The following is a 54168-nucleotide window of genomic DNA, read 5'->3' as shown; positions in this document are numbered from 1 at the left end:
GGCTTCGTCACGGTCATTCCCGATTATCGCTTGGTGCCGGAAGTCACCTATCCGGCCTTCCTCTACGATGTGGCCGTGGCCGCCAAATGGGTGGAAGACAATATCACGACCTTCGGCGGCAACCCCGATAAGCTCTTCATGGCCGGGCACTCCGCAGGCGCCTACAACGCCGTGATGATGGGGCTCGATCCCTCGTTTTTCAGAGATGCCGGGTGCGGCCTCAAGGTGCGTGGCGTAGCCGGGCTTGCCGGACCCTATGATTTCTACCCCTTCGAATTCAACGAGGTGCGGGCGGCGTTCGGCTATGCGCCCAATCCCGAGGGCACGCAGCCGGTCAGGCTCGTCACCTCCGATGCCCCACCCATGTTCCTTGCGACCGGCAATCTGGATCTGATCGTCAAGACCGACAACACGACGGCGCTTGCCGCGAAACTGCGCGAGCACAACGTGCCGGTCGATGAGCGATACTATGACGGAATTGGACACATGGAAATCGTAACAGCGCTGGGCGCCATGCTCAGATGGCGCGCTCCGGTGCTCGACGACATGGTCAATTTCTACGCCAGTCTCGGGGCGCTGGACGCCTAACGCGCGCGCAGGAAGGCCTCGAGCCGTTCGAGGCCCGTGGCGATCTTTTCGGGCCGTGCGGCAAAGCACCAGCGCAACCAGCCAGCGCCCTCGGGCCCAAAGGCGCTGCCCGGCGCAAGGCCCAGGCCGTGTTCGGTCACCAGCGTCTTGGCGACATTCATGTCGTCGGTTTCGCCTTCGATGCGGAAGAAGGCGTACATGGCCCCGTCGCTGCGTGGCGCTTCGATGCCGCCCAGATGGTCCAGCCCGTCGAGCAGCAGCTTGCGTGAGGCCGAAAGCCCGGCCCTGAGTTCGGCGACCGATTGCTCGCCGCGCGGATCGCTGAGCGCGGCGATACCCCCTTTCTGGATAAAAGCCGGAGCGCAGGAGGTGTTGTATTCGATCACCTTGGGCACATCCGGCATCATGGTTTCCGGGAGGGTCAGCCAGCCGAGCCGCCAGCCGGTCATGCGCCAGGCTTTCGAGAACGAATTGACCCTGATCACCCGGTCTTCAGGCCCGGCATGGACGAGCATGGAGGGCGCCGCCGCGCCGCCATCGAAGACCAACCGCTCATAAACCTCATCGCTCAAGATCCAGATGCCATGCTTGCGGCAATGGGCAAGAATCGCGCGCTGGGCCTCGGCATCGAGCGTAAAGCCGGTGGGGTTGTTCGGCGCGTTGATGATCAGCATCCGCGTATCGGGCGTCAGCGTCTCGAGCAGCCGATCGAGATCGAGCGTCCAGCGACCGTTCTCCACGCCGAGAGCAAAGCGGGTGACCTCCGCCCCGATCAGGCGCGGCGCCTCGGCGATATTGGGCCAGATGGGGGTAACGACAACCACCTTGCTCCCCGGCGAAACGACGAGCTGGTTGGCGATCATCAACGCCGAGACACCAGATCCGGTGACCGCGATCCGATCGGGAGACGAAGCAAAGCCCTGCAGCTTGCTCTCATAGGTGGCAATCGCCTCACGCAGTGCCGGGAGGCCCAGATTGTGGACGTAAAAGGTTTCGCCATCCGAGATCGCTTTCTGCGCTGCGTCCCGGATGAATTGGGGGGTGACCTCGTCACCTTCGCCGAACCAGAACGCGGCGATATCGGAGCGCCCCATGCCGGCATTGGCTATGTCGCGGATGCGCGAGGACGAGAGTGCGAGAACTTCGGGGCGGGCAGTCGCAGTCATAGCAAAAAGAAAACCTTAAACCTTGCGCTGGGCGCGCATTCCGATCAGCGTCGCCCCGACGACGCCCAGGGCCACAATGCCGATGATGATGGTGGCAAGGGCGTTGACGTCCGGTGAAACCCCCAGGCGGATCTTGGAAAAGATCACCATGGGAAGTGTCGAGGCGCCTGGACCTGAAACAAAGCTCGCGATCACCAGATCGTCCAGCGAGAGGGTGAACGCCAAGAGCCATCCCGAAATCAGGGCGGGAGAAATGATGGGCAAGGTGATGTCGAAAAACACCCGCAGCGGAGTGGCGCCCAAATCCATCGCGGCTTCGTCCAGCGAGCGGTCCATGTCGGAAAGCCGCGCCCGTACCACCACTGTCACATAGGCCATGCAGAAGGTCGAATGGGCGATGGTGATGGTGGTAAAGCCGCGTCCGGACGGCCAGCCGAGCAGCCCTTCCATCGAGACGAACAACAGCAGCAGCGACAAGCCGGTAATCACGTCGGGCATCACCAGCGGGGCAGAGGCCATGCCGGTCAGAGCCGTCTTGCCGCGGAAGCGCCCGAGCCGGGACAGCGCGATGCCTGCGAGCGTGCCCAGCACCGTCGCGATCGTGGCGCTCACCGCCGCGATCTGTAGGCTCAAAATGGCGGCCGAGACAATCTGGGAGTCATTGAAGAGCGCCGCATACCACTGGGTTGAAAAACCAGTCCACACCGTCACCAGCCGGCTCTCGTTGAACGAGAAGACGATGAGCGAAATGATCGGCGCATAAAGGAATGCAAAGCCGAGCACGGCAAGGGTGGGAATGATGAAGCCGCGCCTCATTTCTCGCTCTCCACCACCGCGTCCTGTGCCCGGTTGAGCAGCATGATGGGCACCACCAGGATCACAAGCATGACGATGGCGACGGCCGAGGCCACGGTCCAGTCACGGTTGGCGAAGAACTCGTCCCAAAGCACGCGCCCGATCATCAGCGTATCGGCGCCGCCAAGAAGCGAGGGGATGACGAATTCGCCGATGGCGGGGATGAAGACCAGCATCGAGCCGGCTATGACGCCCGGCATGGCGAGCGGCACGATAACGGTGAGGAATGTCATGAACGGCCGCGCGCCGAGATCGGCCGAGGCCTCGATCAGGTTCTGGTCGAGCTTGACCAGGTTCGTATAGAGCGGCAGCACCATGAAGGGCAGGTACGTATAGACGATGCCGATGAACACGGCGCCTTCGGTCTGGAGCATCAGGAGCGGATCATCGATGATCCCCAGGCTCATCAATATGTTGTTGATTATGCCGTTGCGCCCCAGGAATCCCATCCATGCATAGACGCGCAAAAGGAACGAGGTCCAGAACGGCAGGATCACCAGCATCAGCCAGATATGGCGGTATTTTTCGTCCGAGCGCGCGATAAACCACGCCATCGGGAAGGCGATCGCCAGCGCGATCAGGGTCGAGATCGCGGCGATCCGCACCGAATTGATATAGGCGTTGGCGTAGAGGCTGTCGGAAAGGATGAACAGGAAGTTGGAGAAGTCCAGCTCGATCGAGAGCTTGCCGTCACCGCCCCAGATGAACATGGGCGCATAGGGCGGTTGGCCCAGCGCAAAGGTGCTCAGGGCGATCTTGAAGACCACGAGCAGCGGAATCAGGAAAAACACGGTGAGCCACAGCATCGGCGCCAGGATCACCGCCGTCCGACCCGAAATGCCGATGCGGTTCAATCCCGCCGTCACAAATCCCCAGGCGCGGCGGGGGGGCGTATCGAAGCCGCCCGTGCTCATGAGACCAGTACCGCCCCGGAGTCCGCCGCCCAGGAGATATAGACCTTCTCGTCCCAGGAAATGGCTTCCTCGTCATAGCGCGAGCTGTTGGTCTGGGAGACGTGGATGCGCTTGCCGCTGTCGAGCACGATGCGGAACACGCTCATGTCGCCCAGATAGGCCACATCTTCCACCAGCCCATGGGTGATGTTGGCGTCGCCTTCGGGCCGCTCGCGACTGAGCACCATCTTTTCGGGGCGGATAGCGTACCAGAGGATCTGTTCAGGGGCGCAGTCGACGCCGTGGTTCACAAAGATGTCGCAGCCCGCCTCAGCGGTCGCGTCGATGCGGATATGGTCGGCCTCGTCTTCGGTCACCACGCCTTCGAACATGTTGACCGAACCGATAAAGCCGGCAACGAAGCGGGAATTGGGGAATTCGTAGATTTCCTGCGGCTCGCCGATCTGGGCGATCTTGCCGTCATTCATCACCCCGATCCGGGTGGAGAGCGTCATGGCCTCCTCCTGGTCGTGAGTGACGACGATAAAGGTGACGCCAAGCGTCTCCTGGATCTTGACCAATTCGTACTGGGTGTCTTCGCGCAGCTTCTTGTCGAGCGCGCCCAACGGTTCATCGAGCAGCAGGAGCTTGGGCCGCCGAGCCAGCGAGCGGGCCAGCGCCACGCGCTGGCGCTGGCCGCCGGAAAGCTGGTGCGGCTTGCGCTTGCCGAACTGATCGAGCCGGACAAGCTTTAGGAGCTCGGCGACGCGGTCGCCGATCTCGCTCTTGGCCATGCCCTGGCGCTTCAAACCATAGGCGATGTTGTTTTCCACGCTCATGTGCGGAAACAGCGCGTAGGACTGGAACATCATGTTGACCGGCCGCTGATAGGGCGGCACATCGGCCATGTTCTGGCCGTCGATCTCGATGGTGCCGGTGGTTACGCTTTCAAATCCGGCGAGCATGCGCAGCAGCGTCGACTTGCCCGAGCCCGAACCGCCCAAAAGGCAGAAAAGTTCGCCCTTGTAGATATCGAGCGAAACGTCATCGACGGCGTAGACGTCGCCAAAGGTCTTGGTGACGTTGCGGATGCGCACGAAGGGCTTGGCGTCGGGATCGCGCCAGGGACGCGTATCGGCGGCGATCTGAGGCTTTTTCAATAGAGGACTTCCCAACCCTCGGGAGCTTTCAAAACTTGAACGGGTGTTCCGTCTGGTTTCGCAAAGCGTGGTCAACACAATCAAGCGAAGGGCAGGGCATCACAAAAATGCCCCGCCCCGCAAGCGGGTTCTCGCTTACTGGCCGGTCTTGATCCGGGTCCAGGCGCGGGTCAGCAGCCGGTCGTATCCGGGCGAGCGGGCGGTCAGCGGGAAGAGATTGGCCATCACGTCCTCGGTCGGGAAGATCGCGGGATCGTTCGCAATTTCGGGATCGACGAACTCCATCGAGGCCGCATTGGGATTGGCGTACCAGACATAATTGGTGATGTCGGCGGCAATCTGGGGCTGAAGGACGAAGTTGATGAAGGCGTGCGCGGCGTCCGGGTTCGGAGCGTCGGCGGGAATGGCCATCATATCGAACCAGAGCGAAGCCCCTTCATCGGGAATGACATAGGCTACTTCGATCCCCTGTCCGGCCTCGGCGGCACGGTCGGCGGCGATGAACACGTCACCGGAGTACCCCACGGCCAGGCACACCTCGCCATTGGCGAGGTCGGAAATATACTGGGAGGAGTTGAACGAGCGGATATAGGGGCGCACTGCGCCGATCAACTGCTCGGCCGCTTCGAGATCCTCGGGGGCTTCCGAATTGGGGTCGCGGCCGAGATAGTTGAGCGCGGCGGCGACCATTTCGACCGGAGCGTCGAGGATCGAAATGCCGCAATCGGCGAGCTGGGAGGCGATTTCGGGGTCGAACAGCAAGTCCCAGGAATTGAGCGGGCCGTCTTCGCCCAACCGTTCCGTCACCGCCCCCACATTGTAGCCGATGCCGGTGGTACCCCACATATAGGGGACCGCGTATTGCGCGCCCGGATCGTGGGCCTCGACGATTTCCATGATGGCGGGGTCGAGATTTTCGAGGTTGGGCAGCTTGGACTTGTCGAGGGGCTGGAAGAGGCCGATGGGGATCTGGCGCTCGAGGAAAAAGCCTGAGGGAACAACGACGTCATAGCCCGAGGAGCCGGCGAGAAGGCGGGCTTCCACGATCTCGTTGGAATCGAAGACATCGTAATTTGCGGCGATGCCGGTTTCGGCGGTGAACTTTTCGAGCGTGTCCTCGGCGATATAGTCCGACCAGTTGTAGATGTTGACGGTCTGGTCCTGCGCGATGGCCGAGCTGGCCATCAATGCAGCGGAAAACGAGAGGAGAAACAACGGCTTGTGCATGTGACGGGGGTCCCCTTTTAGGTCAAAAAAGAGATGGTGACAGTGTCGTGCGAGCCCTTGGAGTTACCTCTTGGCGGCGTCAACCACACGGCACTCCCTTCGCCGCTTCACCAATCGAGTACGAGGATCAAACCCCGCGCGCGGACCCGACCGCTAGGCATAAAAAGGTCGATTTCCGCATTACAGCCAAGTGCCAGCCCTGAAAAGCGAAATCGTTGTCATGGCCGATCCATAGCGAAAGAATTTTGCATGCGTGCAACAGAAAGGCGTCAACATCGGCCGCAAAGCCACCTCAGATGCCTGTGTTGAAGGGCCATGTTACCGCGCGGTTTTTGGTATTGAATGACAGGTGTTGAAAAACCCCCGCAGCGGGCCGCTGCGGGGGTGTGAAAATCGGACCTATTCGGCCTCGTCGGCCGGCTTGGCGTTGAGCTGGCCGTATTTCTCAACCCCGATGGTGTTGAGCAGATCGAGCTCGGTTTCGAGGAAGTCGGTGTGCCCTTCCTCGTCGGTCAAAAGCTCCTCGAACAGCTTCTGGGTGACGTAGTCACCCAGCTCGTTGCAGATGGCTCGCGATTCCCGGTACGACTTGATGGCGTCGAGTTCGCCGGCGAGGTCGGCTTCGAGCACTTCCTTGATGTTCTGGCCAATGCGCAGTGGAGCCACGCGCTGCAGGTTGGGATGACCTTCAAGGAAGATGATGCGCTCGATCAGCTTGTCGGCGTGATGCATTTCCTCGATGGATTCGGCGCGTTCCTTGTCGGCCAGGCGCTTGAAGCCCCAATCGTCCAGCAGGCGGTAGTGAACCCAGTACTGGTTGATGGCCCCCAGTTCGAGAAAGAGCGCCTCGTTAAGCCGCTCGATGATCTTTGCGTCGCCTTTCACTTTCACCTCCAGGTCGCGTGGATTTGCGCAAGCGTTTCAACCTGGTCCTAACGTCGACAAGATTGGCGGCGTTCCCGGCCAGTTTGAGGTGGTAAGTTTCGGTGACCTTTTGGATAATGTCCACAATGTTCGGCACGCAGCCGCAACATTGGCCGCGCTTGCCCGCTTCGCGGTAGATCCGCGCCGGCACGACGAGCTGCCAGGGATCCTCATCGAGTATTGCGACGACGATCTCTTCGATGTCCTTGGTCGATATCAGATTGCACTGGCAGACGAGCATGGCGAAGGCGATGTGAGGGACGCTTAACTTTATCGCCCCATACATACGGGCTTAAAGCTGATTGTCAACGTCAGCTTTGCCGTCGTCCCGTTCACTTTTGCTTGGCGGCGCGTCGCCGTTCCAGGCGATGAAAAAGATATAGACAGCATAGGCGGCGACCCCGCCGAAGATCAGCGTCCAGCCCCAATTGCCGTTGAAGGCGTCCCAGCCGGCCACGCCGGCCGGAATGGCCACCATGAGCGCCCGGCGCCAGGCGGGCTTGAACCAGGGGTGGTTGGCGTCGTTGTTCATGGCGGCTCCTTGAAAGCGCTCAGGGTGTCCGGTTGACATAGCCCGAGAGGGCATCGGCGCGCTGCGCGGTCAGCTCCAGCATGCAGCTTGCGCCCACGATGGACCGTATGGTGCCTTCACTCCAGAGCTCGTATTCAAAGCCGCAACTTGCGTCCCGGAATGCGATCCAGGCGCGCTGGGCCTGCTGGAGCGAGGTGAACAGGCTGGGCTCGAGGGACTCCTCAAGGCTCGCATAATGAACGTTGAGCTGGCTATCCCACCAGTCGGTCTCCCGTCCCATGCACTCGGTCATGCCGAGCGTGGAATAATCGGTTTGCATGCAAATGTTGGATGCCGCGCCGATGCATTGGGTCTGGGGCCGCACATCGGCGAAATCGGATTCGGCGTTGTTGGACGCCGCCAGCCCCTCGATGCATTCGGTCATCAACTTGGCGTCCTCGGGGGTAAAGGTCGTCTCCTGCGCGCCGGCGGGGAAGACGATCAGTAGGGCGGAAAGCGAGGCGGCAATTCTCATCGTCGAAGAACTCCTTCAATGCGGGGTGATGCGGGCCACCAGCCAGCGCGCATCGGAAAAATATTCGCGGTGGAGCAGAAAGAACACCGTTCCCACCGTCACGACAACCGCCGCCCAGCCCGAGACGAACCAGGCGACCATGGGAATGGCGAAATAATAGGACCGGATACCGGCGTTGAAGCGCTGGGCGGCCATGGCGTTGATCCGCGCGATCGTCCTGATTGCGTCGGCCGAGGCGGGTTTGTCATGGTCCATGGCCCCGAGCAGAATGCAGAAATGGTTGAACTGGCGCAGCGACAGGGTGAAGGAGAGAAAGGCGTAGACGAACAGCACCAGCATCACCACCACATGGATCTGCAGGTCGATTTCCGTATGATGCGTGCCGAAGGTTATGGCCGAAAGCGCCGGTGCATATTCGTGCAACTGGCCGATCACTGTGAACAGCGCCAGGATCAGCAGGGCGGTGGTCGAGGCGAAAAACGAAACCGAACTCATGATGTTGCCCGAAAGGATGGCATCGAGCGGGGTATCGCGCCGCGCTGCCTGGGTCACCCAGTTGAAGCGCTGCTCGTTCATCAGCGTCGAAAGCGCGGGGCGCCGGCGATCGAGGAGATTGGCCGCAACGCGATAAAAATAGAACGCAGCGAGCGGCAGCACGGACGCAAAGAGCGAAAAGAGATTGATCGTGTCCAAATCGGCTTCCCCAGGGGCTGATCTGGGGCCGACGATACCGATTGGGAGCCCGCGTGGCGACCCTCAAAACGCGCCCGCGCGCATCACCTCGCGCGTCGTATCGATAAAGGCGCGCAGCTTGGGCGCCAGCGACGCCCGGCGCGGGAAATAAAGGAACAGTCCCGCTTCATCGACGGCGAATTGGTCGAGCACCTGCACCAGCCGGCCCGCGGCGATATCGGCCCGCACCAGGGGCTCGAAGGCATAGCCCAGCCCGACGCCGGCCAGCGCCAATTCGATCGCCGAATGGGATTCGGTGACGATGGCGCTGCCCTTGACCGCAACCGCCACCTCGCGCCCATCGAGGTTGAATTCCCAACGATAGAGCCCGCTCGAGCGGATCAGCCGATAGCCGATGCAATTGTGCTTGGCCAATTCGTCCAGCGTTTGCGGCCGGCCATGGCGCCCGATATAGTCCGGTGAGGCAAAGACGACCGATTTGAAGGGCGGCGTAAGCCGGATCGCCACCATATCCTGGGCCAGCATTTCGCCCACCCTGATCCCGGCATCGAACCCCTCGGCGACGATATCGGCCAGCCGTTCATCGGAAAACAACTCGACCTCGACGTCCGGGTAGCGCTCGGCCATGGCGGCGATCACCGGCGTCAGCGCCAGAGGCAGGGACACCCGCGCCGCGTTGATGCGCAAGAGCCCGCTGGCCCGGCCCTTGACGCCGCGCAGCCGCTCGATCTGTTCGTCGATTTCCCCAAGCGCGGGAGCGATGGTCGCCATGAAGGACTTGCCCGCCTCGGTCAGCGCGACGCTGCGGGTGGTGCGGGCGAAAAGCGGTTGCCCCAGCCGCTCCTCAACCAGCCGCACCGCATGGCTCACCGCCGAAGCGCTCATGGACAATTCGCGCGCCGCGGCGGCAAATCCGCCCCGGCGGGCCACGCTGGCGACGACCGAGAGATGGGGGAGCAGATCACGGTCCATTGCTGACCTCCATCGCATAGTCCGTGCGAATTAAGCGATCTTATCGTCTGCTCCGTCAACGGCGATGTTAGTGGCGATCTGCAGGGGCAGACACCAGAACGGAGAAACGACGATGGCCATGACCTATTACACCCTTGGCAATAGCGGGCTGAAAGTGCCGCAACTGGCGCTGGGCACGATGACGTTCGGCACCGAATGGGGCTGGGGCGCCGACAAGGACGCCGCGCGCGAAATCTTTGGCGCCTATGCCGATGCCGGCGGCAATTTCTTCGACACAGCGGATGCCTATACCGGGGGCACGGCGGAGGCCTGGCTGGGCGAATTCATCGCCGAGCGCGGCATGCGCGACGAGGCGGTGATCGCCACCAAGTTCACGATGAATCTTTCGGCGACCAATCCGAACGCGGCCGGCAATGGGCGCAAGAACATCATCCGGGCGCTGGATGGCTCGCTCAAGCGCCTAGGCACCGACTATGTCGACCTCTACATCCTCCATTGCTGGGACCGGCTCACGCCGCCCGAGGAGGTGATGCGCACGCTCGACGATCTGGTGCGCGCCGGCAAAATCCGCCATATAGGGCTTTCCGATGTCCCCGCATGGTATGCGAGCCGTGCCCAGGCGGTGGCCGAGCGGTTCGGCTACGAACCGATCTCCGCGCTGCAGCTCGAATATTCCCTGGCCGAACGGTACATCGAAAACGAGTTTGTCGCCCTGGGCACCCGCTATGGCGCCGGCCTCATGGCGTGGAGCCCGCTGGCCAGCGGCTTGCTGAGCGGCAAATACCGCGCCGGCGCGCAAGGGCGGCTCGAAACCCTGCGTGGTTCGTCCAATCCGGGTTTCCAGAAATTCACCGAGCGCAATTTCGCAATCGTTGCCGAGCTCGAAGCGGTGGCCGGCGAGATCGGGCGGTCCATGGCCCAGGTGGCGCTCAACTGGACGTTGACCCAGCCGGGCGTCGCTTCGGCGATCATCGGGGCGCGGACGCTGGCCCAATTGCAGGATAATCTCGGCGCTCTCGATTTCACCATCCCTCCCGCCCTGCGCGAGCGGCTGGATGCCGTCAGCGCGCTTGAGGCCACCTTCCCCTATTCCTTTTTCGGACCCGAGATTCAGGGCGGGTTCACCGGCGGCGTCACATTGGGGGACAAGCCCGCGACCTACCACCCCGATCTTGCGCTCACCGCCAGCTTTGCCGGGGTGAGCTAGGCTCAGGATCCACAAAGTGAGATGGATCAGATTTCAGCTCGGTTTCCGAAATTTCCGTGGGAGGCCGAACATCGCCGCCGCCGTCATCTTCTGGCTGTGATCAATGAGTCCTCAGCCTAGATGGTGCGCGGGTAGAGGCGGTTGATCTCCTCGATGCCCTTGAGCACCGCATCGGGCAGGACCAGCTGGTGGGCCGCGATATCGGTCCGGAGCTGGTCCATGTTCGTGGCGCCGATGATCACCGAGGCCATGAAGGGGCGCGAAAGGCAGAAGGCGATGCCCATCTGGCAGACATCGAGCCCGTGTTCCTCGGCCAGGGCGATATAGGCCTTGGTGGCGGTCTCCGAATGGGGATTGAGCCGCCACATCGCCCCAAGCGCGCCGCGGGTTCCGGCCGGCACGGCCCCGTTGTTGTATTTGCCGCTGAGCAGGCCGGCGGCCAGGGGCGAATAGCCCAGCAGGCCCACATCCTCGAAAGCGCACACTTCGGCCAGATCGAGATCGAACTGGCGGCGCAGCAGGCTGTATTCGTTCTGGATGGTCGCCATGCGGGCCAGCCCGTGCCGTTCGGCCAGCGAGAGATATTGCATCACCCCCCAGCTCGTTTCGTTGGAAACGCCGATGGCGCGGATCTTGCCCGCCTTGACCTCGGCATCGAGCGCCTGGAGCACTTCGAGCAGGTTGTCGCGCACCTTCTCGCGATCCTGACCATAGGGGTCGAAGGTCCAGGAATTGGAGAAATTGTAGTGGCGCCGGTTGGGCCAGTGCAATTGATAGAGATCGATATAATCGGTGCCCAGGCGCTTGAGGTTGCCATCGAGGGCGGCAACGATCTCCCTGGCGTCCATCGGCCGGCCGCCGCGAATCCATTCATTGCCGGGACCGCAGATTTTCGAGGCGAGCACCCAATCCTCGCGCCGGCCATTGGCCTTGAACCAGTTGCCGATGATGGTTTCGGTCGACCCTTGCGTCTCGGCCCGGCCGGGCGTCGAATAAAGCTCGGCGGTGTCGATGAAATTGATGCCCTGATCGAGGGCATAGTTCATCTGCGCATGCCCTTCGGCCTCGGTGTTCTGCTCGCCCCAGGTCATGGTGCCGAGGCAGATTTTGCTCACGGAAATGCCGGTGCGGCCAAGGGTGCGCTGCTGCATGAATCGAAAAATCCTGGATCGTCGCGAGTCGAAAGGAAAAAGGGCAGGGCCCTTTACCCATGTCTAACCGCCACGGCTCCGGTGCGCAATCGCCTTGAGTTTCCGGCGCCTTCCGGGAACTGTCAAAAAAATGTCGTGTTGGATGGCGGAAAGGGGTTTGCAAACCGGATTTGCCCCCCTATATAGGCGGCGTCCGAGCGGTTCGCCTGAACCGCAATTCGCCGACATTCTTGACGCGGGGTGGAGCAGCCCGGTAGCTCGTCAGGCTCATAACCTGAAGGTCGCAGGTTCAAATCCTGCCCCCGCAACCATTCTAAGTCTTTGAAATTTAAGGGCTTTCTCGGGCGTCCAAACCTCCGAAAATTCAGCGACAAATTCCCACTGGAAGCATACTGGAAGCGCTGGGACGAAGGTTTCCCGGCCCGCTTGCCGTTTAGGGTGCGACAATCTGACTCGCTTCGGCGGGGCGCTGGCTCTTCCCAGGCATAAGCCTAGGTCCCGATTGGGAGTATGATGCTCTCGGTGGTCACCCCCTGATGTTGCCTGCCCGGATTTGCCTCCTTGCTGTCATGCACATGCATGTCTGTTGGCATGGCAGGGAGATACCTCGACGCACAGCCAAGAGTGAGAGTGCGGACGGGGATGTCCGTGACGGGTTGAGGATCGGGAGAGAGGCTCCCGACCCCTCGCGGAGATCATCCCGATGGCCAGCACTCGCGAACGCCGCGCCGGAAATGACCGGGCGAACCTTTACGACGAAATCACCGACAAGATCATAGCCGAGCTGGAAGCTGGTCACTTGCCCTGGGTCCAACCCTGGGGCACCGCCAACGCAAAGGCTTCGCTCGCCATGCCGAAAAACGCCGCCACCCGGCGGCAATATTCCGGCATCAATATCCTCATCCTCTGGGGCGCCGTCGTAGAACATGGCTTTCCCACACAGCACTGGCTGACCTTCCGGCAGGCGCTCTCGCTTGGCGGCCATGTGCGCCGGGGCGAGCGGGGCACCACCGTCGTCTATGCGGACAGGTTCGTTCCAGAGGACGAAATGGCGCGTGCGCGCGAAACCGGCGAGGACGCTCAGGCGATCCCGTTCCTCAAAAGGTTCACGGTCTTCAACGTGGACCAATGCGAGGGTCTGCCCGAGGACATTGAAGGCGAGGCGCCGCCCTCCCCGGAGGGTCTTATCGAACCAAGGGTCGAGGCGCTCATTCGCTCGACCAGGGTCGATTTTCGCATAGGTGGCAATAGGGCTTTCTATGTTCCCGCGCTCGACTATGTGCAGGTGCCGCCGCCGCAAGCCTATCACGAACCGATCAACTGGCACCGCACCGCCCTGCACGAACTGGGCCATTATGCCGTGACCCGGATTATGCCGTATGGCCGAGTTGGGGGCTGGTTTGCCGGGGTTCGGCCATGCAGCGGTTCGGCATAATCAGAGCGATTCCAGGAATGCGAGTATGGCGTGGGAAGCTGACTGTCGGCTTGGATTAGCGAAGAGCCGACATTCTCTGCTCCGCGAAGGCGGGATGCACTTGCATGCGCCCAAGATGTTCGTGGCGGCATCCGGCCTGCTATCGGAAATTGCCGTGCCTGCCGCCTTCTCCGCCGAGATCCAGATGATTACGTCACCGATAGCCGCGACGATCTTGGCAGCGAGAAGCCCGACTGCTGCGGGGACACAGGTCGTTAGGTTCTCGCTGGCAGCGGAGACAGGCTCTCTATTATTCTGCAATCTGCGACCAGGCCGCATCCACACTGGTCAATCATCCTGTCCAGTTCGGACTTGAGCGCAACCAAGTCTTCGATTTTTCGCTCGACCTCCTTCCGATGTGCCTTAGCGATCGCATCGACGGCGGCGCAGGATTGCGAACGATCGTCAGCGAGGTTGAGAAATTCCCTGATCTGATCGAGCGAGAAGCCGAGCTCTCGTGCACGTCGGATGAAGCTCAACCGATTAAGGTGATCCTGCTCGTAGGAGCGGTAGTTTCCCCCCGTGCGGGAAGGTTGCGGTAGGAGGCCATTTTTCTCGTAGAACCGGATCGTCTCTACTTTGGTGCCAGTTTGCCTTGCAAGGTGGCCTATCGTCAGAATGGATGAGTTCATGGTGTGACCCTGTAGCGAATACAGGGTCAACGTAGGTTCGATGTGGGTGTTTGTCGATCTTGATCGCTCGCCTATTGCGTTGCTCTGGCGGTCTCCACCTCTTCACGCACCAGATCGTAGAGTTGTTGCGGGCCGAAGGATTCCAGCGGCCGGCCATTAACGAAAAAAGTTGGCGTCTGGCGGACGTTGTTGCTTTGGACGTCGGCTAGGTCCTGCTCAAGAACGGCATCGATCTCGTCCGAGGACATCTCACGCCGTGCCTGCTCGACGTCCAGTCCCGCCGCCCCCGCAATCTCCCAGGCTTTTTCGAGATCTGGCGCACCATGCACGGCCCATTCCGGCTGTTGCGCCAGCAGCGCTTCCAGAACGGGTTCGAAGCGGTCCTGAAGACGGGCCGTTTCCAGTATCCTGACGGCTTCCTCCGATCCCTCATGGAAGGGCGTGTATCGGATGACAAGGCGCGTTTCGTCAGGAAAATTCGCCATGATCTGCTTAACGGCTGGATAGAAAGCCCTGCACGCTTCGCAGGACGGGTCGAGAAATTCCACGATCGTCACGGGAGCATTTGCTGGGCCGATGATCGGCGAATGTGCCCTGACCAACGCATCGCCTTGCGCCGCTGCAACCGGCTGTGCCGAATTGCCGCCGTAGCGATCGTAGAGAAAGACACCGCCGGCAAAGACGATCAGTGCGACTAGGCCGGTGAGAAAAACGATGGACCGTCTGGTCATGCTGAACGCCTCCGGCGCGCGAGAAGGAGAAGAAGGGCGATGCTCAAGAAAGCGGCGAGCGATAGGTAGGGGAGCGGCAAAACGCCGAGTATTGTCATATCGGCGCTCGAACAGGATGGGCCGTCTCGTCCACATGGCTCGATGGCTGCGGGAATGATGCCCGCATAAAGTAGGGAATGGAACGCCGCTATGGCCGCGCCGACGACGGCGAGTGGAAGCCCATACCAAGAAACGCTGGCGTCGCTCCGAAAGCTAGCGACGGCCAGAATGACGGCCAGCGGAAACATGAAGGCGCGCTGATGCCAGCACAGATTGCACGGCGTCTGCCCCATGATCTCGCCAATGAAGAGAGCGCCAAGCGAGGCGGCAAGCGCGACGAGCCATGCCAGGAACACGAACCCCCAGGCATTTGCTGTTGTGCCCGCCCTGATGGTCATAGCACTCGCTTTCGCATCGTTTCGTTTCGCTCCAATCAGCCTTGCGTGGGGCATAACTGCACCCTCTACCCACTACAGGGTCAAGTCTCTTTGCATGAAGTTCTGCGGCGAATTCGCACATGGATCGTCCGCAAACGGAATAAACAGGGTCGGCCCTTGACCCTGTAGTTGCTACAGGGTCTATCTGCGGTGTCACATCTAACGGTCGAGGTGACGCCATGACGGCAGCGAGCCCTTATAGACTGCGTGTAGAAGGCATGGACTGTGCATCTTGCGCGTTGAAAATCGAAACGGCCATGCAACGCCTGCCGGGCGTTAGCGACATCAATGTCAGCTACGCCAACGAGACGCTTGCATTGCGTCTTGACGAGGACCGCACGCCCCTCGCCGCTATTGAGCAAAAGATCCGGGCGCTCGGCTATACCCCAGTGATTGAGCAGGCCGAGCCAAAGGCGAGTCCGCCTCGGAAGCGCATCACAGAGGCATGGTGGAAAGGCAGCAAGGGTCGGCTTGTGCTCCTTACCGGCGCGCTGTTCGTCCTTGCCTTCGCTCTCGCACGTCTCCTGCCGGAATGGGAGCGATGGCTCTATTCAGGCGCGGCGTTGATCAGCGTCATCCCGTTCGCGAGGCGGGCGATCGCCGGCGCGATGTCTGGCTCGCCCTTCACCATCGAGACACTGATGACGGTGGCAGCACTGGGCGCGGTCGGCATCGGCGAGGCCGAAGAAGCGGCTGTCGTAATCTTCCTGTTCGCAGTGGGCGAACTGCTTGAAACCGTAGCGGCTGGCCGCGCGCGGGCAGGCATTGAGGCGCTGATCGATCTCGTGCCCCGAGTCGCTTTCCGCGAGCGTGATGGTGCCGTTGAGAAGGTCGCTGCCGAAGAGCTGGCCATCGGTGATGTCGTCGTTGTTCGGCCTGGAGACCGTGTGCCGTCTGACGGCACGGTGATCGACGGTGTATCGGAGGTCGATGAGGCTCCCGTGACAGGCGAATCCGTGCCCGTGCTGAAAGAATCCGGCGCAACTGTCTATGCCGGCAGCATCAATGCCAATGGCGAGCTGCGGGTGTCGATCAGCCATGTCGCGGCCGATAACACCATAGCCCGCATAATCCACATGGTGGAGGAAGCCCAGGAATCAAAGGCCCCCACGGCGCGCATGATCGACCGTTTCAGCCGGTGGTATACGCCAGGCGCGATGGTCGTGGCGGCTCTGATCGTTATCGTGCCGCCGCTCGCCTTCGATGGTGACTGGATGACGTGGGTGTATCGCGGCCTCGCCACGCTGCTGATTGCGTGCCCCTGCGCGCTCGTGATCTCCACGCCCGCGGCCATCGCCTCCGGTCTTGCCGCCGGCGCGCGGCAGGGCCTGCTGATCAAGGGCGGCGCGGCGCTGGAAACACTTGGCAAAGTCATAACCGTTGCCTTCGATAAGACGGGAACGCTGACGCGCGGCCGTCCCCAGGTGACAGACATTGTGCCGATCACAGGTGACGAGAACTCCGTCCTTGCCATCGCGGCGGCTGTCGAGCGCAGCACCAGCCATCCGCTCGGGGTCGCAATCGTGGAGGCGGCAGAGGCGCGCGGGCTCGAATTGCCCGCCACCTTCGGAGGCGGCATGGCCACACCCGGCAAGGCCGTCACAGCGCGGTTGAAGGACGGCTTCGCTTCGGTCGGGTCTCCCCGCCACGCGGCCGAACAGGCCGCCCTTGAAGAGAGCATCGCCCAGACGATTACCACGCTGGAAAGCCAGGGCAAGACGGTCGTCGTGCTTACAAAGGGCAAGACCGTCGAGGGATTGATCGGGTTGCGCGACGAGCCACGCGATGACTCTATCGAAGGTGTGAAGCGGCTGACGGACCGCGGTGTGCGCCCTCTGATGCTGACCGGCGACAACAAGCGCATGGCCGACGCCATCGCGGCTCATCTCGGTCTTGAGGCGAGAGCCGAACTACTGCCCGATGCCAAGCTTGCCGAAATCGGGCGATTAAAGGCTGAAGGGCCGATTGCCATGGTTGGAGACGGTATCAATGACGCGCCGGCGCTTGCTGCGGCTTCTGTTGGCGTTGCCATGGGCGCGGGCACCGACGTAGCGCTGGAAACCGCCGATGCGGCGCTGCTTAAAAACCGGGTGACGGGTATCGCCGATCTCATCGGGTTGTCGCAGGCCACGCTCGGCAATATCTGGCAGAACATCGCATTAGCCCTTGGACTGAAGGCGGTTTTCCTCGTGACGACTCTGTTGGGCGTTACCACGCTCTGGATGGCCATCCTTGCCGATACGGGCGCTACGGTCCTCGTCACGGCCAATGCGCTGCGCCTTCTCGCGTGGCGCGGCACCCGCGACAAATGAGCTTAAACAGTGAGCGCGTGCAGGTTGCGGCTTCTGCTTCCTGCCGAGAAAGCCGATGTGTAAATTATGAGTAGTCAGCCCCGGAAAGCAAAATCATCTGAGAAGAGCGAACAATGGGCGCTCGCATGGGTGCTTGCGATCAATACTGCCCAAGCGGCCATTGTAGGAAGCCTGGGTTGGTGGGCCCAGTCAACAGGACTGATGGGTTCCGCGCTCGATAATCTTGGCGACGCAGGTGTCTACGCCATCAGCCTTTTCGTTGTGGGGCGGGGATTGGCGGCGAAAGTTCGAGTTGCCCGGTTGTCGGGTGTCCTTCTGATGGTATTCGCCGGCCTCCTTCTGCTTGAAGTCGGCAGACGCTTCTTTACTGGCTCAGATCCAATAGGGCCGATCATGATTGCCGTGGCGATCGCGAGCGCTCTGACGAATATGGCCTGCATGTGGTTCCTGAAATCGCATCGCGAAGGCGGCGTGCATTTGCAGGCCTCATGGATTTTCACGACAAACGACATGCTCGTGAACTCGGCGATCGCTGTTTCGGGTCTTGCCGTGATCCTTTTCAGCTCGCCCTACCCGGATCTGATCATTGGCTTGGGCGTGGTTGTTGTCGTCGTCAGAAGCGGCCTCGAAATTCTTGAGAAAGCCGGGGAAGCTGGAGAAAAAGGAAAACAATATGATTAGTGCACGAGCCCTGTCCGCCGCCTTCCTTGTCCTGGCAGTAACGATCTCTCCTGCCGTGGGCCACGACTTCCAAGCCGGTTCGATCACCATCAATCATCCGTGGTCGCGCGCGACTCCGCCGGTCACGCCGGTAGCCGGTGGCTATCTGACGCTGACGAACGATGGCGACATAGCCGACCGCCTGGTGTCGATCTCATCACCCCTGTCAGAACGGGTGGAGATCCACGAGTCGGCCGTAAGCAATGGGGTTGCTAGCATGAGGCCAGTGCCAAATGGCGTCGAGATCGGGGCGGGCGAGACGGTCGAGCTTCAGCCTGGCGGTATGCACATCATGTTCATGAAGCCATCGCGTCCTTTGAAGGAAGGGGAACGGTTTGCCGCGAAGCTCACATTCGAGCAGGCCGGAACCGTCGAGGTCGAGTTTGCCGTGCAGGGTATGGGTGCAGGTCCGGCCACAACGAACGAGCATGACGGGCACGGGGAGCCGGCGCAATGAGCGGCATCAAACTCTTCCGTCTAGTTACCTGGATTGCCGTCGCCGTCGTCGGCGGGCTCTTCATCGGCCTGTCTATGTCCAAGCCCTGGCTACAGCAAACCGTATCGGTAGCGTCCTCGACAGGCATCGCAGCCATCGGCGGCCCGTTCCAGCTCACATCCCATCGAGGCGAGACGATCGACAATGCCGTGTTGGCTGGAAAACCCTATCTTGCCTTCTTCGGCTTCACCCATTGTCCTGATGTGTGCCCGACGACGCTCTTTGAGCTAAGCGATCTCATGAACGAGCTCGGGCCGGTGGCTGACCAGTTCAACGTACTGTTCTTCACCGTCGATCCCGAACGGGACACCCAAGAATTGCTGGCTCAATACATGACAGCCTTTGATGATCGCATCCTCGCACTGCGGGGAAATCGACAAGAAACGGACGCCGTGGTGAAGGCCTTTGCCGCCTATGCGCGAAAAGTGCCTCTGGAGGGGGGCGAATACACGATGGATCACACCGCCGGCGTCTACATGATGGATGCCGAAAGCAATTTCGTGGGCACGCTCGACATGCATGAGCCGCGCGAGACCCGATTGCAGAAGCTCCGGCGTTTGGCGGGGGGTAGCGCATGAACGATTATGTGATGATGACGCCCACTGTCAGAGGTGCCTTTGGGGCTTCTGCGATGCTCATCACAGGGAGCGCCGCGACAGCGGCGCTGATAGTCGCTTCGGAGTAGATGGATTTGGATTTCACGTTTGTCGGCCTACTAACGGTGTTTGCTGCGGGGGCGATCTCCTTTCTTTCGCCGTGCGTTCTGCCCCTTGTTCCCGGCTATATTTCGTTCGTCACTGGTGGCGCGCGCATGGAGCCTGCTGTTCAAAATCGTCTGAGGGCAAACTGGCAGGCTCTCGTCAACAGTCTTTATTTTGTCCTCGGATTCACAACGATCTTTGTGTTGTTAGGGGCTACTGCAACTGCATTGGGGGCCTTATTTCGCTCCTACCTGTACGAAGCCAACCTAATAGGCGGCGCGGTCGTTATCATTTTCGGTGTGGTAACAACAGGTTTGGTGCCTATCCCGTGGTTTGATCGTGAAATGCGATTTCATCCCCGGCCGCACGTTGCTGGCCCTTGGACGAGCTACCTGCTTGGATTGGCCTTCGCCTTTGGCTGGACCCCGTGCATTGGGCCGGTACTAGGCTCTATTCTAACTCTTTCAGCTGCAAATGCGACTGTCGGAACCGGCGCAATCCTGTTGACTGTGTACTCCTTGGGGCTCGGAGTGCCATTTATCTTGGCAGCTCTTTTCATGCAGCGCTTCATTGCAGGCATGCCAACCTTACGTTGGGCTGGCCGATACTTACGAGTGTTAGCGGGCGTGATTATGATTGTTATGGGACTTGCCATGATGACCGGTCAACTCACGCGCTTCGCTATTTGGCTCCTGATTACTTTCCCCGCTTTGGGTCAGATCGGCTGACGATGCGTGGAGTTCTAAAATATACATCGCTCGCGGCCGCCATCGCCTTCGGAGCTGACCAGTTATCCAAGTGGTGGGCGATCCAAGTGATGGAAGGCCATACGGAAATATCCGTCACGGGCTTCTTCAACTTGGTCCTGGGGCGCAACACGGGTGTCAGTTTCGGACTTTTCACCGAAGCGCCGCCTTGGCTCCTTGTCGGAATCACCCTGGCAATCGTGCTTATGCTTTTGGTATGGGCGAGCCGGGAAAGACAACCGATAACGGCCGTGGCTCTGGGCCTCATAATTGGAGGTGCCTTGGGCAATATGCTCGATCGGCTACGTCACAGCGGCGTTACCGACTTCCTCGATTTTCATATCGGAGGAATTCATTGGCCTGCCTTCAACCTTGCTGACACGGCGATCGTGCTCGGGGTTATGCTCTTATTATTCGATGCATTCAGGAGGGAAATGCGTTTCCTGACACGCCCATAGTGGCTCGGCCCAATGGAAAGATCCAAGCTCCGGCGTCTGGCAGGCAACAATCAACCCCAAAGGTGGTCTGATGGTCCCGGCCACCAGGAGCGTGATTGCAGGTATCCGTGACCCAAGCTTTGCAGGAAATAGACGTTCTGGTGATCGGCGCTGGTCAAGCGGGGCTCGCTGCCGGCTACCATCTTGCCAGAACAAAGCTTTCATTCGTAATCGTTGATCGCCATGCCCGCATTGGCGACAGTTGGCGCTGTCGCTACGATTCGCTGACCCTGTTCACCCCGCGCGCATTTAGTACGCTGCCCGGTCTTACGCTCGACGGCGATCCGGAAGGCTATCCAGCGCGAGATGAGTTTGCGGACTATCTCGACGCCTACGCCAGCCATTTCGACCTACCCGTGCTCTCCGGAAATGGCGTGGCTCAGCTCGAACCCCAAACTGATGAGCGTTTCGCCGCGCAACTCGATGATGGCAGGCACATAATCGCCAAGGCGGTGATCGTCGCGACGGGTGCGTTTCAGGAACCGATTCTCCCAACGATCGGTACCGACTTCGACAGTGCAGTTACGCAACTGACACCGGAGAGCTATCGCAATACTGCTGACGTCCAGACTGGCACCGTTCTCGTCGTGGGAGATGGAGCAAGCGGGCGCGACATTGCGGCGGAACTGTCCGCTACCCATGACGTCGTACTGGCTGTTGGACGCGGCCGACGACTGTTTCCGGAGCGGATTTTGGGCAAGAGCACGTGGTGGTGGCTGCGCGCACTCGGCTTGATGAGAGCAAGGCCCGGTTCGGCGATAGGCCGCCTGATGCGGCGCGCCGACCCATTTCCTGACCGGGGACGCAGCCTTGGCGACCTGCAACGGATGGGCGTGGCCATCTCAGGACGCTTGGTGTCAGCAAACGGCCGAACCGCTACCTTTTCCGATAAGTCTAAACGGGCGATTGATTCCGTCATTTGGTGCATTGGATACCGCGACGACAGCGCTTGGCTCCAGATTCCAGGCAGTACGCATTCCAACGGAAGCTTTCTGCAAGAGGGCGGGTTAGCTCCAGTACCTGGCCTTTTTCATCTAGGTCGCCCATGGCAGCGGAATCGTGCTTCAGCCCTCGTTATGGGTGCCGGCGAAGATGCTTCCGTAGTTGTCCCCTTGTGCGTGCAATACTGCTTCGGCGACGATAGGGGCCGATGACGAGGGCCAGCGGAAGTCCGGTTTCAGGAGGGACGACTGACCACACGAGCGACTGGGATGGGGTCGAGAGCTGACGTGGTGTTTGATGATGGGTGCACGGACGAAGACGAACGCCCCGCCGAAGCGGGGCGCTGGGCCTTCAGGCCGGTTTTCCAGCCGCGCCCTCGAGCGCGATGATGTAGGCGAGCTCGATCCGGGCAAGGAGCGGAATGCCGATGGAAAGGGTGATCCGCAACTGGCCCTTATGGGCCAGGCGGCGGAGCAGCCGATTGACCCAGCGAGAAACCCGGCGGCCGGTCATCAGGCAGAAATCTACGAGCGTTTTCATGTTGCATCTCCTTCCAAAGTGGTTGTGCGCAATCGCGGAGCTCGAAGGAGAGCAGGGACCGCCGAACGCACCGCGCAGCGGTCGCAACGTCAGTGAAGAACCCGAAGGGTTGCGTTCACGAGGCGGGACCGGGGCGTATCGTGCGCAGCTTGAGGATTGCGAACGGCCACTTTGGAGATGCGAAAACGCGGGGTTTGAACGCTCGGCCGCCGGTTGCGGGTCAGTCGGCCGGTCTGCCCGATCGGGGCAGATCGCCCTTTCCATCGGCATGCAGCGCTTTTCGACACCACGAGCCCCGGCGCGGCTGGAAAACCGGCCTAAGCGCCCCTTAGGCGCGTATGTCCGTGGATGGGGAAGGGAGCGCGAGGGAAGGGGCTTTGGGGCTTCCCTCGTATCGGGTGCGCCCGCTCGATGCGGGCGCGGCAGGTTAGCGGCTGGCGTTCCAGATGTCAGGACGCCATTGCGCGATGACCGCCTCGATGTCGCTGCGGTATTCCTCGGGATAGAACGCCATGCTGTTGCGCGACAGGCAAACGACGATCGTCGCCATGTCCGACGAAATCGCGTGGTCGAGCGCAAACAGGTCGGCCAGGTCAAAGCCGCCAAGAGAGCCAGCGTTCCACCACGCCAGAATGAAGTTCGCCACGATGCGGCATTGCCCGGTATCGCGCTTGGCAAGTTTCAAAAGGCGCTCGAAGGCGGCGCGCTCGAAATCGTTCATGCAGCGGTCGGGTCGGGCGGTTTCGCCTTGCATGGTCTAGCCTCGGCTGGTGCGTTGCAGTCGGCGCGCCTTCAGGGCCTCGATCATGAGGGCCTGCACCTGCTTGGTGAACGGCGCGCTGAATTTGCCGATCCGGTTGCCCGGCTCGAAATAAAAGCTGCGGGCCGGAACGTCCTCATTGGCCTCGTCGGCGATGATCCAGAGCCGCATATGGGCATCGAGGCCGGCGCGGCGCTTCTCGATCTCGGGAACCTCGATCGCGTATCTCGCCGTTTGCGGAACGCTGGTGATCGGCACCATGAGCACCACGAGCTCGTCATTGCGGTTGCGCACGAGCAGCGCCAGGACGACGGGCCGATCTTTCCGGCCCTCGGTTTCCCCGCGCGCCGCCTCGCGGCTCCACAGGAACGGGAACCGCCACACATCGCCAAGGCTTGGGCCGGATGCGTCAGTCATTGTCGATGCTGTTTTGCAGGTCGCCGATCAGCTTTTCGGCCTCCTGGTCGTCAAGATCGTCGACGTGGAAGGCGCGGCGGGTGTCGTGACCGTGGGTCAGACTTTCATAGCGCTCCATCGACATGATGACGTATCGTGGCTTGCGATGCTTGGTGATCGCGACCGGCGAGAGGGTCGCCGCTTCGAACAGGTCGCCCGTCTTGCGGGTGAGATCGGCGGCAGCAAATTCTTTCATGGTGCGGACCTCGATTTGTGTTTTGCAGAATATACAGAGTTTCTGATTATTCTGCAAACTGAAACCATGGGTGGGAAGGGAGCGCGAGGGAAGGGGCCAAGGGGCTTCCCTCGTCTCCGTCGCAGCCGCTCGATGCGGGTGCGACGGCGCGGAGCCTCGGGCGGCTGGGAACCATGCGAAACGATAGCTCCCAGCCTCGCGCCTATGACGGCTCCTTGAAAAGCGGCATGTCGCGTTCATTGGAAAGCGCCGATTTCTTCGCCTCGAAGCGGTAGCCGTCCCAATCGGGCCACGGCACCCAGCCATGCAGCGAGGCGCGGCCATACCAGACGCGCAGCCGGACGGTTTCCCCGTCCGGCAGGGTCTCGACAATCGAGACGGTGAAGCTGCCGCCCATGCCTGACGGGGTGTCGAAAACCCGGACCGAACGCACTTCCGTCATGGCCGTTGCTCCCGTCCGTGCGGGTCAATCGCCCACTCGTCGCCGCGCCTTTCTATGCTGGCCGCTTCGCCATGCTGGCAGACGAACACGCGATCCGCTTCGATCCGGCGACGGCGATGCAAATCGCTCGCCTTATGGCCGCTGGGGCGAATGCACCAGATGCCAACCGCCTTGCCGCATGACGGGCACCGAACGGCAAGAACCGGGTGCCGGTGTGCTGTGAAATCAGGCATCGGACACACGCCCCTCCAGCGCGGCCATGACGCGCTTTGCCGCCCAGCGGCCCGCCTCGTTCAAATGCCGTTGCCAAGCGGTTTCCCTCGGGGACCATCGAAACCCGTTCGATTTGAGCAGGGCGCGCGTTTCGGCGTCCGGCTTGCCGGGAAAGATCAGTTGCAGCCGCGCGATGTCGGCATTTTCCTTGACCTCGAACGCCGCCGTTTCGGTCTCGACGGTCTGGCTGATCGTGCCGCGCTCCTGGGTGCGGCGCAGCGTTGCCAGCCGTATCTTGAGGCGTCGAATCTCGGCACGGTCGCCGGTCGTGTCGTAGCCGCGCCGGGTCTGCCATGGCTGCAAGACGATGGCGCGCACGGCGATTTCCGGGGTGGCGTTGGTCTCGGCCACCACGGCTTTGACCATATCGGCTTCCTCGGCATTGGCCTTTTCCATCCGCCGAATGATGCGATTGGCGGCTTTGGCGCTGTCGATGGCATCGGACAGGGCGGCAATTTTCGCCTCGATCTTGGCGATGGCATCGGGATCATTGGAGCGGATCGGATCGCCTTCGGCGCCGAAGGGCAGAGCGCGCGCCCGGATCGCCTTGCGGGCCTTGGCTTCGTGGTCGCTGATTTCCTGCCGTCGCTTCTGCGCGGTTGCCTGCCGCTTTTCGTTTCGGGCCTTGGGGAAGTTCGCCGGGCCGGTGATGAACCAGTTCAGGCAACGGCTTTCGGCCTCCCAAAAGGCGCGGGTCAAGGCGACGTGCTTTCGCGCGAACCGCTCGACTTCGCCGCTGCCGTCGAAACCGGCGACGATATTGCTATCTTCGGCCAGGTCGCGGGCGAAGGTCGCGAAGCGATTGAGCCGGTCGGCCAGCTCGTCCAGTTCGATACGGGCGCGCCGGTCGGGATAGTGGGTGAGGGCGTCAAACTTGTGCTCGATCCCCTTTGCCGCGATGGACGCGGCAAAGGAACCAACCGAAACGACAAGGGTCGCGTTTTCGATCAGGGCTATGGTCATCATGCGGCCCCTTCGGTGATGGTGGGGGCGCGCCGTTCAATGCGGGTCTGAAAGCCCTGCAGAATGGTTGAGAAGACAAGGCCGCTGCCGCGCGTGCCTTCCTCCGACGAAAACACAGGATCGAGCAGCGGGCGGGCGCATTCGAAGCGCTTGGCCGCGTCCTCGATGCTGATCAGCGGCGTTGCGAACGGCTCGTCGTCAAGACATGCCAGCACCAGCTTTCCGGCCAAGGGCTGGGGGTATCCGTCAAAGATCGTGAAGGCCGTAAGCCCGTCCCGCAAGCCGTCCTCGTCGGCAAACAGCAGGTGGCGGTCATCGAAGCGCAACGCCTCGACCAGCGTGCAGCCCATCGCCGCGTAAAGCGGCTTAAAGCCGTGTTCGGTGGACATCAGCATGGGCCGAAACAGGGTCGTTTCGGGGTCCAGCACGTAGAGCGATGCGGTGTTGTTTTTCATGGGTTTTGCCCTTTCTCTCTGGCAGTCCGGGTGCCGGAAAGCCATTTTCCGTTGACGGCAGCGGACAGGCCCGCGCCTGTCCGCCTGACCGTCCGGCGAGGACCGGGAGAGAGGGGGGCAAGTGCAAAATCCGGAGGGGGTTCGCCCGCCCGAGCGTGTGCGAAGGGGCGGCGCAAGATCCGTGCATGCGGATCCGCGCCGATCCTGCACGAGCCGGCTCGAGCGGTTTGCGCTCGAGTAAGGCGAGGAAGGACGGGGAGACCGGATTTTGTGCTTGTGGGGGAGAGAGGGCAGGGTCCTTTCTCCCTGCCAGGAAAACGGAAGCGGCCGCGTCTTGCGGCCTCCGCCGATCTTCCTGACCGAAAAAGGGGAGCTGCCCGCAGGCAACTCCCCCGTCATACGTGACGAGAAGGGCTAGCAACCCGTCAGCGCACGACTGCCGTAACCGGCCTTGACCTATATGGAAGTGGGTCGGCGGGTGTAAACGATGCGTCCGGTCGTTTCAGGCATCGGTTGGGCCGCCCAGGGGCGGCCGTTGCACGATGCGATCGTAACCCGGATGGGCGGAGACGGACCGAAGGGCTGGCTCCGTGCGCTTGCGCATAGAGCGCGGTCGCGAAGCGACGTGCCCAAATCTTTGTCACGTCAGTTTGCCCTCTGGCCGAACTCGGTCGCGCTTTCGGAATGAAACCGCACGATCTGCTGTTCGAGCAACACTCCGGCTGCGCGGAGCCGGCCATAGAACAATTCGCCTCTGAACGCTGCATGCCACAAGGTTTCCGCCGGTCCCCGAAACGGACACCACTGCCGTTTCCAGCCGAGATTTGCCCCGGTTTTCGCCATTTCATAGACGTCCATGACCGCTAAAAACCGCATGCCTTCATGGTCGCGATCGATCGATTCCACCTGGTCGGCCGACAACCGATAGGGCGTCGAAATCCCTTCCTCATCGAGCTCCTGGCAATAGGCTTTCAACGCCGTGAACCCGCAATAGACGGCAATCGTATTGGCTCTTGCGAACAGCTCCTGGCGGGCGATCTGGTTTTTGAGGCCCTGCAGCGCGTTGAACCGGCCGAGCTGGCGGTCAAAGGCTTCGCCGGCGATCGGGCCGAGATCTTCGTTGTTGAGATACACGGAGGTTTCAACGAGGGCCTGGAAAATTGCGTTCGAGGAAATCATCTGGCCTTGCCTCCCGGGCCGCTGTTCTGTGTGGCAGGCGTAGCCTGCCCTCGCTCTTGCCCGCTCCGCACAGTGCGGCGATGCCGAAACGTGCGGGCAAGAGCGAAATGGGCATCGCCGCGTCACTTCGGATCGCGAAGCAAATGAGACACCAATCGGCCATCGATTTTCAAGGCTGGTGATGAAAAGCGCCTGATTCCGGGGTGTTCGACGCAATAGATCGATCTGGCCGTTGAACCGAATTGGCGCGAAGCTGCCGTTCATTGAGTCGATTTCTGCTCATGGCGGCCGGTGCTGCGGCGCTTGCGCACCGCGATTTATCTTGACCTGACGATGGGATTATGTTCCTGCTTTGTTCCTTTCACTGCTCGTCGAAAGGCTCATTTTCTCATGCTTATCGAACTCAAATTCGAGGCCGAAATTCTGGTCCCGGTGTTCGCGCATGGGCTCTGCGCCGGCTTTCCGTCGCCGGCGGATGACTTTCTCGACGAGGCGATCGATCTCAATGCGCTTCTGGTCCGCAACAGGCCGGCGACCTTCCTGTGGCGGGTCGACGGGCACTCGATGCGCGACGCCGGAATCTTTCATGGCGACCTGCTGGTCGTCGACCGATCGCTCAATCCCGTCGATGGCGATATTGTCGTGGCGATCATCGATGGCGAGCAATCGCTAAAACGGCTTCGGATCGCCGGCGGGCGGCCGCGGTTGATTTTCGAGAACCGGGAAATGCCGTTTTTCGAGTTGCCCGAGATTGCCGAAGTCGAGATTTGGGGCGTGGTGGTGTGCAACATCCATTGGCTGCGCCGGCAGGGCAGGGGCCAATGAGCCGCGCCGTGGCCCTGATTGACGGCAATTCATTCTATTGCTCGTGCGAGCGGGTTTTCGATCCCAAGCTTGCAACCAGGCCGGTGATTGTGCTCTCGAACAATGACGGCTGCGCGGTCGCACGGACGGCCGAGGCGAAGGCGCTCGGCATCCGCATGGGGGAACCGTATTTCAAGATTCGAGACCTGTGCGCCGACAATCGGGTTGCGGTCTTCAGCTCGAACTATACGCTCTACGGCGACATGAGCGCGCGCATGAACGCGATCTATCGGGAGTGGGCGCCCGAGGTCGAGGTTTACTCGATCGATGAAAGCTTTCTCGATCTGACGGGCGTTCCCGCGCGCGATCGCGTGGCCTATGGCCGCGATCTGCGCGCGACGGTGCGCCAGTGGACGGGGATTCCGACCTGTGTCGGCATTGGCCCGACGAAAACCCTGGCGAAATTGGCAAACCACATCGCCAAGAAAAATCCGGAGCTCGATGGCGTTTGCGACCTGACGGACCCGCGCGAGCGGGACCGTTGGTTGCCGCGCGTCGAGGTTGGCGATGTGTGGGGCATCGGCTCGGCGTCAGAGGCCAAACTGATGGCGCTCGGCATCGAGAGTGCGGCCGATCTGCGCGACATGCCGGCACGTCTGGCGCGTCAGCGCATGACGGTCGTGGGCGAAAAGACCGTGCTCGAGCTGCGCGGCATCTCCTGCATGGATCTCGAAGAGGTCGCGCCGCGGCGGAAAGGCTGCGCGGTCACGCGGAGCTTTGGGACGCCGGTGACGACGCTCGACGGCATGCTCGAGGCGGTTTCGGCCTACGCGACCAGGGCAGGGGAGAAGTTGCGCCGGCATGGGCTGGAAACTGCCCATATGGTGGTTTTCATGCACACGTCGCCGTTCAACCGTCGCGATCCGTCGCACTCGGCGTCAAAGACGGTAAACCTGCCCGAAGCCTCGGCCGACACGCTCGATTTGATCGATGCGGCCAAGCGCGGCGCGCTGGCGATCTTCCGTGACGGGTTCCGCTATTCGAAGGCCGGCATCATCATGGATGATCTGATCGTCGCCGGCAGCGCGCCGCGGCCGTTGTTCGACGCGCGGGACCGGGAAAAGTCCGCGCGGCTCATGGGCGCCCTCGATGCGATCAATGACAGGTTCGGCCGCGCAACATTGGTGCCGGCGGCAACTGGTATCCGAAAACGGGAATGGCAAACGAAGTTCGACCGGCGATCGCTCCGTTACACGACGCGCCTCGATGATCTGCCGAGAGCGAAGTGTTAGGCGCTTATCAAGTCTCGGCGACTCTCCGCTCTGCGAGCGAGGCCTCGCCGCCACGATAGTCGACTCGCGTTTAGCAGCGTATTGCAAGTTCCCGATCAGCCTCCTGGGGCGGCTTCAAGCCGTTGGGCGATGTTTTCCATTTGATTGATTTCAGAGCGTTGAGCTTCCACGATCTCGTCGCATAATGCGGTGAGTTCCGCATCGTCGATGTTGGCCTCACGGCACATGAGGATTGCTCCTGAATGGTGCGGGATCATGGAATCGATGAAGCGCTGATCGTCGATCAGCGCCTGCGTGCGCGTCCCCGCGAAGGACGCTCCGGTCAGGACGATGAATGCGAGATACAGCGCGATGTTGAGCCGCTTGTTCGGGAACATGCCCGGCATGGTGGCGAGCATGAAGATACCCATCGGCGCCCACATGGTCACCGCCATGTAGAACATGTTCAGGTTGTTCCGGAAATCGTGCCATCCGTCGATCATCGAGAACATTACGACGTACATGACGAGGAGGCCCAACGCCATGTTGATCCAGAACATCAGATAGGGGCGGCCGCCATGACGGTGATCGTGATTTCCTGACGGGTGTGAAGAACGGTCCATGTCATAGTCCCTTCTATTCGATCGGGAAGCGAGCCCGGCACTCTCGGTGCGAAGATCAGCCATTGCTTGAGCGCCAGCGGGTTGGGGGGATTCCAACGGGCAGACGACGGGGTCATTTTCGGTTCTGCATCAGATCACCCGAGGAACAGTCTTTATATGCCAGCAAACTGAGCCGCCGCCGGGCGGCGACTGTGCAGGAATGAGCTCCCGTGATCTTGCCGTATGACCTACGGCCGTGCTCGTACTGTAGAGCGCACCGACGCGATCCGAAAGAACTGGCCGGGGATGACCCGGCCAGCAGTTTCTATCGGTCCTCCAGCCACTCGCGCATCTCGGCAATTTCGCGCTCTTGAGCATCGACGATTTCCTGGGCGATTTCCTTCACCCATTCGTCTTCGGCATATTCGAGCGCAGCGTTGGCCATATCAAGAGCGCCCTGGTGGTGTGGGATCATCCCGCAGATGAAGGCGACGTCGAAGTCCTCGACCATCATGGCCGCCATCATCTCGCTGTGCATCTCGCCCATGTTCTCCATCATGGCCCGATGACCCTCGCTCATGCCCTCCATCATCGCGCTCATGTCCATATCCATGGACATTCCGGCCATGTGGTCGGCGTTCTGGAGGCAGATCTCGGGCAGGTCCGAGGTGCTGGCGGCTTCGGCTTCCATGGACATGCCGTCTCCGGCCGAAGCGTCCATATTGGAGTGGTCCATCCCCTGTGCGAGGGCGACGGATGACGTGCCCGCGATGAGCATCGCCACGCCGAGGATCTTGAAGGTTTTCATTTTAATTCTCCGGTTTCGAATTCAGTGGTGTTGTTCTTCAAACCGGAGGCTTTGGAGGGGGTGCCGGTACGCTCGGACGTTCGCCCGAAAGGATCGCGGCCCGCAGGGGGAAGATCGAATCCCCTGGGCGCGTCGAATTGGTCGGCCGCACAGTTGGGGCCGGCAACAGACAACAGCCGAGCGTCGGGCATTCGTCATGAATGCCGTTGCCATCATCGTGATGGGCGGCGGCGAAATGGTCGATCGAGGGGGACGGCTCACTCATTGCCGCTGGCGCCGCGAGAAGACTTGCGGTGACGAGAAGCGGGACAAGAATGAACTTCAAGAACTGGCCCATTGAAACCTTCGACTGGAGTGGGCCCAATGATGCGCCCCGAGGCTCGCGCGGCTGGACCTCGTCGATCACGTTGATTATGCTGCCGACGCTGATGGCCGGATGGAGACCAATGAAACAGTGACGGGTCAAGCAACAAACGCGTCAGGTTGGCAAGCGTTCCTGCGCTTTGTCATGATTGTGTGCGTAGCAGTCGTCGCTTTCCCTCTCCAGGCCACCCATGCGCCCCTCCATCCGGGCATGGCGCACAAAGCTGTGGGCGAGACCCATTCTGCGGCGATGGCGATGTTCGAGCAGGAACCCGGCGGCGCCGGGTTCGCTCAACACGACAGCAGCGATCACGTCCATGAGACGCCGATGGCGATTGAGCCCGGCGCAGCGCATGGACCCGAACGCCCCGGTGCTTGGGGCGCGTTGCATCCCGACGCCCAATTGTCCGGTGTGCCGACCCGGATCGAACAACCGCCGAGATCGGTCTAGCGCCATCGCTCGCTGACCTCTTGAACCGCAGAGCCCAAGTCTCTGCGGGCAAGAGGTCTGTTCAATCTCAGATCCCGGTATGACAATGACCCGACCCGTCGATGAGCCGGCGCCAGTTTCAGGCGCAGGCGCGCCCATGGTGCTTTCGTCCGCATTCTCCGCTCCAGACAACAGCTATGGCGCGGTGCGCCTGATCGCTGCATTGAGCGTCGTCCTTTCCCATTCGCTGCTCCTCGGATTCAGCTCGCCCGATCACGATCCCTTGGCCTGGGCCGTCTACGACCTTGGTGCCACTGCCGTGAACATATTCTTCGTACTCTCGGGCGCCATGCTGACCCACAGCCTGCTTCATCAGGGCGGCCTGCGTCGTTTCGCACGCAATCGCTTCCTTCGAATCTATCCCGCTCTGGTCGCGAGCGCGGCGTTCACCGCACTGTTCGTGGGCCCTTTCGGGACCAGTGCTGCTTTGCCGTCGTATTTTCTCGATCCCGGGACCTGGCTCTACCCGATCAACGTGGCTTGGAACTTCGAGGGCGCTGTCCTGCCATCGATGTTCGAGCACGGGCGATACCCCGGCGACGTCAATGTTCCGCTCTGGACGATAAAATATGAGATCCTGAGCTACATAGTCTTCGGTGTTGCGGCAGCACTCGGCTTCCTCCGTCATCGATCGTTCGCGATCGCGGCCTGGTTGGCGGTTGCCGTAACCCTGGCAGGCGACGTCGGGGCCGACCCGACTGGGGAGCCGCCGCTCGAAAGCCTACTGCGATTTTCCTTCGCCTTTCTCACCGGGGTGGTCGGGAGGCAGCTCGGAACGCTCGTTCCCATGCGGTTCGGATGGTCGGCGGCTGCGGTTGCCTTGGCTCTCGCGGGTACAGGGAGCCCCTTTGCCGAAATCACCTGGATCGTCGGCATCGGCTATGTGGCGCTCTATGCAGGCGGATCGAGCTGGGGCGGCCTGGGTGCTTTCGCACGGCGGCACGATTTGTCCTATGGGATCTACCTTCTCGCTTGGCCAGTTCAGCAGGTTCTGACGCGCGAACCGATCTGGGCCGGTCCCCAGGTCCTGGTACTTTTCGTCCTTTCCGGCACCATCGCCGGGGGCCTGGCTTATCTGTCTTGGCGATGGATCGAAAAACCCGCGCTTCAACTCAAGGCGCGAGCAGAGGAAAAGGTACTATGAAGCTGCGAAATGAGAGCCATCGTCGACGCCGATACACCTTCCCGTCCGTGGCCATTTGGACGGCAGGCGCCTTGTTTCTGGGATTGGTCTTGATGCTCGCCAGTATCCCATGGATCGCTCGGATTCCTCCGGGATCAGGTGGAATGTCGGCAGCCGATGCCGACGACATGTCGTTTGACGCCAGTGCCAGTATCAACGGCAGCGGAGTCCTGACCGTGTTCATCGATGTGCCGATCGGCCAACAGGAACCCCCAGAACCTGATGTGCAAGTCAATATGCCTGCACATCAGATGAGTGTCCCGGTCGAGATTCTGTCTGCTGGGCCAGGAGCTTACCAAGCAAGTGCCATTCTTCCCATGCCTGGAACCTGGGAGGTTCGAATTCAGTTCGCTGATGAGTTCGGACAGCTCGAACTTCGATGGTAGGACCGTGCCGTTGGGGGCGCCAATGCGCCCCCAACGCTCTTCGTCAAGAAATCGTTTTTACCGGTTGGCCTTCGGGTGACAGGACGACAAGGGCGTTTTGATCCGTCACGGCGACGAACCCTGCCTCGATGGACGTCAGATGCAACAGGTAAGTGTTGCCAAAGTCGTCGGCGACAACAGAAAAGGCGAGGTCGTTCTCGCTCGCCGTAACTATCCCGACGCCGAGGATGAAGGCGACGACACCGGTCTCGTCTACGTGAATCGAAGAAACCGGGGCGCTACTCTCATAGATCCGCATCCACGTCCGGCCTGCATCTTCACTCTTGAAAAGTCCCGTGTTGGTGGCCGCGAATAGAGTGTTTGGCGCGATTGCGGAGGCAGCGAGATCGATAATGCCGTCGGGCAGAAGTCCGACTTCATCCCAGCTGCGTCCACCGTCGTCGCTCTTCTGAAGGCTCGCCCCCTGGTGAACGCCGTAAAGTACGTTTGGATCAGCTTGGCTAATGGTCATTTGGTGGAAGTCGACGGGACCGCCGACACCCTCGGCAACTTTCGTCCAGTTTACACCACCGTCCATACTCATGATCACACCGAGATTGCCACCAGTAATCGGATGGCCACTTGCCCAAAACCTTCCAGCATCGGCAGGGTGGGACGAGAAACCCATAAAATCGTTGCGGCTGTCTCCCAGCAGATGTGCTGTCTCCTGATCGAGATCGACAGCCCATAAGCCGTGGTGCGTGGCCATCAGGATACGGCTCGAGTTCAGCTCAGGTGCCAGACCGTGAATGTGGGTCTGCTCAAGGACTTCGCCCAGCGGGCGCGCTTCCTGGCTCAGTGCGAGGTGTGGCAAACCCAACAACGCGGCGACCAATGTGACCAGAACGAACTTGAAAAATGACATGGTCATCTCCTCATATGTCAGCGCCGACCCCGTTGTCCGAGGCCGGCTGGTTTCGGTTCAGGCCTCGACGCGGAACTCGGTCATCATGCCTGTCGAGAGGTGCGGCATGTGGTGGCAATGGAGCATCCATCTGGCCGCTTCGCCAGCATCAATGGCGATGGTCACGCTTGCCATCGGCGGCACGTAGACTGTGTCGCGTACTGCGCCCGCAAAGCGTCGCGATCCGATCCCCACGACTTGAAAGGCGTGGCCATGAAGGTGCATGGGGTGGCCCATCATCGACATGTTGTGGAAAGTGAGTTCGACACGCTCGCCGCTCTTGGCGACGATCGGTTCATGTTCACCCCAGCCGCGACCATCGATTGTCCAGACATAGGGCGTCATGGTTCCTTCCAGCATCACCATCCGGCTATTGGAAACCGTCCGTTCGGGCAGAGGGTCGATAGCCCGTAATGCTGCCTCCTGCGAAAAGTCGACGTCGAACGCCGGGGCACCAGTCTCGCTCATCCCCGACATCCTCGAGACTGCTGCTCCTCGCGGTACGAGAATCAAGCCGGTGCGTTCTCGCTCACCTTCGCGGAGCGCCAGAATGGGGAAGGCCCGGGTCTCCGCAGGCAGATCGAGGTCGATGTCGAGACGCTGTCCCATGGCAAGCCCGAACCGGCGCCTGGTGATCGGAGCAACCTTGTGGCCATCGACGGCCATCAGACGTCCATCGATCCCCGTATCAATCCAGTAAGAAGTCGCCGATGACCCGTTGATGATGCGCAGCTTGACCCGTCCGCGGCGATCGACATGCACGAGCTCGGGATCGTCCAGGGTCCGATCGTTGACAAGGTACGCGTCGAAATCGAAATCGTTGAGGTCCATGGCCATCGTGGACATGCTCGCCATGTCGCTCATGTCCATTCGCCCCATATCCATGCCGCCATGGTTCATCGGCATCGACGAGCCGTGATTCATATCCCCGTGCCCGGTTCCGCTGGTGATTTCTTCGAGGATTGCTTCGGGGTTCTTGAACGAAAAATCGTGAAGGAACATGACGACCTCCTGCCGATCCTCAGCCACGTCCTCTACGCGGCGGACGATGAGCGGGGCGGCAAGCATGTTCATCTCCTGGATCGGCACATGGCTGTGCATCCAGTGGGTTCCTGCCAGAGGTTCGAAATCGTACGACCGGGTTTCACCACTAGCGAGTTTGGGCATCGGCATGCCGGGGACGCCGTCCTGCGCATTGGGGGGAAGCTGCCCATGCCAGTGAATGATAGTCTCGACGTCCAGGCTGTTTTCGAGGGTTAGTGCGAAGCGATCACCTGGGTCGAGAGTGAGCCCCTGCCGTCCATCCGGGCCGGAAATGCCATAGATGGAGGCGGCCTTTCCATTGACTTCGATCGTACGGGTGGAGGCCACGAGGCGGCGGAGAGGTCCTTGGGCCTGACTTGAAAAAGGGAAGGCAGTGGATGCCGCAAGCGCGGCTGTCGCCGTGAGAAAACCACGGCGGTTCAAGGTGATAGTCATTCCATTATCCGATCTTTGCGCGCGAAGGCGCGACTGTACGTTTTCCGCCCAGAGAGACGGAGCTTCAGACGAGGGTCGGATCGGGTTTTGGAGGGCGACGGCCCGGCTCGGGGCCGAAGGAAGGCCGCCCTATGTCGTCAAATGGCGTGGACTTCAGTTCTAAGCTAAGGGGGTAGTTAAAATCTAAGGCCGTCGGAAATGTTCCAGCAAGGGCGCACGCTGTTGCGCAAAGCGTGTTGTGGTGCAGCCCGGTGTTCTTGTGCTCGGATTCGTGCCCAGTCGTCGAAACCGCGGCATCCGCGCTGACCTGAGGCGCCTTGTGGTGCTGCATGCGACTGCCATCGCCGGACATCTGTACCCACGACATGGTTGTCATCGACAGAACCACTGTGACAACAGCAACAATCCGCATGATGTACGAGGCGAGCACGAACATAGTTGAATAGTAATCCTGGGCGGAAACGCCATCAAGACGATCATTGTCGACCCCGGCGCGACACATCGCACCAGGGTCGTGGCTCATTTCGGCTCAGGCGAGTATCCGGCGTTTTCGATGACGCGCTTGAATGCTTCGCTCGGCTGCGCGCTCTCGATGCGGACGGTATGGTTGCTTAGGTCAACCTCGACCTTCGCGGCTGGGTCGGTCGCCTTTATGGCCTTCTCGACCGTTCCGGCGCAATGGCCACACGTCATGTCCTCTACTTTATACTCATGCATCGGTTCATTCCTTCCAGTTACCAGTGAGGTGAGGATGGAGCTTCCCACGGTGGCAAGGTCAAGTAAGTTTTTCAGTCTTGACCTTCCCATGGTTGGAAGGATTATATCATTGTGCAGTTGCCGAGTAAGGACTGCAGAAAATGAATCAGATGCAATCAATCGAACGCTTCAAGACTTTAGATCTGGGTATTGAGGGCATGACCTGCGCGTCTTGCGTCTCCCGCGTTGAAAAAGCCATTCGCACCGTTCCGGGCGTCTCTTCGGCTTCTGTAAATCTGGCTACCGAACGGGCACGGGTTGAACTTTCGAGCCAAACCGACCCTCGTGAGGTCGTTGAAGCGGTTCGAAACTCGGGATATAAGCCCGCAGCCGCCGACACCTTCACGCTCGAGATCGAAGGGATGACCTGCGCATCCTGCGTGGGCCGTGTCGAAAAAGCGCTTAAGCTCGTAGACGGCGTTGTCGATGCAGCGGTTAACCTTGCAACCGAACGCGCTACTGTCGAAGTTCTCCAGGGAACGGCGACGAAAGAGGCGTTAGCGCGAGCCGTTGAGACGGCGGGTTATTCTGTACGCGATGTCGAACAAGGAGCAGGGGCACCCACTCGAGAGAGTGTCAAGGAGGCCGAGGCGATCTCGCTGCGCAATTCGACGCTTCTTGCAGCCCTGCTCACGGCTCCGCTTTTCATCATCGAGATGGGCTCGCACTTCATCCCAGCGGTTCATATGCTCATCATGGACACAATTGGGATGGAGGCAAATCGCTATCTGCAATTTGTTCTCGCCTCGATCGTGCTGTTCGGGCCGGGGCGCCGGTTTTTTTTGAAGGGCTATCCCAACCTCTGGCGCGGTTCTCCCGACATGAACTCCCTTGTCGCGCTCGGGACAACGGCGGCCTGGGGCTTTTCGGTGGTCGCAACCTTCTCGCCGCAACTACTCCCGGCCGGCACGGGAAATGTCTATTACGAAGCGGCCGCGGTCATCGTGACTCTGGTCCTGTTGGGACGTTATCTTGAATCGCGGGCGAAGGGCCGCACCAGTCAGGCCATCAAGCGGCTCGTTGGGTTGCAGGCCAAGACGGCGCGTGTTGAGCGCGAAGGGGAAACTGTCGAGATTGCACTCGAGGCGGTTATCGTTGGAGATGTCATCCACATTCGGCCCGGAGAGAAGATCCCGGTCGATGGGCGTGTGCTGTCGGGCTCGTCCTTCGTGGATGAAGCCATGATCACCGGGGAGCCGGTCCCAGTCCAGAAATCCGAAGGGGCCGAGGTTGTCGGCGGAACAATAAACAAGACCGGTGCCTTCACATTCGAGGCGACGCGTATTGGCCGCGATACCGTGCTGGCTCAAATCATTACCATGGTCGAAGCTGCCCAAGGGGCCAAGCTGCCGATTCAGGCCCTTGTTGACCGGGTGACGGGCGTTTTCGTGCCGATCGTGATCGGCGTGGCGGCTCTGACGTTTCTGGTTTGGCTTGTCTTCGGACCTTCGCCGCAACTGAGCTTTGCTCTCGTCAACGCCGTCGCCGTGCTGATTATCGCTTGCCCCTGTGCCATGGGCCTCGCGACACCAACGTCGATCATGGTGGGCACGGGCCGAGCCGCTGAACTGGGTATCCTGTTCCGCAAGGGCGAGGCACTGCAAAGCCTGCGTTCGGCCGAAATCGTCGCGCTCGACAAGACCGGCACCCTAACGCAGGGCCAGCCCGAGCTTACCGATCTGATAGTTGCTCCGGGCTTCAAAGAGGCAGGCGTACTCAAGATGGTCGCCAGCCTGGAACAACTCTCTGAACACCCGATTGCAGAAGCGATCGTGCGGGGAGCCCAAAACAGGAGCATTGAATTTACGGTAGCGCATGAATTCGAAGCCGACCCTGGCTTCGGAGTTACCGGCCTTGTTGATGGTCGCAAAGTGCTCGTCGGCGCTGATCGCGCCATGCAGCGTGCCGGCGTCTCTATTGACGCATTCGCGGATCAAGCCGGGTTACTTGCCGGGGCGGGCAAGTCACCGCTCTATGCTGCAATTGATGGAAAGCTCGCGGCCATCATCGCGGTCGCCGACCCTATTAAGCCGACATCGCGAGAGGCGGTCGAACGTCTGCACGCTTTGGGCCTCAGCGTAGCGATGATCACAGGCGATAACGAGAAAACCGCCCATGCCGTCGCACACCAGTTGGGGATTGACGAGGTGGTTGCCGAGGTCCTGCCGAGCGGCAAGGTCGATGCCATCAAACGGCTCCGCGGGGCAGGACGCCAACTGGCTTTCGTCGGCGACGGCATCAACGACGCGCCAGCGCTGGCAGAAGCGGATGTGGGTATAGCCGTTGGAACGGGAACCGATATCGCCATCGAAAGTGCCGACGTAGTGTTAATGTCGGGAGACCTAAGAGCCGTTGCTGACGCCATCGCCATGAGCAAGGCAACGATCCGCAACATCAAGCAGAACCTCTTTTGGGCTTTCGCTTACAACACCACCCTAATTCCGGTGGCTGCGGGTATCTTGTATCCGGTCTACGGAGTTCTGCTCTCGCCTGCCTTGGCGGCAGGAGCGATGGCTTTGTCGAGCGTATTCGTACTGAGCAACGCATTACGGCTGAGGCGGTTCTCGCCTCGGCCGGGCGGCCATCAAAATGGCGCCGCGGAACAACCGCGCGGCGCGATTACACTGGAGCATGTACAATGAACATTGGACAGGCAGCCCGTGCTTCTGGCGTGTCGGCCAAGATGATCCGTTATTACGAATCCATCGGGCTTATATCGTCGGCACATCGGACTGAGGCAGGTTATCGCATCTACGAAAATCAGGACATTCATGCCCTGCGCTTCATCAACCGTGCTCGGGATCTTGGCTTTTCAGTAGACCAGATGCGTGAGCTTCTGGCGCTTTGGCGTGATCGCGGGCGGGCCAGTGCCGACGTCAAGGCCATAGCGCTGGAGCATGTGAAGATGCTCGAGGAAAAGGCGAAAGCGTTGCAGCAGATGAGTGCTACCCTCAAGCACCTCGCCGCCCATTGTCATGGAGACGATCGTCCCGACTGTCCCATTATAGAGGATTTCGCAAAGTCCGAACCGCCCACGCAAAAGCCGAAGCGCGAGCCACGCTTCGGCGCTGCGGCGCTCGCTTCCGCAAAAACCACCTGATCTGGATGGCGCTATTTAAGACAAGAGAGATCGTTTACCCGTTATCACGGTTTGACATCTCTGCCTGATAGGCTCGTTCGCGCTCGGGCCAGGTGCTCTTGATGTAGTCGAGAATGTCTTGTATTTCGCGGTCGGTGAGAAGATCACCAAACCCTGGCATATCGCTCTCGTAATTGCCGCCGACGATCGCAGCTACCCCGTCGCGTGTAATACGAAAGAGCTGTTCGTCGCTGTGGTGCCATGTATGGCCTGTTTCATCATGTGGGGGAGCCGGCATGCGGCCGCTGGGTAGACGTGTGCGCCACTCCGGTTGGCCCTCAAGCGCTTCGCCATGGCATGCGGCGCAGTTGTCGAGATAAAGCTGCTGCCCCTCAGCAAGGTGCTCAGCGTTTCCCGGGCCGATCGCGGAACGTCCATACCAAAAGACGGCCACTGAAACGGCCGCGACTAGCAAGATGACAGCGATCAACACTATGGCATTGCGGGGCATTCGTGCATTCTCATTCTACGGCGACGGAAACAATTCTTCGGTAAACCCTGCCAGACGATAGGTTATTAGGCCAATCCATTCATGCGCGGCCAGATCGATTGCTGATAATCCGCTCGATGCCGTAACCGGCCAGTTGTCATCCAGGGATTTGGTGCGGTAATCGACCGAGTAGGGGATGACCGTGAGGTTCGTCGTCCTGAAGCAGGCCATTGCGCGTGGCATGTGACTTGCCGACGTTAAGAGAACCCATGCCCCCCGTGCGTTATCCGGAAGGGCAGCCGCTGTTTCCCAAGCGTTTTCGCAGGTGTTGCGCGAGATTTCTTCCATAGTGATGCGGTCCGCCTCGACCCCGCCGGCTAAAAGGGCTTGCCGGGCAAGCTCGGACTCGGTCAGGGAACCATCGTTTGACAGGTGTCCGCCTCCCCCCGAGAGGAAAATTGCGGATTGTGGATACCGCTCGGCGAGGACAAGAGTTTCTACAATACGCTCTCCTGCTTCATTGAGCGACAGCGCATCGCGGTCATGGGAGATGTGCGTGTCGACTGCGCCTCCGAGCACAATCACACCAGAGACGTCAGTGGGCAACGACTGCCGCGGGAACCGGTTCTCGAGGGCTGCCAGAGCAAGGAGGCCCATCGGTGTCCAGGCAGCCAACACCAAGACGGAGGTTGAAATGATGCCGAGTGTCGCCGCCAGCCTTCGGTATCGCAAGATCCAGAATCCCCATGCTACCAGGAGCATTAGAATAAGGACGTTGGACGGAGTGGCGAAGAAGTCGAGGATTTGAGACAGAAAGAAGAACACTGGCAGCCTCCTTGATGTCGCCTCATAACACCATGGCATCAACAAAGGATTGAGCATTGTTCTCTTGACCTTCCTACGGTTGGAAGGTGCATGCTTCGGTGTGAAGGCTCTTGATCTCGCTAGGGTGGGGAATTCATGAGCCTTCATAGCCGCCATTGCGAAGGGACTTCACCAATGGACCACCATAACCACCACGACCACGATCATAGCGGGCCAAACAGCGGCGATGCCGGGGAGCACGACAAGCACGCCGGACACTCGGTCGCCATGTTTCGCGACAAGTTTTGGCTTTCGTTAGCGCTGACAGTGCCCACTGTTATTTGGGAGCCGATGATCCAGGAATGGTTTGGCTATACCGCACCTCAATTTCCGGGATCGGCCTTCATACCTGCGGTGTTTGGCACCATCGTTTTTTTCTATGGCGGCTGGGTTTTTCTTCGTAGCGCCCTGGGAGAACTTCAAGCCCGCTTGCCAGGCATGATGACCTTGATCTCTCTCGCTATCATGGTGGCCTTTCTCTACAGCGTTGCCGTCCTTCTTGGGCTTGATGGACACCCGTTATGGTGGGAATTGGCCACTCTAGTTACCATCATGCTGTTGGGGCATTGGATTGAGATGCGCTCGATCTCTCAAGCGCAGGGAGCTCTCAACGAACTCGCAAAGCTGCTGCCGGATATGGCGGTTCGTGTGATCGGCGACGATCAGAGCGAGGAAGTTCTTGTTTCCGACCTTCGTGCCGACGATATCGTTCTGGTTCGTCCCGGGGCCGCCATACCTGCTGACGGTGTCGTAGTTTCCGGAAAGAGCGCTGTGAATGAGTCCATGATCACTGGGGAATCGCAGCTGATCGATAAGGCCGACGGGGCGGAGGTTCTTGGTGGGACGGTAAACGGACAAGGCTCGCTTCGCATTCGCGTGCTCAAGACAGGGCAAGGCACGGCGCTCGCTGGCATCATGCGGCTCGTCTCGCAGGCACAAAACTCGCGCTCCCGAGCACAGGCTCTGGCCGACCGGGCGGCGTATCTGCTGACGATCGTGGCCATAGTGGCTGGTGGGGCAACGTTGGCGGCGTGGTTCCTGCTGGGTGCTGAGATCGATTTCACAGTCACCCGCGTCGTGACCGTACTCGTCATTGCCTGTCCGCACGCACTAGGACTCGCGGTTCCGCTTGTGACGGCAATTTCGACAACGTTGGGAGCCCAAAATGGGTTGCTGGTGCGCGATCGGCGCGGTCTCGAGGACGCCCGCAACCTTGACACTGTGGTATTCGACAAGACCGGAACGCTGACCCTCGGCTCCCATCGCGTCATCGAGATTGTCGCAACAGGGGGAGTCGGATCCGATGAGGCGTTGAGTTTGGCGGCGGCGGTCGAGCGGGATAGCGAGCACCCCATCGCCCAGGCTCTCGTCAAGAGTGCTGAGGACAAGGGCCTCCGACTGCTCCCCTCGTCAGATTTCGAGGCGGCAGCAGGCAAGGGCGTCGAGGCCAACGTGAGTGGCCGTCGGTTAGCCGTAGGAGGGCCGGCCATGCTGCGTGATCACAACATTGATCTCGATAACGATATCAAACGCGCAGTGGCTCGTTTCGAAGAAAGCGGACAAGCTGCAATCTTCCTCTCGGAAGGTAATCGGATATTGGCGGCTTTCGCCGTCGCCGACCAAGTGCGTCCCGAATCCAAGGAGGCCGTTGCAAAACTGCAGACCATGGGCATCGAGGTCGCAATCTTGACTGGCGACTCCGAAGCCGTGGCTCGCTCAGTCGCTCGTGAACTGAGCATCGACACCGTCTTTGCGGGTGTGTTGCCCGACCAGAAGTCGAAAAAAATTAAGGAGTTGCAGGCCCAGGGCAAACGGGTTGCCATGGTGGGCGATGGCGTCAATGATGCGCCGGCGCTAGTGACCGCTGATGTAGGCGTCGCCGTTGGAGCGGGAACCGATGTGGCCGTCGAAGCAGGTGATGTGATCCTGGTCCGGTCCGACCCGCGCGACATCGCGCGGATCGTCACGCTGAGCCGGGCGAGCTACCGGAAGATGATCCAAAACCTTTGGTGGGCGGCTGGCTACAACATTGTCGCCATCCCACTCGCCGCTGGTGTGCTCTATTGGGCAGGTATCGTGCTGGCTCCAGCTGCCGGTGCAGTTCTAATGTCAGCCAGCACGGTGATCGTTGCACTCAACGCACAGTTGCTGCGCCGCCTCGACATGGAGCGATGAGTATGTCCGCCCGGATACGGTGACGAACCCGGCTGCTCGAAGTGTGGCCGTGCGGCCGGACGCTCACTTGAGGCGAAAGCTGCTGGTCTTAGTGGACCTGCGACAGGGCGTCCCTGCAGGCAGATTCGCAAGAACGGCACGAATCCGCACAGATCCTGCAGTGGTCGTGCTGTTCCGAGTGGCGAGCGCACTCCTCGGCACACACCCGGCAGGCATCGGCGCAGGCCTGGATCGTCGCCTGCAGAACTTCGACATTAGATCCAGTACGACGTGATGCCATGGCGCCCGTGGCAAGACAGATATCTGCGCAGTCGAGGTTTAACCGAATACACTGGCGCAGCTCTGCCACCATGTCTTCAGCTAGGCAGGCGTCGGCACACGAGGTGCAGGTCTGGGAACAGGCGTAACATTCCTCGATGCACTTAATCAGTGCGTCGGCGGCGCTACCCTGGACGTCTGGGTGGGTGCTAATCATTTCGCGAACGTGCATTTCGCTCTCCATTGCAAAGGGCTCGACATAGAGTGAGACGCTGGCGAGGCCATAAAGGACTCTGCCCACGTCTGATGTGAACGGGCGGCCAGATGGATTGATCCAATTGGCTTTGGGAAAATCGCGCCAGATTGGCGTTTCCATGCACATTCCACTTACGCTTGATCGTTTCGTGCAGGCGTTTCCCTCCGGGCCGGGTTTAGATGTAGTGTGTTTCGCTGGAGGCTCACATGAGTATCGTTCCCTCCGAGTTCCGGAATCCACCCTGGCGGCTGAAGAACGATCAGTTCTCACCGCTTAAGCTGACCGCCTTCGTCGGGATGTTTATTCCCGCTGTACTGATCGCGCATGGATTTCTCACGGCACAATTCCACCTGCGTCCTACTGCATGGCTCCTCTATTGGTCTGGCGTATGGGCCACGATTTTGTTGCTGGCCACGCTATTCGTGACTCCAGCTCGCAAATTGTTCAGGTGGGGAAAGCTAATCCATATCCGACGGACGGTTGGGGTAGGGGCCTTTGCCTACACGCTCGTTCATGTCTATTATTTTGCGGCCCTCGAGCAATTCGACCCGCCTGTGCTTGTCGAAGAGGTCGGAGAGCGCTTCACGCTCATGGTTGCGCTTGTCAGTTTCGTAGGGCTGTCGATGCTGGCTGGCACTTCCTTCGACGCTGCAGTGCAAAAATTGGGCGGCCAAACCTGGCAACGTCTTCACTACCTCATTTATCCGACGGTCGCGCTGGCGATCTTCCACTTCCTTCTCTCGCCGTCCTCAGCGGGCGGTTTGCCGTTCACCTTTACCGGGGTCTTTATTTGGTTGATGGTGTGGCGCATCCTGGACCGGCGTGGGCTAGGATCAGATCCCGTTGCATTGTTCGTCCTTGGTTTGTGCGTCACCTTTGGGACCGCGATTTTCGAGGCGACTTGGGCCGGGACGGTCCATGGTCTAGACCCATGGCTAACCCTGTCATTCAATTTCAGTCTCATCCTCGGCATTTCGGCTGGTTGGCAGGTTTTTGCCATGAGCATGATAGTTGCCGTCATAGCAATGTGGCGACTAAATCTGGTGGCGCGACCGGTCCAGAGCTACCATTCTCAAAGCAGGTAGCTGCACGGCGCAAAAGACGCCCGTACGGCAGTAATTGCGGAACCGCCTGAAACCAGTTATGCTAGAAATATCAATGACTTAGTTCCATAATGTTAATTATGCGAATTTGGCGTGTAGCAGCCATTTAGTAATGCGACACTTGGGCCACTTAGAGATGCGACACATGCCCCACCTAACAGTGAACCCTTCAATCGAATGTCTGAGATGGTCAAGAAAGCGGAAAGGCAGCTTTCAGCAGTCAACCCTTCCAAGCGGACGTTGTCGAACGACCTGCCAAAGCATGCCGGCGATCAAGACGTTGATCGCCGCCAATGCTGCTATGACATGAAGAAGAGCGTCATAGCCAAGCCTGGAAATCAAAATTGCGCCGACCATAGGGGCAGCAGCTTGAGCGATCAGGCCGGGGCGGGCGAGCCGTCCCATGATAGGTGCATATTGCCCCGGACCAAAGAGACTGAGCGGAAGCGCCCCTCGCGCGATCGAAAAGATGCCGTTCCCTGCGCCGTAGAGGATCAACGCCAGTCCAACAATCGGCAGCCCTGCCGCTAGCACGATCAATCCGCCAGCGCATAAAACAACCGCTGCACTTAGCGTCCACATTGGATGATGGCGACCGCGACCGAGCATTTCCAGAACCCGCGCGCCGACTTGGGCTGGCCCGATCAGCGCGCCGAGTGTGACCGCCTCGGCCAGGGATATGCCTCTGGCTTGCAGGAGCGTGAGCAGATGTACCGAGACGATCGTGACGAACAGGCCTGCGATGATCTGGATCGAGGCGAATAGCCAGAACATGGCTCGTTCCCGAGGCGAGAGCACGAGCGTTGCATCGGCGTCGACACTCGACTGTTTAAGCGGCCGTGTGGCTTGCGGCACCATGGCGAGGGTCAAGGGCAGACAAACGCCAACGAGAATAGCCGCATAAGCGAAACAAGCCCCACGCCAGCCGACCGCGTCGACCATAGCGGCTGAAAGTGGCCAGCAAACCGTGCTCGCAAAGCCTCCCCACAGTGTCAGCGTTGTGATCGAAGGACGGGCCTTCTCGCCATAAATCCCGCCGAGGGTCGAGAATGCGGCATCGTACAGCCCGGCGGTCATGCCAATGCCGAGAACCGCCCACCCGGCCATGAAGATCGCCAGGTTTGGCGCGGCCGCAATCATTGCCAGACCTACGGCGATAATGAGACAGCCAAGCGCCAGAATTGGCCGTCCGCCGTGTCTCGATATTGCATCCCCAATTGTAGGCGCGGAAAGCCCTGCGACCAGCAACCCGAGCGAAAGAGAACCGACCACCCATTCAAGCGGCCAACCCGTATCGTTAACGATCGGCGCGGCAAGAACGGCGATCAGATAGTAGGTGCTGCCCCAGGTGAAGATCATCACCACGCCAAGAGCGTGGACCGTCAGCCGATTCGCTCTGGCCATCGTCTATGCGGGCTGCTTTTGAGGTGCGCTGATTGCGCTTTTGTCGGTCGTTGGATCGTGCTTTAGCGCTGCCGCCTTTCGCTCTGAGTAGCGGTCGACGAGCTGACCGGCATGCGGTCGCGTCAGTATGGTGAACCGGACCAGTTCCTCCATAACGTCCACGATCCGGTCGTAATAGCTCGACGGCTTCATGCGGTCGTTTTCATCGAATTCCTGATAAGCCTTGGCGACGCTCGACTGGTTCGGGATCGTAAACATGCGCATCCAGCGGCCGAGAAGCCGGAGCGTGTTGACGGCGTTGAAGCTCTGAGAGCCGCCCGATACCTGCATGACCGCGAGCGTCCGACCTTGCGTCGGCCGAACACTGCCGATCGAGAGCGGCAAATGATCGATCTGCGCTTTCATCAGGCCCGTGACCTGACCATGGCGTTCCGGCGAACACCAAACCATGCCTTCCGACCAGAGCGCATGTTCCCGCAGCTCATGGACGGCGGGGTGATCGTCCTTCGTCACCTGATCGGGAAATGGCAATTCGCTCGGATCGAAAATTCGGGTTTCCGCGCCGAAGAATTGCAGCAGTCGCGCGGCTTCTTCCGTCGCCAGCCGGGAGAAGGACCGAGGCCGGAGCGATCCGTAGAGCAGAAGGATGCGCGGAGGGTGATCCGCCGGACCCAAGCCAATTCCAGGCCGCTCGATTGCGAAACGCGGATCGAGAGCAGGCAGGTAATCGGGATCGATGAGTGTTCGTAGTGGCATGATGAGCTCTCCTATCGGACTGTCGCGGGCGCGGTCGCGGGAAACCAGCGACGGCCGAGACGCAGCGCGACGTGAACGAGCAGCACCAGCACAGGCACTTCGACCAGAGGACCGATGACGGCTGCAAAAGCGACCGGTGAAGCCAGGCCGAACGCGGCAATGGCAACGGCAATCGCCAGCTCGAAATTGTTACCGGCAGCGGTGAAGGCAATCGCGGTCGTACGGGGGTAGTCGGCTTCGATCAGCTTGCCCGTGGCGAAGCTGATGACGAACTGGACCACGAAATAGATGGTCAGCGGGATCGCAATCATCACGGCGTCGAACGGCAGCCGCACTACATCGGCGCCCTTGAGGCTGAACATGGCGACGATGGTGAAGAGCAGAGCGGCAAGCGTGATCGGGCCGATGCGCGGCAGGAATTCCCGCTCGTACCAGCCTTCTCCTTTGCGGGCGATCAGGATGCGCCGCGTCAGGAAGCCGGCGAGGAACGGGATGCCGAGATAGATCAGAACCGCCTCGGTGATGGTCCAGAACCCGACGTCCACGATGCTGCCTTCGAGGCCGAAGAACGGCGGCAGAACCGTGAGGAACAGCCATGCGTAGGTCGAGAAGAACAGGATCTGGAAAATCGAGTTGAAGGCGACGAGGCCGGCGACATACTGGTTGTCACCGCGCGCGAGCTGGTTCCAGACGAGTACCATGGCGATGCAGCGGGCCAGCCCGATCAGGATCAGCCCCGTCATGTATTCGGGGTAGTCGCGAAGGAAGATCACGGCCAGGACGAACATCAGGGTTGGGCCGATCAACCAATTCTGGATGAGCGAGAGGACCAGCACGCGCTTGTCTGCGAAGACCTGGTGCAGCTCTTCGTACTTCACCTTGGCAAGCGGCGGATACATCATGAGGATGAGGCCGATCGCGATCGGAATGTTCGTCGATCCGACCGACATGGCGTTGAGCGCCTGGGGCAGACCGGTGAACACCGTGCCGAGGACGACACCGAGGGCCATTGCCGCGAAAATCCAGACCGTCAAATAGCGGTCGAGAAACGACAGGCGGGAGGCTGGCTCAGAGGAAGCCATGGGAACTCTCCAATACAATCGGGTATGAGGATCAGGCAGACGCGACCCGGCGGCCGTGCTGATCCACGACGCGCTCGCCATCTTCCTTGACGAACTCCCCGCGCTGTGGCGGGAGGAGATCGAGAACCGCTTCGGAGGGCCGACATAGGCGCACGCCGGCAGGTGTTATGACGATGGGCCGGTTGATCAGGATCGGGTGGTCAATCATCGCGTCGATCAATGCTTCATCGCTTAGCGAGGAATCGCCCAAACCCAATTCGGCATAGGGCGTGCCCTTTTCCCGTAGAAGGTCACGAGGCGTGATCTCCATACGGGCGATGAGGTCAACGAGCCGCGCCCGCGTTGGCGGGCATTTGAGGTATTCGATGATATGCGGCTCGACGTCCGAATTGCGGATCAGGCCGAGCGTGTTGCGTGAGGTTCCGCAGTCCGGGTTGTGGTAGATGATAATGTCCATGCCACCCTCATGCCGCGCTGTTTCGGGGCTTGGTCGCCCCTTCGGCTTGCCCGATTTCGTTGAGCCGCACCTTGAGGGACGACTTATCGAGAGAAGCGACAGGCAGGGCAGTAAAAGCCGAAATTCGGTTCATCAGGTACCGTAGGGCGGTCACGAAGGCCGTCCGTTGTTCGACCGGATCGGAAATTGCCGCAGGATCTTCAATGCCCCAATGGGCGGTCATCGGGTGCCCCGGCCAAATCGGGCAGGCTTCGCCGGCAGCGTTGTCGCAAACTGTAAAGACGAAATCCATGACCGGTGCCGAAGGGCCGGAAAACTCGTCCCAACTCTTCGAGCGAAGCTCATCGGCCGGAAAATCGAAGTGTTGAAGCGTCTCGATCGCCATCGGGTGAACCTGTCCCTTGGGCTGGCTACCGGCTGAATAGGCGCGGAATCGGCCATTTCCCATTTGGTTCAAGATCGCTTCGGCAAGGATCGAGCGAGCGGAGTTGCCAGTGCAGAGAAACAGCACATTATAAATTGGGTCAGGCATGAGCATCACTCTTGATTGGGTCGCAGCAGGTCAGAGCTGCAACGGCTGGCTGGCACACTTCGGGATGACCTTGGCAGCAATCCCGCATCAAAAACTCGACGAGACCGGAGAGCGCTGGATAGGTGGCGCTGTAGATGATCGACCGGCCCTCGCGGCGCGATTCAATCAGTCCCGCATGCTCAAGGTGGCTCAAGTGAAACGACATACGGGACGATGAAGCATCCATCGCCTCGCCGATCGTGCCTGCGGCCATGCCATCGGGTCCGGCCGTCACCAGCAGCCGAACGATCCGCAGCCGCGTTTCTTGGGAAAGCGCAGCAAATGCACTGAGGGCTTGTTGTTCGTTCATCGTTATCTCAATGACTCAATGACCATTGAGATATAAAGCAGGTCTGAATGACTTGGCAACCCCAGGCGACGCTCATGGCCGCTTTCGAATCCGCGCCGGTTGGTTCGGAACGTCCGCGAAGGGGTCGGAAACTGCCGCAAGGCTGGCAAAACGATATGAATTTGGCGTGAAGATTGTCGCTCCAACAACATGGAGCACAAGAAATGGAAATAGCCGACCAGGCCACCTGCCTCGATCCCTACTTCGCGTCATTCGAGGAAAGTCTTTCCTCCAGGAACTACAAACCCGAAACGCTGAAAAATTATCGCTATTGCTTCGACGCTTCGGCCGCTTGCTCGATGACGAGGCCATTGCGCCATCGGCGTTGACGCCAGATCTTGCCGTCGAATTGGGACGGCGATTGCCAACGACACCGAAGAGCCAGATCAAGGTTCTCAATCTTGCCAGGATGTTCGTCGCACATCTCATTGAAATCGGCGTGGCAACACGACCGCCGCTGACACCTGCGCAGGCCGAGCGTGCCGAGTTGCTGAGCAACTTCGAAACCTATCTTCTACGGCAACGCGGTCTCAGCCCGCGTACGATCTATCATGTGCTCCGGTTCGCGGATCGCTTTCTCGATCATCGCTTCGGCGACCACATGCTCGACCTGCCGGCGCTGAACGTGCAGGATGTCGTGGCGTTCATGGAGGACCTTCTCTCACGCAAGCGCCCGTTCCGCGACAAGACGCCGGCCACGCATCTGCGCAGCTTCTTTCAGTATCTGTTCGCCCAGGGCTTCACGACGACCAACCTCTCGCTCTGCGTCCCCAGAGTCCACAAACCTTGGGGCGCGAGGCTTCCTCGTTATCTGTCGCCTGATGAGGTGGAGGCCGTCGTGGCGTCGGTGCGCACCAATCCGCGGCGTGGTGCCCGCGACTACGCCATGCTGTTGCTGATGGCTCGTCTCGGCCTGCGCGCTCCGGAAGTGATGGCGATCCAGTTGGACGACATAGACTGGCGCGCCGGCGAACTGATGGTTCGTGGAAAAGGGCAGCAACATGATCGGTTGCCAATCCCGCCGGACGTCGGCGAAGCCATCATTCGGTATTTGCAGGAGGAGCGAACTTCAGCGACCACGCGCATGTTGTTCGTGACGCATCGGGCACCCAACCGTCCGTTTAAGGACAGCCAGGTCATCAACACCATATTGAAGGAGGCGTTCGCGGCGACGGGCGTAAAGCCCCCGACACCCTATGTCGGATCGCATGTTCTGCGTCACAGCCTGGCGACGAACATGGTTCGCGCCGGTGCGTCATTGGAAGAGATCGGCGATCTGCTGCGGCATCGATCGCGGGCGACGACGATGATCTACGCCAAGCTCGATACGGACGGGCTGCGTTCTATTGCCCAGCCTTGGCCTGTCGCGGAGGTGGCACGATGAGCTTCCTTGCCGAAATGGACCGCTATCTGACCGTCAGAAGGCAGCTCGGCACTGCCATGACCACCGATGGACGGATATTACGCCGCTTCGTCACCTTCGCCGACAACGACGGCGCACAGCAAGTCAGCGCCAGCCTGATCATGCGCTGGCTTGAAAGTCTGCCCTCTGCAAGGCCCGGAACGCGGGCAACACGCTTCAGGGTAGCCGGCCAGTTTGCCGAGTGGATGCATGGCATAGACCCCCGGAACGAGGCCCCGCCCCGGGGATTGGTGCCCGGTCGCGTTCAACGTGTGCATCCATATATTTATAATGATGCCGAAATCGTCGCGATCATCGAGCATGCGCGAATGCTGCCATCGGTCTACGGCCTGCATGGCCTGACGTGCTCGACGCTGTTCGGCCTGATCGCCGTGACCGGACTTCGGATCAGCGAAGCTCTCGGTCTCGACCCTGCCGATCTCGATGTCGAATCCGGTGTGCTTCATGTCCGGCAGGGCAAGCTCGGCAAGGAGCGGTTGCTGCCGCTGGACCCGAGCGTCGTGGAACGGCTGGAAAGTTACGGCGGCGAGCGGGATCGACTGCTCGGGCGCAGGCCGGAAGCATTCTTCGTGAACTGTGAGGGGCGTCGTCTTGGCGACTGCAATGCGCGCTACAACTTCGCCCATGTATGCCAGCAGATCGGGCTGCGAGAGCCGCAGATTTATCTTCGGCACGGCCGCGGCCCGCGCATCCATGATCTTCGTCACACCTTTGCGGTGCGTACCATGCTGAGTTGGTATCGGTCGGGCAAAGATGTTGGACGCGAGATGATCAAGCTTACGACATGGCTCGGTCATGCGAACCCCGCCAACACCTATTGGTATCTGGAAGCGGTCCCCGAACTGCTGGAACTGGCCTCCGCTCGAATAACGGGCGCGGCGGCGGAGGAAAGTCGATGAAGGCGACCAACTTCCCCACGCTGATCCAGCGCTTCTTTACCGATCGGCTCTGCACACAGATGGAAGCGAGCCGCCGCACCGTCGCTGGCTACCGGGACACATTCCGGCTTCTGATTCAGTACGCAAGTTCACGGTGTGGAAAGTCGCCCACGAAGCTGACGATCGAAGATCTCGATGCCGATCTTGTCGCCGACTTCCTGACCCATATGGAAACGGCGCGCGGCAACACAGCACGCACCCGCAATACGCGTCTCGCTGCCATCCGCTCGTTCTTCCGATACGTTACATTGACCGACCCGAGTTGGCTGCTTCATTGCCAGCGCATTCTCTCCATGCCGAACAAGCGGTACGTGAAGCGGAGCGTGACGTTCCTCGACGTTCAGGAGACAGCGGCGCTGCTGGCCGCGCCGGATCGAACGACGTGGGTGGGGCGGCGAGATCACGTCCTGCTGGTGCTTGCACTTCAGACCGGGCTGCGGGCGTCCGAACTGATCAACCTGCGTTGCAAGGACGTGGTTCTCGGCACCGGCGCTTACATCCGCTGCATCGGCAAGGGGCGAAAAGAACGCACGACGCCTCTTCGTCGCGATACGGCGAAACTGATCCAGGCCTGGATGGGCGAACGCCGTGACGGCGACGGGCCATTGTTCCCGTCGATCCGTGGCGAGCGGCTCAGCCGTGATGCTTTGGAGCACCTGGTGCGCAAGCATTGCCTGACGGCAGCGCGAGATTGCCCGAGCCTCGCAGGTAAACGCGTCACGCCACACACGCTGCGCCATAGCACGGCAATGGAATTGCTCCATCATGGCGTCGACCAATCCGTGATCGCACTGTGGCTCGGGCACGAATCCGTGGAAACAACCCAGATCTATATCCACGCCGACATGCGGCTGAAGGAAAAGGCGCTCGCGCAGGTCGCCAGCCCCGAAACGCATCTAGGGCGGTATCGTCCCAACGACGAGTTGCTCGCATTCCTGGAATCGCTCTGATTATGCCGAACCGCTGCATGGCCGAACCACGGCAAACCAGCTATCCAACTCGGCCATGCGGCATAATCCGGGTCACGGCATAATGGGCCTTATGCCGATATCGGCATAAGACCCACGCCACCGGACATCGCTCGCGCCTTGACCGCGAACTCGCCGGCAGCTTCGGCTCGAAGAAGTACGCCTTCGAAGAGCTGGTTGCCGAGATCAATGCAGCCTTCTGCTGTGCTTCGCTCGGCAGTACGCCCACGGTACGCCACGCCGACTATATCGGCTCCTGGCTCGAATTATGACGAGGTGAGCATAACTCCAGTTCTCCGCAGCAGGCCATAATGTGAAGGAAGGCGGCCGCACCGCTTGAAATCCGCGGGGTTCCAGCTTCCGCGAGCGGGATTTGCTCAGCATTATTTTGTGCCGGACCTTTGCTGTCGTTTTGACAAGCAGAGGAATCAACAATGTTGAATGCTGATTACGAGCTCATCGCCGAGCTCAGAGTTTTACTGACCAAGCAACGATACAGCCCGGTGGTGATCGGCAACCACTGCGCCTATGCGCGCGGGTTCGTCGAATACCTTGCACAGCAGAACATCGATGTTGTGGAGGTGACCGAGACGCAAGTGGTTCATTACCTGCATCATGCGGCAGCGCTTTTCCGGAAACGCCATGGTCGATCTCCGGGGCCATACTGGCACTCTATCCCGCGCTCCGGAATCCATGCCTTGCTGCGGCTCGCACAGGGTCAATGGCCTTCCCCGCCGAAAGCGACCTGCGCGGCCGACGCACTGCGCTTTGCCATCTGCGACGAGTACGAGACCTGGCTGCGCGAAGAACGAGGCCTTGCTACGGCCAGCATCGACGCGCTGATGTGGGAGGGCCGTAACTTTCTGGTCTGGCAGTTCGATCGGCACGGTCCCGATAGCCTGATGGCGATGACCGTCAGCGACATCGACCGTTACATGGACACGCGCAGCCCTCATCAGACGCGCCGGTCCGTGAAGGATGTGGCGGAGCGCCTTCGCTCGATGCTGCGCTATCTCCATCGAACAGGGCGCGTCGCCATCGATTTATCGCCGCATGTCATCGCCCCCTTGCTCTATGCATATGAAGGTGTGCCGTCGATTCTTACGCCGGATCAGGTCACGGCGGTTTTGCGGTCCTCGGGGGAGGATAGAACGCCAACGGGGTTGCGGGATCACGCTATCCTGCAAATGCTTGCGACCTATGGCCTGAGATCGGGCGAAATCTGCAACCTGCGGATCGAGGATATCGACTGGCGGGCGGAAGTAATCCGCATCAGGCACACCAAGACCCGGGCCAACTCATTCCTGCCATTGATGGCGCCGGTGGGTGAGGCCGTGCTCGCCTATCTGCAGACGGGGCGGCCTGTCACAGATGCTCGCGAGATCTTCGTCCGAACACGCGCGCCTTATCGCAAGCTCGGCTTGCTGACCAGTATGGTGCGGCGGCGACTTACGGCTGCCGGGGTCACGCCGGCTGGTAAGAACGGCGCTCATATCTTCCGCCATGCACGCGCCGTCGAAATGTTGCGCGCCGCCGTGCCGCAGAAGGTGATCGGCGATCTGCTCGGGCATCGCTCTACGGAGTCCACAGCTCCCTATCTGAAGCTCGCCACCGAGGATCTCCGGGCCATCGCGCTCGACGTGCCGGGACGGGAGGTGCGGTCATGACGAATTGGCCCGACCCTGAGCGCAAGCTGATCGCGCGGTACATGGCAGGCCTCAACCTGCGCACCACGCAGAGCCCTATCTACTACAGACAGACGCTCAACATCTTCCAGGATGTCGCCGAACACCACGGCAAGCTCGACAAGGACATGCTGGTGGCATGGCTGCATGTATCGCCGGGCCGGTGGGCCTCGACGACACGGCTGCACCGCACCCGGATTATCGACCGCTTCCTCGATCACCTTGAAGAAACTGGAGCGATCGAACGCAATCCCGTCGCCAGTCTGCGTGAGGCTTGCAATATCAAACAGTGCAAGCCGGTGTGGCGCGCGCTGGCCTCCAGCGATCCGGATCGCGCGCTTGCCGAACTATA

The 54168-nt window shown here is 60.5% G+C and carries 62 protein-coding genes, 1 tRNA gene and 2 pseudogenes (2 of these 65 running past the window's edge); 28 read left to right on the top strand and 37 right to left on the bottom strand.

The window, feature by feature from the left end; all coding sequences use genetic code 11:
• Positions 1–588, top strand: partial view of an alpha/beta hydrolase gene (locus NO932_RS16910; RefSeq protein ID WP_309208574.1) — the 3' portion only. Its footprint begins 309 nt before the window's first position; only the last 588 of its 897 coding nucleotides appear in the window; its start codon lies beyond the left edge, outside the window; its stop codon occupies positions 586–588.
• On the opposite strand, the gene NO932_RS16905 is transcribed toward NO932_RS16910, so the two are convergent.
• The 6 genes from NO932_RS16905 to bfr form a co-directional block, all read right to left on the bottom strand.
• Entirely contained in the window at positions 585–1754 is a 1170-nt protein-coding gene (locus NO932_RS16905) for a pyridoxal phosphate-dependent aminotransferase (RefSeq protein ID WP_309208573.1), read from the bottom strand. The two genes, NO932_RS16910 and NO932_RS16905, sit on opposite strands and share 4 nt — an antisense overlap.
• Positions 1755–1769: 15 nt before the next feature.
• The gene (locus tag NO932_RS16900) at positions 1770–2570 is read right to left on the bottom strand and encodes an ABC transporter permease subunit (protein ID WP_309208572.1); all 801 of its coding nucleotides are present in this window, start codon (positions 2568–2570) and stop codon (positions 1770–1772) included.
• Positions 2567–3523, bottom strand: coding sequence for an ABC transporter permease subunit (locus tag NO932_RS16895; RefSeq protein ID WP_309208571.1), 957 nt, complete (start codon positions 3521–3523; stop codon positions 2567–2569). The genes NO932_RS16900 and NO932_RS16895 overlap by 4 nt, the downstream gene beginning before the upstream one ends.
• On the bottom strand, positions 3520–4662 hold the full coding sequence (locus tag NO932_RS16890; protein ID WP_309159946.1) for a polyamine ABC transporter ATP-binding protein: 1143 nt from the start codon (positions 4660–4662) through the stop codon (positions 3520–3522). Before NO932_RS16890 ends, NO932_RS16895 begins: the two co-directional genes overlap by 4 nt.
• Before the next feature lie 135 nt (positions 4663–4797).
• On the bottom strand, positions 4798–5889 hold the full coding sequence (locus NO932_RS16885) for a polyamine ABC transporter substrate-binding protein (RefSeq protein WP_309208570.1): 1092 nt from the start codon (positions 5887–5889) through the stop codon (positions 4798–4800).
• Positions 5890–6288: 399 nt separating this feature from the next.
• Positions 6289–6774: a bacterioferritin gene (gene bfr, locus NO932_RS16880; RefSeq protein ID WP_309159948.1), complete on the bottom strand. Its 486-nt coding sequence runs from the start codon at positions 6772–6774 to the stop codon at positions 6289–6291.
• A gap of 148 nt (positions 6775–6922) precedes the next feature.
• On the opposite strand from bfr, the gene NO932_RS16875 reads away from it, so the two are divergent.
• On the top strand, positions 6923–7081 hold the full coding sequence (locus NO932_RS16875) for a hypothetical protein (protein WP_309208569.1): 159 nt from the start codon (positions 6923–6925) through the stop codon (positions 7079–7081).
• A gap of 24 nt (positions 7082–7105) precedes the next feature.
• Here NO932_RS16875 and NO932_RS16870 read toward each other — a convergent pair whose 3' ends face one another.
• The 4 genes from NO932_RS16870 to NO932_RS16855 form a co-directional block, all read right to left on the bottom strand.
• Positions 7106–7345: a hypothetical protein gene (locus NO932_RS16870; protein WP_309208568.1), complete on the bottom strand. Its 240-nt coding sequence runs from the start codon at positions 7343–7345 to the stop codon at positions 7106–7108.
• Between the two features lie 19 nt (positions 7346–7364).
• Positions 7365–7859, bottom strand: a complete 495-nt coding sequence (locus tag NO932_RS16865) for a lysozyme inhibitor LprI family protein (RefSeq protein ID WP_309208567.1) — start codon at positions 7857–7859, stop codon at positions 7365–7367.
• Positions 7860–7874: 15 nt separating this feature from the next.
• On the bottom strand, positions 7875–8552 hold the full coding sequence (locus NO932_RS16860) for a DUF599 domain-containing protein (protein WP_309208566.1): 678 nt from the start codon (positions 8550–8552) through the stop codon (positions 7875–7877).
• Between the two features lie 63 nt (positions 8553–8615).
• Positions 8616–9524, bottom strand: coding sequence for a LysR family transcriptional regulator (locus NO932_RS16855; protein ID WP_309208565.1), 909 nt, complete (start codon positions 9522–9524; stop codon positions 8616–8618).
• 112 nt (positions 9525–9636) lie between these two features.
• Between NO932_RS16855 and NO932_RS16850 the strand changes: the two genes are divergently transcribed.
• Positions 9637–10731, top strand: a complete 1095-nt coding sequence (locus NO932_RS16850; protein ID WP_309208564.1) for an aldo/keto reductase — start codon at positions 9637–9639, stop codon at positions 10729–10731.
• Positions 10732–10847: 116 nt separating this feature from the next.
• Here NO932_RS16850 and NO932_RS16845 read toward each other — a convergent pair whose 3' ends face one another.
• Positions 10848–11882 carry an aldo/keto reductase gene (locus NO932_RS16845; RefSeq protein WP_309208563.1) on the bottom strand — a complete coding sequence of 345 codons (1035 nt, stop codon included), beginning with the start codon at positions 11880–11882 and terminating at the stop codon, positions 10848–10850.
• 234 nt (positions 11883–12116) lie between these two features.
• Here NO932_RS16845 and NO932_RS16840 point away from each other — a divergent pair.
• A tRNA-Met gene (locus tag NO932_RS16840) sits at positions 12117–12193 on the top strand.
• A 392-nt stretch (positions 12194–12585) separates the two neighbouring features.
• A pseudogene (locus NO932_RS16835) lies at positions 12586–13236 on the top strand (ArdC family protein); the annotation flags it as partial.
• Between the two features lie 335 nt (positions 13237–13571).
• Here NO932_RS16835 and NO932_RS16830 read toward each other — a convergent pair.
• The 3 genes from NO932_RS16830 to NO932_RS16820 form a co-directional block, all read right to left on the bottom strand.
• Positions 13572–13988 (bottom strand): helix-turn-helix domain-containing protein, encoded by a 417-nt coding sequence (locus NO932_RS16830; protein ID WP_127071602.1) that lies wholly within the window; start codon positions 13986–13988, stop codon positions 13572–13574.
• 71 nt (positions 13989–14059) lie between these two features.
• The gene (locus NO932_RS16825) at positions 14060–14719 is read right to left on the bottom strand and encodes a thioredoxin domain-containing protein (protein ID WP_309208561.1); all 660 of its coding nucleotides are present in this window, start codon (positions 14717–14719) and stop codon (positions 14060–14062) included.
• Positions 14716–15156, bottom strand: coding sequence for a disulfide bond formation protein B (locus NO932_RS16820; protein ID WP_127071604.1), 441 nt, complete (start codon positions 15154–15156; stop codon positions 14716–14718). Before NO932_RS16820 ends, NO932_RS16825 begins: the two co-directional genes overlap by 4 nt.
• A gap of 218 nt (positions 15157–15374) precedes the next feature.
• Between NO932_RS16820 and NO932_RS16815 the strand changes: the two genes are divergently transcribed.
• The 7 genes from NO932_RS16815 to NO932_RS16785 all read left to right on the top strand — a co-directional run bounded on the left by NO932_RS16815 (position 15375) and on the right by NO932_RS16785 (position 21821).
• A complete protein-coding gene (locus tag NO932_RS16815) occupies positions 15375–17507 on the top strand; it encodes a heavy metal translocating P-type ATPase (RefSeq protein WP_309208560.1) in 2133 nt (710 codons plus the stop codon).
• Between the two features lie 66 nt (positions 17508–17573).
• On the top strand, positions 17574–18188 hold the full coding sequence (locus tag NO932_RS16810; RefSeq protein WP_309208559.1) for a cation transporter: 615 nt from the start codon (positions 17574–17576) through the stop codon (positions 18186–18188).
• Entirely contained in the window at positions 18181–18684 is a 504-nt protein-coding gene (locus tag NO932_RS16805; RefSeq protein WP_309208557.1) for a copper chaperone PCu(A)C, read from the top strand. The genes NO932_RS16810 and NO932_RS16805 overlap by 8 nt, the downstream gene beginning before the upstream one ends.
• On the top strand, positions 18681–19301 hold the full coding sequence (locus NO932_RS16800; protein WP_309208556.1) for an SCO family protein: 621 nt from the start codon (positions 18681–18683) through the stop codon (positions 19299–19301). The genes NO932_RS16805 and NO932_RS16800 overlap by 4 nt, the downstream gene beginning before the upstream one ends.
• A gap of 107 nt (positions 19302–19408) precedes the next feature.
• On the top strand, positions 19409–20152 hold the full coding sequence (locus NO932_RS16795; protein ID WP_309208554.1) for a cytochrome c biogenesis protein CcdA: 744 nt from the start codon (positions 19409–19411) through the stop codon (positions 20150–20152).
• A 2-nt stretch (positions 20153–20154) separates the two neighbouring features.
• Positions 20155–20628, top strand: a complete 474-nt coding sequence (gene lspA / locus NO932_RS16790; RefSeq protein WP_309208552.1) for a signal peptidase II — start codon at positions 20155–20157, stop codon at positions 20626–20628.
• Between the two features lie 95 nt (positions 20629–20723).
• A complete protein-coding gene (locus NO932_RS16785) occupies positions 20724–21821 on the top strand; it encodes an NAD(P)/FAD-dependent oxidoreductase (RefSeq protein ID WP_309208550.1) in 1098 nt (365 codons plus the stop codon).
• Between the two features lie 139 nt (positions 21822–21960).
• On the opposite strand, the gene NO932_RS16780 is transcribed toward NO932_RS16785, so the two are convergent.
• The 8 genes from NO932_RS16780 to NO932_RS16745 all read right to left on the bottom strand — a co-directional run bounded on the left by NO932_RS16780 (position 21961) and on the right by NO932_RS16745 (position 27137).
• The gene (locus NO932_RS16780; protein ID WP_309208548.1) at positions 21961–22149 is read right to left on the bottom strand and encodes a trans-acting factor B; all 189 of its coding nucleotides are present in this window, start codon (positions 22147–22149) and stop codon (positions 21961–21963) included.
• Between the two features lie 427 nt (positions 22150–22576).
• On the bottom strand, positions 22577–22903 hold the full coding sequence (locus tag NO932_RS16775; RefSeq protein ID WP_309208547.1) for a hypothetical protein: 327 nt from the start codon (positions 22901–22903) through the stop codon (positions 22577–22579).
• A 3-nt stretch (positions 22904–22906) separates the two neighbouring features.
• Positions 22907–23326 carry a hypothetical protein gene (locus NO932_RS16770; RefSeq protein WP_309208544.1) on the bottom strand — a complete coding sequence of 140 codons (420 nt, stop codon included), beginning with the start codon at positions 23324–23326 and terminating at the stop codon, positions 22907–22909.
• Complete coding sequence (locus NO932_RS16765) at positions 23319–23561, bottom strand: type II toxin-antitoxin system prevent-host-death family antitoxin (RefSeq protein ID WP_309208542.1); 243 nt, start codon at positions 23559–23561, stop codon at positions 23319–23321. Before NO932_RS16765 ends, NO932_RS16770 begins: the two co-directional genes overlap by 8 nt.
• 202 nt (positions 23562–23763) lie before the next feature.
• On the bottom strand, positions 23764–24003 hold the full coding sequence (locus NO932_RS16760; protein WP_309208540.1) for a hypothetical protein: 240 nt from the start codon (positions 24001–24003) through the stop codon (positions 23764–23766).
• Positions 24004–24228: 225 nt separating this feature from the next.
• Entirely contained in the window at positions 24229–25242 is a 1014-nt protein-coding gene (locus NO932_RS16755) for a hypothetical protein (protein ID WP_309208537.1), read from the bottom strand.
• Complete coding sequence (locus NO932_RS16750) at positions 25239–25694, bottom strand: protein psiB (RefSeq protein WP_309208535.1); 456 nt, start codon at positions 25692–25694, stop codon at positions 25239–25241. Before NO932_RS16750 ends, NO932_RS16755 begins: the two co-directional genes overlap by 4 nt.
• A 645-nt stretch (positions 25695–26339) precedes the next feature.
• Positions 26340–27137 carry a hypothetical protein gene (locus tag NO932_RS16745; RefSeq protein WP_309208534.1) on the bottom strand — a complete coding sequence of 266 codons (798 nt, stop codon included), beginning with the start codon at positions 27135–27137 and terminating at the stop codon, positions 26340–26342.
• Positions 27138–27263: 126 nt separating this feature from the next.
• Here NO932_RS16745 and NO932_RS16740 point away from each other — a divergent pair, with 126 nt between their 5' ends.
• Positions 27264–27698 (top strand): translesion error-prone DNA polymerase V autoproteolytic subunit, encoded by a 435-nt coding sequence (locus NO932_RS16740; RefSeq protein ID WP_309208532.1) that lies wholly within the window; start codon positions 27264–27266, stop codon positions 27696–27698.
• Positions 27695–28969, top strand: a complete 1275-nt coding sequence (locus NO932_RS16735; RefSeq protein WP_309208530.1) for a Y-family DNA polymerase — start codon at positions 27695–27697, stop codon at positions 28967–28969. Before NO932_RS16740 ends, NO932_RS16735 begins: the two co-directional genes overlap by 4 nt.
• A 95-nt stretch (positions 28970–29064) precedes the next feature.
• Here NO932_RS16735 and NO932_RS16730 read toward each other — a convergent pair whose 3' ends face one another.
• Positions 29065–29571 (bottom strand): DUF305 domain-containing protein, encoded by a 507-nt coding sequence (locus NO932_RS16730; RefSeq protein ID WP_309208528.1) that lies wholly within the window; start codon positions 29569–29571, stop codon positions 29065–29067.
• A gap of 304 nt (positions 29572–29875) precedes the next feature.
• Positions 29876–30358 carry a DUF305 domain-containing protein gene (locus tag NO932_RS16725; RefSeq protein WP_309208526.1) on the bottom strand — a complete coding sequence of 161 codons (483 nt, stop codon included), beginning with the start codon at positions 30356–30358 and terminating at the stop codon, positions 29876–29878.
• 196 nt (positions 30359–30554) lie between these two features.
• On the opposite strand from NO932_RS16725, the gene NO932_RS16720 reads away from it, so the two are divergent.
• The 4 genes from NO932_RS16720 (at position 30555) to NO932_RS16705 (ending at position 32780) form a co-directional block, all read left to right on the top strand.
• Entirely contained in the window at positions 30555–30698 is a 144-nt protein-coding gene (locus tag NO932_RS16720) for a hypothetical protein (protein WP_309208525.1), read from the top strand.
• Positions 30699–30794: 96 nt separating this feature from the next.
• Positions 30795–31172, top strand: a complete 378-nt coding sequence (locus tag NO932_RS16715) for a hypothetical protein (RefSeq protein WP_309208523.1) — start codon at positions 30795–30797, stop codon at positions 31170–31172.
• 85 nt (positions 31173–31257) lie between these two features.
• On the top strand, positions 31258–32355 hold the full coding sequence (locus tag NO932_RS16710) for an acyltransferase (protein WP_309208521.1): 1098 nt from the start codon (positions 31258–31260) through the stop codon (positions 32353–32355).
• Positions 32352–32780, top strand: a complete 429-nt coding sequence (locus NO932_RS16705) for a FixH family protein (RefSeq protein WP_309208519.1) — start codon at positions 32352–32354, stop codon at positions 32778–32780. Before NO932_RS16710 ends, NO932_RS16705 begins: the two co-directional genes overlap by 4 nt.
• Before the next feature lie 43 nt (positions 32781–32823).
• Here NO932_RS16705 and NO932_RS16700 read toward each other — a convergent pair whose 3' ends face one another.
• The 4 genes from NO932_RS16700 to NO932_RS16685 form a co-directional block, all read right to left on the bottom strand.
• A complete protein-coding gene (locus NO932_RS16700; RefSeq protein ID WP_309208517.1) occupies positions 32824–33684 on the bottom strand; it encodes a F510_1955 family glycosylhydrolase in 861 nt (286 codons plus the stop codon).
• A 57-nt stretch (positions 33685–33741) separates the two neighbouring features.
• Complete coding sequence (locus NO932_RS16695; RefSeq protein ID WP_309208516.1) at positions 33742–35202, bottom strand: multicopper oxidase family protein; 1461 nt, start codon at positions 35200–35202, stop codon at positions 33742–33744.
• 64 nt (positions 35203–35266) lie between these two features.
• Positions 35267–35725 (bottom strand): hypothetical protein, encoded by a 459-nt coding sequence (locus NO932_RS16690; protein WP_309208514.1) that lies wholly within the window; start codon positions 35723–35725, stop codon positions 35267–35269.
• Positions 35722–35919, bottom strand: a complete 198-nt coding sequence (locus NO932_RS16685) for a heavy-metal-associated domain-containing protein (protein WP_309208513.1) — start codon at positions 35917–35919, stop codon at positions 35722–35724. Before NO932_RS16685 ends, NO932_RS16690 begins: the two co-directional genes overlap by 4 nt.
• Positions 35920–36059: 140 nt before the next feature.
• Here NO932_RS16685 and NO932_RS16680 point away from each other — a divergent pair, with 140 nt between their 5' ends.
• Both NO932_RS16680 and cueR read left to right on the top strand, forming a co-directional pair.
• Positions 36060–38600, top strand: a complete 2541-nt coding sequence (locus NO932_RS16680) for a heavy metal translocating P-type ATPase (protein WP_309208511.1) — start codon at positions 36060–36062, stop codon at positions 38598–38600.
• Positions 38597–39058: a Cu(I)-responsive transcriptional regulator gene (cueR, locus tag NO932_RS16675; RefSeq protein ID WP_309208510.1), complete on the top strand. Its 462-nt coding sequence runs from the start codon at positions 38597–38599 to the stop codon at positions 39056–39058. The genes NO932_RS16680 and cueR overlap by 4 nt, the downstream gene beginning before the upstream one ends.
• 34 nt (positions 39059–39092) lie before the next feature.
• Here cueR and NO932_RS16670 read toward each other — a convergent pair whose 3' ends face one another.
• Entirely contained in the window at positions 39093–39548 is a 456-nt protein-coding gene (locus NO932_RS16670; protein WP_309208509.1) for a cytochrome c, read from the bottom strand.
• Positions 39549–39563: 15 nt separating this feature from the next.
• Entirely contained in the window at positions 39564–40352 is a 789-nt protein-coding gene (locus NO932_RS16665) for a YdcF family protein (protein WP_309208508.1), read from the bottom strand.
• 135 nt (positions 40353–40487) lie between these two features.
• Between NO932_RS16665 and NO932_RS16660 the strand changes: the two genes are divergently transcribed.
• A complete protein-coding gene (locus NO932_RS16660) occupies positions 40488–42566 on the top strand; it encodes a heavy metal translocating P-type ATPase (protein ID WP_309208507.1) in 2079 nt (692 codons plus the stop codon).
• Between the two features lie 88 nt (positions 42567–42654).
• Here NO932_RS16660 and NO932_RS19390 read toward each other — a convergent pair whose 3' ends face one another.
• Positions 42655–43056: a four-helix bundle copper-binding protein gene (locus NO932_RS19390; RefSeq protein WP_375142893.1), complete on the bottom strand. Its 402-nt coding sequence runs from the start codon at positions 43054–43056 to the stop codon at positions 42655–42657.
• A gap of 230 nt (positions 43057–43286) precedes the next feature.
• Here NO932_RS19390 and NO932_RS16655 point away from each other — a divergent pair, with 230 nt between their 5' ends.
• The gene (locus NO932_RS16655) at positions 43287–44165 is read left to right on the top strand and encodes a ferric reductase-like transmembrane domain-containing protein (RefSeq protein WP_309208506.1); all 879 of its coding nucleotides are present in this window, start codon (positions 43287–43289) and stop codon (positions 44163–44165) included.
• Positions 44166–44396: 231 nt separating this feature from the next.
• Here NO932_RS16655 and NO932_RS16650 read toward each other — a convergent pair whose 3' ends face one another.
• Genes NO932_RS16650 through NO932_RS16625 form a run of 6 tightly spaced genes read right to left on the bottom strand, consistent with a single transcriptional unit; the run spans position 44397 to position 48763 of the window.
• Positions 44397–45542: an MFS transporter gene (locus NO932_RS16650; RefSeq protein WP_309208505.1), complete on the bottom strand. Its 1146-nt coding sequence runs from the start codon at positions 45540–45542 to the stop codon at positions 44397–44399.
• 48 nt (positions 45543–45590) lie between these two features.
• Entirely contained in the window at positions 45591–46343 is a 753-nt protein-coding gene (gene arsH, locus NO932_RS16645; RefSeq protein ID WP_309208504.1) for an arsenical resistance protein ArsH, read from the bottom strand.
• 11 nt (positions 46344–46354) lie between these two features.
• Positions 46355–47425 carry an ACR3 family arsenite efflux transporter gene (gene arsB / locus NO932_RS16640; protein WP_309208502.1) on the bottom strand — a complete coding sequence of 357 codons (1071 nt, stop codon included), beginning with the start codon at positions 47423–47425 and terminating at the stop codon, positions 46355–46357.
• A gap of 31 nt (positions 47426–47456) precedes the next feature.
• Entirely contained in the window at positions 47457–47882 is a 426-nt protein-coding gene (gene arsC / locus NO932_RS16635; protein WP_309208501.1) for an arsenate reductase (glutaredoxin), read from the bottom strand.
• 7 nt (positions 47883–47889) lie between these two features.
• Positions 47890–48414, bottom strand: a complete 525-nt coding sequence (locus tag NO932_RS16630; RefSeq protein WP_309208499.1) for an arsenate reductase ArsC — start codon at positions 48412–48414, stop codon at positions 47890–47892.
• Positions 48407–48763 (bottom strand): metalloregulator ArsR/SmtB family transcription factor, encoded by a 357-nt coding sequence (locus tag NO932_RS16625; protein ID WP_309208497.1) that lies wholly within the window; start codon positions 48761–48763, stop codon positions 48407–48409. Before NO932_RS16625 ends, NO932_RS16630 begins: the two co-directional genes overlap by 8 nt.
• Positions 48764–49094: 331 nt before the next feature.
• On the opposite strand from NO932_RS16625, the gene NO932_RS16620 reads away from it, so the two are divergent.
• The 6 genes and pseudogenes from NO932_RS16620 to NO932_RS16595 form a co-directional block, all read left to right on the top strand.
• Positions 49095–50186, top strand: coding sequence for a site-specific integrase (locus tag NO932_RS16620; RefSeq protein ID WP_309208496.1), 1092 nt, complete (start codon positions 49095–49097; stop codon positions 50184–50186).
• Positions 50183–51124, top strand: coding sequence for a tyrosine-type recombinase/integrase (locus NO932_RS16615; protein ID WP_309208495.1), 942 nt, complete (start codon positions 50183–50185; stop codon positions 51122–51124). Before NO932_RS16620 ends, NO932_RS16615 begins: the two co-directional genes overlap by 4 nt.
• On the top strand, positions 51121–52113 hold the full coding sequence (locus NO932_RS16610; protein WP_309208494.1) for a tyrosine-type recombinase/integrase: 993 nt from the start codon (positions 51121–51123) through the stop codon (positions 52111–52113). Before NO932_RS16615 ends, NO932_RS16610 begins: the two co-directional genes overlap by 4 nt.
• Before the next feature lie 113 nt (positions 52114–52226).
• Positions 52227–52400, top strand: a pseudogene (locus NO932_RS16605) (zincin-like metallopeptidase domain-containing protein); the annotation flags it as partial.
• Between the two features lie 165 nt (positions 52401–52565).
• A complete protein-coding gene (locus tag NO932_RS16600) occupies positions 52566–53798 on the top strand; it encodes a site-specific integrase (RefSeq protein ID WP_309208493.1) in 1233 nt (410 codons plus the stop codon).
• On the top strand, positions 53795–54168 hold the beginning of the coding sequence (locus NO932_RS16595) for a tyrosine-type recombinase/integrase (protein WP_309208492.1). 991 nt of this gene lie beyond the right edge of the window; the window shows 374 of its 1365 coding nt (coding positions 1–374); its start codon is at positions 53795–53797; its stop codon lies off the right edge, out of view. Before NO932_RS16600 ends, NO932_RS16595 begins: the two co-directional genes overlap by 4 nt.

This window comes from Pelagibacterium sp. 26DY04 (genome assembly GCF_031202305.1).
GTDB lineage: Bacteria > Pseudomonadota > Alphaproteobacteria > Rhizobiales > Devosiaceae > Pelagibacterium.
The sequence above is the reverse complement of the archived record's forward strand: the minus strand, read 5'-3'. Positions and strand labels throughout refer to the sequence as shown.

Bases quoted from the DNA above. Each gene is read 5' to 3' on its own strand.
- NO932_RS16855 (WP_309208565.1), bottom strand. From the start codon at position 9,524: ATGGACCGTGATCTGCTCCCCCATCTCTCGGTCGTCGCCAGCGTGGCC.
- NO932_RS16775 (WP_309208547.1), bottom strand. From the start codon at position 22,903: ATGCAAGGCGAAACCGCCCGACCCGACCGCTGCATGAACGATTTCGAG.
- NO932_RS16685 (WP_309208513.1), bottom strand. From the start codon at position 35,919: ATGCATGAGTATAAAGTAGAGGACATGACGTGTGGCCATTGCGCCGGA.
- NO932_RS16825 (WP_309208561.1), bottom strand. From the start codon at position 14,719: ATGACCAGACGGTCCATCGTTTTTCTCACCGGCCTAGTCGCACTGATC.
- NO932_RS16710 (WP_309208521.1), top strand. From the start codon at position 31,258: ATGACCCGACCCGTCGATGAGCCGGCGCCAGTTTCAGGCGCAGGCGCG.
- NO932_RS16650 (WP_309208505.1), bottom strand. From the start codon at position 45,542: ATGATCTTCACCTGGGGCAGCACCTACTATCTGATCGCCGTTCTTGCC.
- arsH (WP_309208504.1), bottom strand. From the start codon at position 46,343: ATGCCACTACGAACACTCATCGATCCCGATTACCTGCCTGCTCTCGAT.
- NO932_RS16655 (WP_309208506.1), top strand. From the start codon at position 43,287: ATGAGTATCGTTCCCTCCGAGTTCCGGAATCCACCCTGGCGGCTGAAG.
- lspA (WP_309208552.1), top strand. From the start codon at position 20,155: ATGCGTGGAGTTCTAAAATATACATCGCTCGCGGCCGCCATCGCCTTC.
- NO932_RS16820 (WP_127071604.1), bottom strand. From the start codon at position 15,156: ATGACCATCAGGGCGGGCACAACAGCAAATGCCTGGGGGTTCGTGTTC.
- NO932_RS16750 (WP_309208535.1), bottom strand. From the start codon at position 25,694: ATGAAAAACAACACCGCATCGCTCTACGTGCTGGACCCCGAAACGACC.
- NO932_RS16680 (WP_309208511.1), top strand. From the start codon at position 36,060: ATGAATCAGATGCAATCAATCGAACGCTTCAAGACTTTAGATCTGGGT.
- NO932_RS16845 (WP_309208563.1), bottom strand. From the start codon at position 11,882: ATGCAGCAGCGCACCCTTGGCCGCACCGGCATTTCCGTGAGCAAAATC.
- NO932_RS16800 (WP_309208556.1), top strand. From the start codon at position 18,681: ATGAGCGGCATCAAACTCTTCCGTCTAGTTACCTGGATTGCCGTCGCC.
- NO932_RS16600 (WP_309208493.1), top strand. From the start codon at position 52,566: ATGTTGAATGCTGATTACGAGCTCATCGCCGAGCTCAGAGTTTTACTG.
- NO932_RS16730 (WP_309208528.1), bottom strand. From the start codon at position 29,571: ATGGACCGTTCTTCACACCCGTCAGGAAATCACGATCACCGTCATGGC.
- NO932_RS16870 (WP_309208568.1), bottom strand. From the start codon at position 7,345: ATGAACAACGACGCCAACCACCCCTGGTTCAAGCCCGCCTGGCGCCGG.
- cueR (WP_309208510.1), top strand. From the start codon at position 38,597: ATGAACATTGGACAGGCAGCCCGTGCTTCTGGCGTGTCGGCCAAGATG.
- NO932_RS16805 (WP_309208557.1), top strand. From the start codon at position 18,181: ATGATTAGTGCACGAGCCCTGTCCGCCGCCTTCCTTGTCCTGGCAGTA.
- NO932_RS16690 (WP_309208514.1), bottom strand. From the start codon at position 35,725: ATGAGCCACGACCCTGGTGCGATGTGTCGCGCCGGGGTCGACAATGAT.
- NO932_RS16900 (WP_309208572.1), bottom strand. From the start codon at position 2,570: ATGAGGCGCGGCTTCATCATTCCCACCCTTGCCGTGCTCGGCTTTGCA.
- NO932_RS16735 (WP_309208530.1), top strand. From the start codon at position 27,695: ATGAGCCGCGCCGTGGCCCTGATTGACGGCAATTCATTCTATTGCTCG.
- NO932_RS16865 (WP_309208567.1), bottom strand. From the start codon at position 7,859: ATGAGAATTGCCGCCTCGCTTTCCGCCCTACTGATCGTCTTCCCCGCC.
- NO932_RS16765 (WP_309208542.1), bottom strand. From the start codon at position 23,561: ATGAAAGAATTTGCTGCCGCCGATCTCACCCGCAAGACGGGCGACCTG.
- NO932_RS16745 (WP_309208534.1), bottom strand. From the start codon at position 27,137: ATGAACGGCAGCTTCGCGCCAATTCGGTTCAACGGCCAGATCGATCTA.
- arsB (WP_309208502.1), bottom strand. From the start codon at position 47,425: ATGGCTTCCTCTGAGCCAGCCTCCCGCCTGTCGTTTCTCGACCGCTAT.
- NO932_RS16625 (WP_309208497.1), bottom strand. From the start codon at position 48,763: ATGAACGAACAACAAGCCCTCAGTGCATTTGCTGCGCTTTCCCAAGAA.
- NO932_RS16740 (WP_309208532.1), top strand. From the start codon at position 27,264: ATGCTTATCGAACTCAAATTCGAGGCCGAAATTCTGGTCCCGGTGTTC.
- NO932_RS16715 (WP_309208523.1), top strand. From the start codon at position 30,795: ATGGAGACCAATGAAACAGTGACGGGTCAAGCAACAAACGCGTCAGGT.
- NO932_RS16830 (WP_127071602.1), bottom strand. From the start codon at position 13,988: ATGAACTCATCCATTCTGACGATAGGCCACCTTGCAAGGCAAACTGGC.
- NO932_RS16905 (WP_309208573.1), bottom strand. From the start codon at position 1,754: ATGACTGCGACTGCCCGCCCCGAAGTTCTCGCACTCTCGTCCTCGCGC.
- NO932_RS16695 (WP_309208516.1), bottom strand. From the start codon at position 35,202: ATGACTATCACCTTGAACCGCCGTGGTTTTCTCACGGCGACAGCCGCG.
- NO932_RS16755 (WP_309208537.1), bottom strand. From the start codon at position 25,242: ATGATGACCATAGCCCTGATCGAAAACGCGACCCTTGTCGTTTCGGTT.
- NO932_RS16885 (WP_309208570.1), bottom strand. From the start codon at position 5,889: ATGCACAAGCCGTTGTTTCTCCTCTCGTTTTCCGCTGCATTGATGGCC.
- NO932_RS16795 (WP_309208554.1), top strand. From the start codon at position 19,409: ATGGATTTGGATTTCACGTTTGTCGGCCTACTAACGGTGTTTGCTGCG.
- NO932_RS16610 (WP_309208494.1), top strand. From the start codon at position 51,121: ATGAAGGCGACCAACTTCCCCACGCTGATCCAGCGCTTCTTTACCGAT.
- NO932_RS16810 (WP_309208559.1), top strand. From the start codon at position 17,574: ATGAGTAGTCAGCCCCGGAAAGCAAAATCATCTGAGAAGAGCGAACAA.
- NO932_RS16720 (WP_309208525.1), top strand. From the start codon at position 30,555: ATGAATGCCGTTGCCATCATCGTGATGGGCGGCGGCGAAATGGTCGAT.
- NO932_RS16700 (WP_309208517.1), bottom strand. From the start codon at position 33,684: ATGTCATTTTTCAAGTTCGTTCTGGTCACATTGGTCGCCGCGTTGTTG.
- NO932_RS16670 (WP_309208509.1), bottom strand. From the start codon at position 39,548: ATGCCCCGCAATGCCATAGTGTTGATCGCTGTCATCTTGCTAGTCGCG.
- NO932_RS16760 (WP_309208540.1), bottom strand. From the start codon at position 24,003: ATGACGGAAGTGCGTTCGGTCCGGGTTTTCGACACCCCGTCAGGCATG.
- NO932_RS16895 (WP_309208571.1), bottom strand. From the start codon at position 3,523: ATGAGCACGGGCGGCTTCGATACGCCCCCCCGCCGCGCCTGGGGATTT.
- NO932_RS16630 (WP_309208499.1), bottom strand. From the start codon at position 48,414: ATGCCTGACCCAATTTATAATGTGCTGTTTCTCTGCACTGGCAACTCC.
- arsC (WP_309208501.1), bottom strand. From the start codon at position 47,882: ATGGACATTATCATCTACCACAACCCGGACTGCGGAACCTCACGCAAC.
- NO932_RS16615 (WP_309208495.1), top strand. From the start codon at position 50,183: ATGAGCTTCCTTGCCGAAATGGACCGCTATCTGACCGTCAGAAGGCAG.
- NO932_RS16815 (WP_309208560.1), top strand. From the start codon at position 15,375: ATGACGGCAGCGAGCCCTTATAGACTGCGTGTAGAAGGCATGGACTGT.
- NO932_RS16780 (WP_309208548.1), bottom strand. From the start codon at position 22,149: ATGAAAACGCTCGTAGATTTCTGCCTGATGACCGGCCGCCGGGTTTCT.
- NO932_RS16660 (WP_309208507.1), top strand. From the start codon at position 40,488: ATGAGCCTTCATAGCCGCCATTGCGAAGGGACTTCACCAATGGACCAC.
- NO932_RS16850 (WP_309208564.1), top strand. From the start codon at position 9,637: ATGGCCATGACCTATTACACCCTTGGCAATAGCGGGCTGAAAGTGCCG.
- NO932_RS16770 (WP_309208544.1), bottom strand. From the start codon at position 23,326: ATGACTGACGCATCCGGCCCAAGCCTTGGCGATGTGTGGCGGTTCCCG.
- NO932_RS16705 (WP_309208519.1), top strand. From the start codon at position 32,352: ATGAAGCTGCGAAATGAGAGCCATCGTCGACGCCGATACACCTTCCCG.
- NO932_RS16725 (WP_309208526.1), bottom strand. From the start codon at position 30,358: ATGAAAACCTTCAAGATCCTCGGCGTGGCGATGCTCATCGCGGGCACG.
- NO932_RS19390 (WP_375142893.1), bottom strand. From the start codon at position 43,056: ATGCACGTTCGCGAAATGATTAGCACCCACCCAGACGTCCAGGGTAGC.